We start from the raw sequence: 57,671 nt of genomic DNA, 5'->3' as shown, positions 1-57,671 counted from the left end.
AAAATTGGGGCAATACAGGATTTAGTTATACTTTATCATTAATCAGCGGCAAGTATAAAATGTCTATTTTATATACATTAGCGGAGTTTGGCGTTGTTCGCTTTAATGAAATGAAAAAATATATTGGTGTCATTTCTTATAAGACTCTCAGTTCTACGCTTAAGGATTTAGAAGCTGACAAATTAGTAAACCGCAAAGAATATCCTCAAATCCCACCAAAAGTTGAATATTCACTTACAGAACGAGGTAAAACATTGATTCCTATTTTAGAAACACTCTGTAAGTGGGGTACAAAAAACAGATTGCCAAAATAATAAAAAGCTGTTCAAAAGAATGTATCTCTTTAACTTTTGAACAGCTTTTCTTATTTTTCTGCAAACTGCAGCAACATGATACGATAACAGTAATTATCCGCCGCTTCCTATTGATTTTCCTATATTATTTAAATTCTCTATTATACATATCACTTTTTCCTAAAAAATCTTCAATCGTATCAAACCCTAACTGTTTTAATAATTCAATAACATATGGATTTTCCATAGGTGTAGAATACTTGGCAGCTGCGCCATATGATTGTACATGACTTTTCCCTTTTTCTTTATCGATAATTGCCCGTGGTCCGCCAACACAACCACCAACGCAACCCATACCTTCAAAAAAATTCCCTTCGCGGTGTCCTTCCAAGATATCGTTTATTAACGCTTTACATCCAGGAACGCCATCTGCTTTTCGCGTATGAATCGAAATAGTTCGATTGGGATTCAATTTTTCTACTGTTTTTTGCACCGCTTCACTAACGCCACCGGCATATGCATAAATAATACCCGCACGAGAAGCATGCTGACGGTCATCTTCTGCCAAAGAGGCAAGATCAATATCAGAAGCTTCCAACAAATCCCTTAACTCTTGATATGTCAGAACATAATCAATTGCATCAGCAATATCCGGTTCACGCCGTTCAGCCTTTTTTGCCAGACAAGGTCCGATAAAAACAGTCTTAGCCTGAGGGTGAAGCGCTTTTATCGTGCGTCCGCCGGCAATCATCGGTGATACGGCTCCGGGAACATTAGGAAGTAATTGATGATAGAGTTTTTTTATCATAGCAATCCACATAGGACAGCAGCAACTTGTAAGCTGAAAGTCTGCTTCACTATTAATATTTTTGTCAAACTCCAATGCCTCTTTTAAGGTCAATATATCTGCAAAAATGGCGACTTCAATCATACCTGCAAATCCTAACTGTTTCAAAGCCGTACGCAGTTTTCCTGAAGTAATGTCATCACCAAACTGTCCTGAAAAAGCCGGTGCTATCAATGCATATACCGGACCTTGATACGTATGCAGCGTTTCCACTACCGGCATAATATCCTTACTGGGCGTAAGATTATGAAGTTTACATTCATCAATACACGCCTGGCATCCTACACATTGTTTATCATCAATAGAAATTCCTTCTTGGGAATCAGATGTAATAGCTCCAAACTCACAAACTGACATGCACGAACTCTTTCCGTTTTTAGCGCAGTCACAAGGTGCCGTCCTCCATACTAAAGGATGGGCTTCCGGATGAAGAAGACAATCCAACTGATCCTTATCTGCATCTTCTGGAGCAGTATAATCATTATCAGTTACAGCATTTTTCAACATTTTTTTGTATAACTCATCTAACGAACTCATATAATTCCTTCCTTTCCATCGCACACGATCCGCGAATTCCAGACCTTCAACACTATCTACATATTACGATAATGCTGCATAAATAGAGTAAAAACAGGCAATATACAATAAAGCAAATACCAGCCTGCGAAAAATAACAATAGGAACATACGGAAAAATAATATGCCCCAACCCCAGTCCCATAAATAATCCCGGCAAAAGATACAATACTTGTTGTCCTGCATAGAAAAAATCAGTTCCGCTCAAATAAAAAGCTAAACATGAAAATATATTTCCAAAGAAAAAATATAAAATAGATGTTCCCCTCATCATTTTAGGCGACATATTCATATGTGTTGTATATAATATGAGAGGTATCCCACCCATTCCCGTCGTCGTATAAAAGAATCCGGATAATACACCTGTGATAAGTGATTTTTTTTTAGTTTTCTGGAAATGCAATCGTAGCCAATGAGAAATGACCAAAAATGCCAAGATAGCTACGCTGATCAAAATTTTCAGCATAGTGTTGGAAAAACTATGATAAAAAAACAATCCTATCGGTAAGCCTGCAACAGCTCCCAGAACCAGATATCGTACCAGTTTAACATCCGCGTCTTTGTATACTAATCCCGTTTGCAGCGTATTAGAACAGATAGCAGTAATAAGCGTAATAAGTATCGTCTCCTTTGCCGAAAAAAAGAGCATTAACATAGGCGCTGCTAGTATAACCAATCCAAAGCCAGTAATAGCCTGCACGAAAGCCGCAAAAAAAACGACGAATAAAGGTTGTAAATTTTCCGGTTGCAGTAAAGCTGTTACATATTCCATTCTAATTCCATCCTTATCTTACCTTAATTATATTGTGCTTTCAGTATATTATAACATAACGGCTATGTCTATTAAGTAATATAGAAAAATTCAGAGCAAATAGAAACTTTGTCTTCTCTCACTGCTGACAACGATTCCATCATGCCATTACGGTGTGTAACAAGACTATCATGGCCACAAGACAGATGATTAATCCATATACTCCCATAGTAAAGTATTTTTTACGTCTTTGAAATTCACTATATTCCATATTATTAACGATGGCAAAACAATGCTGGCACATAATCTTTTGCTCTCCCGTTTTTTTATTTTTTTGATATAACGGTTTTTGATTTTTTGGAATTTTTTTACCGCAAAATTCACAAACCTGTCTTTCATCCATTATAGTTCCTCCCCACAATACTTTTATATTTTTCTATATTTTACCATACATTACAACAAAACTTAAAATTAACCTTTACTCAGATTTCAAGTAAAGGTTAAAAATATTTATATTCTATACAGAATTAATTCTACGTATTAGACCGACGCCAAATTTTTTGCTGTTCTGCCGCTTTGATTAAGTCTTCACGAAAATCAGGATGTGCTATATTAATAATCGCCTCTGCACGCTGCCATGTTGTTAATCCGGAAAGATTGGCAATGCCATATTCAGTAACCATATAGGGTGCCTGTGTCCTGGGCGTTGTAATGATATCCCCTTGTGTAAATTTAGGCAAAATACGAGAATGTTTAATTCCTTTTTTATCTGTAAAAGTAGATGCCATCGCCAAAAAGGCCATTCCATGTTCTGCCTGATATGCTCCCGTAACAAAATCCAACTGTCCGCCAGTACCACTAATTTGCCGCGTACCTGCTGATTCCGAACAAACTTGGCCATATAGATCTATTGCAATACAGCTATTAATCGACACAAAATCAGAAAACCGTGAAATAGTATATGGGTTATTGACATAACTCATGGGTGCAGAAATAATATCTTGATTATGATCCAGAAAATCATACAATTCCCGCGAACCATTGCAAATAGAAAAGACACCCTTTCCTTTCTGCAACTCCTTTTTTTTATTAGTAATTTTTCCAGATTTATATAAAGTAAGATATCCGTCACTCATCAATTCCGTATGCATTCCTATATCTTTTAGATCGGATGCGGCAATGAGGATTCCCAAAGCATTGGGCATCCCGCCAATTCCCAATTGCAGCGTAATTCCATCATGTAAATATGGAAAAATTCGATTGGCGATTTGTTCATCTATAGCCGTTGCACTGGGACTGCTGACCGTGGGGATTTCTGCATGACCTTCCACTACTGCGTCCACATCAGAAATATGGATATGATCTGCCTCCATGCCATAGATATACGGCATATGAGTATTCACCTCAAGAATAACCGTATCCGCCGCTTCCAAAATAGCTTGCTGACAACAATTGGTTAACCCAAAGTTAAAATTACCATGCCTATCCATAGGAGTTACAGAAACCATCGCCACATTGACCGGAGCAAAGCCTTTTTGGTAATACGATCCGCAATCCCGAAAAAGCATCGGTATATGGTATGCCCGTCCTTGATCGATATATTTCCGGTCAATCGCCGAACAATGCCAAGCATTGTAAGTAAACGCTACACCCTGGGGATCCTGTTCAACGGTCTGTACCGACCGCATACTGATGGCATTCCGAATTTTCACGTCTTTTAATTCAGTATGACGGGCAGCCAGCGCTGTATCTAGGGCCGTCGGAAAAGAACAGGTCTGGCTATAATCAACCCAATCGCCATTTTTTACCATCTGCACCGCTTCCGTCGGGGTCCGAAGTTTTTGTTGATATTCTTCTAAAACGTTCATATCTGCTTCTCCTAAACCAATAATTCCCAAACTGCAAATACTAAAATAATGTCAAACGTTGTCCTATCAGATCTATTTGGGCACATCGTCCCTAGATACGAACCGATATTAAGTAACATGTATCATTTCACATGTTACTTTAACGCCGGATCTGATATCCCATTATCAGCAAAAGCTTTCGCTCTGTCAATACAAGTACCACACACGCCACAAGGTTTCTCACCGCCTTCATAACAGCTCCATGTCAATTCGTATGGTGCATGAAGGCGAAGTCCCGTGCGAACAACTTCTGTTTTTGTAAAATTAAGCAGCGGTGCCTTTAAACAACAAGTGTGACCTGAGCCCTCATAAATAGCAGCATTCATAGCCGTTTCAAACGCAGGAGTACAATCCGGATAAGCCCGTCCTGCTGCGTCATCCGCGTGTGCACCATAATAAATAACCTCCGCACCAACACTGATAGCTATCGCTGCCGCATAGGATAGAAATAACCCGTTGCGAAAAGGAACATATGTATCTACCGTACCGGTCCCACCCAATTCTTTAAGCTGTTCTGCATAAGATTCATGCTTAATTTTCTTATGACTTTGCTGCAATAACGGACAATCACTTAACGAAAACGCTTGTGACAAATCAATCTCCTGAAGTTGTACATCATAATAATATGCCACTTTGCGAGATGCTTCTATTTCTTTAACATGTTTTTGATTATAATATGCTGTCAATGCCAATACTTCATTCTTCGTATATTTTTCTACCGCCAGCGCCAAACATGTCGTCGAATCAATTCCTCCGCTTAACAGTACAACTACTTTCATTTTCGTTCCCCCCTATTGAAAACATCTTACTAAGAATTATACTTCATTTTTTATTATGCAGCTACTAGCAATGAAAATTTTTCTAAACACTCCAACAGAAGCGGGATGCAGGCTAGTATGCCCACATCCCGCTTCTGTTGGAGTGTTTAGAGGTATAAAAGGTTATTTCTATAGTATACTTCCGTTAATTTTAAGATTGTTAATTTTTTATTTATCCAGATAATTATTATTTCTATGAGGTTCTGCACAGAAGACATCATGAATTAAATATTTTCATACAGATTATTTAGGATACTCTTGTTTCATCCTATCTTGCTTCTTAGATAATTCTGTTACGTCGCATCGTTTTTGTATCGTTATCATAATTCAGTCCACCTTTTTCATAAAATATACATACGCATTTTCTAATTATAATCACGTCGTCATTGTATTTATGGGTATTTTTATATGTATTTGGTATACCAAATACATATAAAAATACCTTTTTGCTCAATGCAAACCTATCACATATTAATACAAATGTCAACAAAAAAACATGTGTAGGTTTACCACAGATATGTTACAAAAACAGAAAACAGGTGTTACTCCCTCTACTATAAAGATTGTACGAATCACTAGTTTATTTATTGATTACAATGGCAGCACTATGATAGCACCCCCAGCATCGTTACAGCCTCGATTCAGACGTCCTCACCATCATCCCAATCAACACACTACTCCTCAAGAGATAACATTAATTTAGCACATACGGCAACGAAATCCGCATGCCGGGCTCGTAGTCTTTTGGATCAAACGGAGAAAACAAGGCTATACACGATCCATCACTGCTTTATATCGTTGTTTGCGGCGTATGGAGCTAAAGCGGAAATCCCAAACCATATCACCCTGCGCTGTTTCCTAGAGAAAAAGTGCAAAAAGCCTTTATTCTTCCATGGTGTTTCTCCAACATTTAGTACAAAAGATTACGTTCCTATTTGTAAAATCCAAACGGATAACAGGCTTGAATTCACGAACTGGTTTGGCTAAAGTAAAACGAAAAAATTAACCCTCTTTGAATGACAGATAGCAGCGTATCACATTATCCATCAAAAAATACGTCCCTATACTCCGAAGCATAACGAGTATTTCTATGCCGATCATCGAGTCCACTCCTTGGAAGATTTCAAAAAGCAGTTGGCTATATGGTGTAGAAAATACAACAATTTTCCGATGCACCTTCTGTCTTGGAAATCTCTCAATGAAACGCTTCGCTCTTTTCTTTCTACTATGTAACTTATGTTTGACAAACCTACACAACAAAAAGCATGTAAAATTTCGTATACACAAAATTTACATACTTCTTTTAATATGCCATTCTCACAAAAGTTTTCCCTGACTTTTCAATATGATTTTTCGCCGCATCATGTGCACCTTGTGCATCATGAAGTCTAAGTTTTTGGATAATATCCGCATGTTCTTCAAAAACTTCTTGAATACGTCCTTCTTTCGTATAAGATAATTGAGTAAACGGGCTGATATAGTCCCTCAACGTACTAACAAAATAATATAGATGAGGGCTTCTAGCGGATTTATAAATACTTTCATGAAATTTTTTATTCAAAAAAACAGCCTTAGTAAGATTACCTTGCAAATGTTCTTGCAACATCTTTTGATTAATATTTTCTAAATTTACTAATTCTTTTTCTGTTATTTTAGAGGCAGCAATGCTGCAGCATAATGACTCTAGTGCAATACGGATAACGCCAATTTCTTCTGCATCCGCTTTCGTAAATCCAGCCACAAAAACACCCTTGCGTTGAACGTGGGTAACTAACTTTTCGTTTTCCAGTTTTTGAATAGCTTCGCGCACGGGTGTTCTGCTTACTTTCAACTGCCTGGCTATATCACGTTCTACTAAATGCTGTCCCGCCTTTAATCTGCCATCTAAAATGGCCCCTCGTAATATAGAATATACGGAGTCTCTGATATTATAGGTATTGTCGAACTTAATAGGGGAAAATTCAAAATCCAATTCATATCTCTCCTTTGCAAGCATTAAAGTATTCCATCATTTTTTCCGTCAAAAAGCCATAAATCAGTAATAGGAATAAACTTTCTCAAACCATAGGAAATACTGCGTCCATTAAATAAGACATCCTCCCCTAGTGATCCCGTAAACTTTTTCAAACACTCATCATCACGGATAGTAAGCTGCCACTCTCCTTCTCCTTGTTTATGGTAAATCATTGATTTATCTTCAAAGTACAAATCCAAATAAACCAAAGCCATCGTTATAGCATGCTGATCCATGTGAACTATAAAATGCCGGCATGGTTCTTTTTTATTATCCGCTGTATAGGAATCAAAGGATACTTCGCCTTTATGCGTGATGATTAAATGCTGCTCTACTTCATCTTTTGGCATTTGATCTACCGTTCTTGGAATCTTCGATACCAGTTCAATACTTAAAATTGCCATGCCCATATCCTCCCAAAATAATATATATACTCAAACTTAAATTATAAACATACTCTTTAATTATAATGATACCTAAATTTTGTAAAAAATGCAATGAAAGCAGCCACTCTTGCATAATACCGTGAAAAAAGGTACACTAATATTAGTTTAATATTCGGCAGTATAAGCAATAGTTAATAGTTATACCCGAATTAATAAACAGGAGGGTGTCTTATGAAAAAATCAATTATATTATGTAGTATGTTTACTATGTTTACCGCTGTCACAGCATTTGCCGCGCCAATAACAACGTTATCTTCTGACCGGGGGATTGCTGTCGGTGTCGGAACAAAGGAAACTTATATAGAAGGAAAAATCAATCCTAAAGCGACTGTTGGCTATGAATATTTAGATCGCGATACCAATGGTCATCAAAATGACTTTTATGCTAAATATAATCTCGTCGGATCTAATATTCAAGCCATAGGCGGTTATCGCAATCACATGCACAATCAATCGGATTCCTTGTACGGCGGATTAGCAGTATCAGCGCCAAGTATCATGGGATTTCAGCCATATGCCTCTTATGTGAAAGGCTCTAACTTTGGTGAAGCTCAAATCGGCGTTAATTTCAGTATTGCCATGGGAGTTGGTGTCAATGTAAATTACCACAATTATGTTCCTGATAATGGCAGTACCGAACATGGTCTGGGCGCCGGAGTAACTTTCAAATTTTAGATAGAACAGTATTATTACTCGCATACAATTTTGCCGGGATGTATATATAAGAAATAATTTCTTATATATACATCCCGGCACTTTTAATGTATACTCAATAACTATTCACAAAATATCATTCCAATAATTTTCTGATTTTACTCTGTTTCCGCAAAATGAAATTGTGGATTTAAATCAGAAAAATTCTTTTTAAACCCTTCTGTTGTATAAATAGAACCATCTTTTCCCGTAATTTCACAATCCGCACCTTTAATACTATTAATAAATGCTATCCCCTCTTTAGGCCCTAATACAAAAATAGCCGTAGACAATATATCCGTTACCATGCCGCAATGTTCAATAGAACCATCAATCACTATTGTGTTACTCATAATGCCTGTTTCTGCAGGAACCCCGGTTTGAGGATCAAAGATAAGATGATAGCGTTTACCGTCTTGTATAAAATATCTTTCATAATCTCCCGCTGTTGATAGTGCTTTATCTGTAATTTTTTCAATACCTAAATATTCTCCTTCTTGATCAGAACGAGGATGTTTTATACCAATAGCCCATGGATTTCCCTTACTATTTACACCAATTGCATACATAGAGCTGGATCCCATATTAATGAGACCGCTCTTTATATGATGCTTTTTATAAATTGCCACAATTTGATCCACACAGTACCCCTTAGCAACACTGCCTAAATCAATGGCCATTCCTGGCTGCAACAACATGACACTATGATCTTCAGGCCGTAATTTTATATTTTTATAATTCACTTTAGGCAATGTATTCTTAATATCTTCCGGTGAAGGAATATGTTGATTTGGCGTTCCAATCTGCCAAAGATTGCTAATCGGTCCAACAGAAATATCAAATTTACCATTTGTTTTTTGAGAGTATAAAACAGAATATTTTATCATTTCATAAACTTGGGGATCGACTTGCACGAAATTTTTACCGGCAGCATTATTAATTTTTGAAACATCGCTGTCAGGATTCATCATATTAGCCAACAAATCTATCTCTTGAATTTTCTGAAATCCTTCATCTACAGCAGCTTTAGCCTCTGACCCAGAAGCGTACAAAGAAACAGTGGTATCCATAGCTATCCCGCTTCTTTTTTCCTCATGCGGTGGTAATACATTGCATCCCGTTAATAGTAATGCGCAGCATATACACATAACGATAGATAATATTAATATTTTTCGGTTCATTGCCGTACCTTCTTTTTTCGATTATGATAAACTTTATTTTTCTATAAAAATAATATTTACTGCTATTATACTAAGAAAATATCTTGATTTATAGTACCATTAGTATAATAGCAAAGTCAACTCACAATCTATATAAACATGCATCAAAGTTCTGATAAAATTTTCATAGTATTTTGCATTTATATGATTTTTATGAACTCCTTCTTACAATAAATACCAATCAAAGAATTTCATCTTATCCCATTATCTTTTCTATTAATTGTATTTATAATGTGATGATTCTGTAATTCATTCTATATATGTATCAATCAACACATATTTTATTCTTATATAACTTATAAGTTAAGATACTCAGAAAGGTGACGCCTATGGTATTTGCGAAAAATTCAACTATCAACTCATGCACATTGGAAACCGACATTTCACTACGTGACCACATGCACATTGCTGTCGAATCCTGTTTTACAGGAATCGGTTTGCGGGCCAAAAACTATATACAGGTCTTGCCCGGTGGTTTCACCCGTACTCACATATTTGCTTTATTAAAAAAATATCGTCTCCAAGTCACTGAAATCAAGTTGCAGACTGATTCTGATCGCACGCCGGAGCAACAAAAAAATAATAAAACAACCGGAGAACACATAAGCACAAATCTTATCCTCTATTGAGCACCGCAAGATATCTATATGTTATCCCTATAGTTCCAACACATACAAGCAAGACGCTGTTACCCCATAACAGCGCCTTGTCCTTATATCAACAATTAAGGTTTAGCAATAATAATTTTGTCATGACGGGCAAGATCATCCTGTATATCCGTCAAGTTCGGCACTACTGCCACACGCAAACCAACACGATTTTCAACCAATTCTATGCCGCAGCAAATATCTTCTAATGCTACAACATGTGTCAATATTTGATCCACATTGATTTTTCCACTGCGGATCATCTCAATGGCCAACGCATTATGCCGCGGTGCCGAAGAAAAAGTACCATACAAAGCAATCTGGCGATAATGAATAAAATTCACATCAAAATTTAACATGGGATTGTCTTTAGGCAATCCGGCAAACAAGCAGACTTTTCCCTCTTTGCTAGCCATTTGGATTCCCATATTTTGTGCCGTGGCACTACCTGCAGTAACGATAACGATATTAGCTCCCATGCCTTCCGTTAAGTCTTTTACAGCCTGTACTGCATCGTCTTTGCTGGAATCTATATAGGCATCATAAAAAAGTCCCCTTGCCGTTTCCAATCGCTTGCTGCTGCGATTGATAAGAAAAATTTTTCCCGCTCCTTGTGCCTTTGCTAATTCTGCATGCATAATTCCAATCGGGCCGGCGCCAATAACCGCTACCGTATCACCTAACTGTATATGGATTGCCTCTTGCCCATTAATAACACATGCTAAAGGTTCCGCTAACGATGCACTCAGATAATCAACTTCGCCGGGAATAAAATTAACATTTCCTGCGGCTACGGCATTAGCCGGAACCAGAACATACTCAGCAAAACCGCCATTATAATGATGCGCAATTGTTTTCCTCGTATAACAAAGATGCTGGCGGCCGGAAAGACAAAAAGCACAATGACCACAGCCAATTCCCGGTGCAACAATAACCCGATCTCCTACTTTATAACGATCTACCTCTTCCCCGGCTTCTACAACAACACCTGCAATTTCATGTCCCAGCACAATAGGCGGCTGAATCGCATTATGACCATGACGGAATGTTCGGATATCGCCTCCGCAAATAGCACATGCCTTAACTTGTACTAATAATTCGCCCTTACCGGCAGATGGCTTAGTTATCTCTTCAACCACTATATTGCCTATCCCTTTATATACTGCTGCTTTCATCCCAACATCCTCCTTCTTTACACGTTGAATAAATTCTTACTGCAATGCATTTAATTCCACTGATACATCTTTAGCATTCACAATCCAGCGCGGCTTACCTTCTTGAACCGTCCGTTTAATTTCTTCCAGCAGCAGATAGGGTGTTCGATTAAATGCATCTTTAGTAGAACCCGCCAAATGCGGTGTAATCGTCACATTATCCAGTGCCATAAACGGATGGTTTTTAGCTGGCGGTTCTACCCACCATACGTCAATAGCAGCACCACCAATTTTTTTATCTTGCAGCGCGGAAATCAGTGCTTGTTCGTCAATCAATCCGGCACGAGCTGTATTGATAATATACGCCGTAGGTTTCATTAACTCAAATTGTGCCGTCCCAATAAGACCACGAGTTTCATCAGAAAGACGAGCGTGCATGCTAATAAAATCCGATTTTTTACAAAGTTCTTCCAAGGATACCAGTCTGCAACCTTGTGCTTCAATTTCTTCGGCTTTTACAAAAGGATCATAAACGAGAATATTTACATCGAACCCTTTAAGTTTTTTCGCTACACAGTGCCCGATGTATCCAAAACCGACGAGTCCAACGGTTTTTCCGTACATATCTCCAACAAATTCATAATTGGAATACTGCTTTTTCCACTCGCCCTGTTTTAAAGCAGCATGACCGCGTCCTATATTGCGCATTTCCGCAATCATAAGAGCCACAGTATAATCAGATACAGCATTCGCATTACGTCCCATTGTACGGCAGACGGGAATTCCATGTTTCGTTGCAGCTGCCACGTCAATATTTTCTACCCCCGCACGACACACTCCAATGACTTTACATTTTTTTGCCGCTTCAATGATTTGTTCATTGATAGGCGTATGTTGTGTAATAATCATATCGACTTCTCCAACATAATCAAAAATTTCCTGCGGTGGCTTCCCTACAGACGGCCCATTTTTTTCAACAATACTACGCAAATACCAAAATTCTTCATCATTTGCTGGTTTCCAGTCAACACAGCAGACCTCAACTTCTTCACCCATAATTTCATGAACAGCAATTTTTAATTTTTCTGAAGATAATAAAGGATCCCCAATTACTAACGTTTTCATTTATATTCCTCCTTTTATTGTAAATACTTACTGCAGTCTTTTATTCTTCATCATCCCACTCAATAAGAGAAGACTGCATTTCAGTAACCGTATCATTAAAATATTTTAATGCAGGATACATCTGTTGATTCAATCTTTCATAAATATCCATATATTTTTTATGCCGTTTTTTATTCGGCTCATATACTTTTTCAGGAAATACAACTTTTTTCACAGCATCTTCAGCACTGTTATAGACTCCAGCGCCAATACCAGCTAACATAGCCGCTCCCAATGCCGCTGCCTCGGGAACACTTTTACTTTTAACTCGAATTCCTGTAATATCTGCTTTTAATTGCATCCAAAAATCACTTTTAGCTGCTCCGCCAATCGCATATATAGATTGAATTTCCTTATCAGAAATACGTTGTACATTGCGAACAATACTATACATTTCAAAGCATAGTCCTTCCAAAATCGCACGTACGAAATCCCCGCGCGTCGTCGCTGTTGTAATGCCCAAAAAAGCACCTCGGGCTGCCGCATCACTGCCCAATGTGTACCTCCCGGAAAAATACGGCAGCATCATACACCCATTAGCACCGATAGGCCGTTTAGAGGCTTCTGCAACAAGTTCATCAAAAGAAGCCCCCTTAAATTCCCGCTTAAACCATTCGAGAATTCCGCCGGAAGAAATAATCTGCCCCATCATATAATATTTATCATTGACAACATACGACACAGATGTAAAATTTTTATTGATATATTTGGGACTACTTTGCGGTTCATCAGAAATAAATACTAATTGCTCACTAGTTCCGGTAGAGTCCAGCATCTGCCCGGATTTTATAATGCCGGTAGCAAAGGTCCCGCAAGCATAATCAATACCGCCGGCATATACCGGGGTACCTGCCGGAAGACCAATCATATCAGCAACATCCTCCGTAGTCGTCCCAACTAATTCACCAGGACGTATAGGCTCTGCCAAAATATCTTCCGGAATGCCGGCTTCCTCCAAAATTTCCTTAGACCAATTACGTGTACGCAAATCAAAAGCCATCGTCCGGCATGCATTATTCCAGCTTGTCCGAGCTATGCCGGTTAATTTTAAACTAACAAATCCTTGTGTCTGTATCCAGCAGCGGATTTTAGCAAATAGTTCAGGATGATGTTTTTTTATCCACTGTATCCGAGTAATACCTGCCACCGGATTGGGATTAATTCCGGTAATTTTATATACTTGTTCTACACCAAAATTTTTCCAAGCCTTCGCAATTTTATCTGTTCTTGTATCAAACCAGCGTATCGTCGGATGTACAGCTTTTCCGTTAGCATCCAGGAACATATCCTCCCCATTAGTTGCTATGCCGATTCCGTCACAAATCTGTCCCGGAAGTGCTTGGCTGACTTCTTTTATACATGCAGCTACACCCTCCCACATTTTTTGTGGATCCAGTTGAGCCCAGCCATGTTCCAAATAGGTCGTATCCGCCGGACGTTTGGCTGTTGCCAAAAAATGTCCGTTATAATCGCAAGCTACTGCCTTATAATTTGTAGAACCTACATCTATACCTAATAAATATCCCATAAACATGTATTCCTCCTTTCTCATTTCAGATATAAAATCGGATTTTACTATATGTTTTTCTTATGAAATCAATCATAAAAAACAAAAAAATAATAGTGATTTATTTCCTGGTGCAGCGCATTTTTTAGAATACGCTGCACCAAGCATTATAAATACACTATATAAACATAGATATAATAAGAACTCCGGCTAAGCCCATAACGGAAATAATCGTTTCCAATACACACCAAGTCCGTACCGTATTTTTAACAGTAAGTCCAAAAAATTCTTTAAAAAGCCAAAATCCCGGATCATTCGGCGGACTGATAATAAGACTACCTGCTCCTGTAGCTAAAACCATCAATTCCGGGCTAACCCCGGTAACCGCAACGACCGGAGCCGCAATACCGCCTGCTGTAAGTGCTGCAACAGTTGCAGAGCCACAAGCAATACGAATAACAGCAGCAACAGTCCATGCCAACAATAACGGAGAAAGATTGGATCCCGCTGCCAATGTCCCAATATAGCTGCCAACACCGCTATCGATCAAAATTTGCTTCAAGGCGCCGCCGCCGCCGACAATCAATAGAATCATAGCAATAGCCACAATGCCGTCCTGTGCAATTTTCATAATGTCGACAACCGATTTCCCGCGTCCGATGCCAAATGTATAGAATGCAATAAGAATTGAAATCGTCAGTGCAATGTCCGGCGTTCCCAAAAAGGTAAGTACATCAAAAACAGGCGTTCCTTTTGCAAGTTCCATTTTTGCAATAGCTGCTGCTGCCATTAAGAATACAGGCACCAATGCGGTAAATACACTAATACCGAAACCAGGCATTTCTTCATCTGTAAATACCTTAGGTTCAAATAACCCTTCTGGAATTTCCGTCTTAATATGTTTAACAGTACCATAAAACAACGGACCGGCTACAATCGCCGTCGGAATAGCAATAATTGCACCATACACAAGTGTCAATCCAATATCCGCATTATAGATAATAGAAATAGCCGTCGGGCCCGGATGGGGAGGAAGAAATCCGTGTGTAACAGAAAGGGCTGCTGCCATTGGAATACCTGCTTCCAACAAAGGAATCTTTGCAGCTGCGGCAATAGTAAAAACAAGGGGGATCAAAAGAACAAAACCAATTTCATAAAACAATGCAATCCCAACAATAAATCCAGTCAGGCAAACGGCCCACTTAATATTTTCGCGTCCAAATACTTTGATAAGCGTCGTCGCAATACGTTGTGCTCCACCGCTTTCAGCCATAAGCTTGCCCAGTATTGCCCCAAAAGAAACAACAATTGCTAAGCCGCCAAGTGTGCCGCCTAAGCCTTTTTCAATGACCGGAACAATTTGTCCAATCGGCAATCCTTCAGCAAATCCAACGAGGCCTGCTACGAGAAGCAAAGACAAAAAACTGTTCAACTTTACTTTAACTATGAGGAAAAATAAAACCAGAATACCTACCGCTAAGATGACTAGTGGCATAATAAAAACCTCCTTCTAAATAAAAACAAAATAAATAATAAGGAAACCCTTAATTATATGTTATTTTGATATGCTGTAATATCAGAAAATTCCTGCTGAAGATTCTTATATAACCGTCCAAAAATTGCATACAATTCCTCATACGTTTTCCGATTTTCCGGATTGGGCATATATATTTTTTTTGTATGAACAAGATCTTTGGTATCTCGAATACTCTTCATCCTGCCGCTGGAAATAAAACCTAAAACAGCTGCACCGAATGCCGCTCCCTCACTGTTATCCGGCAAAATAAGCTGTTCATTTAAAATATCAGAAAGGATTTGAAGCCATAAATCAGACTTTGTAAAACTTCCGCTGACACGGATATCTCTAACATTTCCAAAATCTTTTAAAGCATCCATCACACTGTTCAGGCTATAACAAATACCCTCCATCGTGGCACGAATAATATGTGAACGGCCATGGTTTAAAGATAGCCCAAAAAGCATGCCCCGCAATTCGGAATTCCAATATGGTGCACGCTCTCCGGTAAAAGCAGGCATCATAATAAGTCCATCTGAACCGGGAGCTACATGGGAAGCCTTCATTGTCATCAAATCATACGGATCCACGTCAAGATTTTCCATTTGTGCGCCGCTGTAATGACAAATTTTGTCACGGACCCAGCGCAGAATCATCCCGCCATTGTTAATGGCACCTCCGGAAACCCATACATCATCCACCAAATTATAACACCACGTACGCATTCCCTTACTGTCTATCATCGGCTTACCCGTAAGCATACGTAGTGCACCGCTGGTACCAATAGTGGCACTGAGCTGTCCTGGTTCCACAGCCCCAATGCCAACGTTTACAAGAACTCCGTCAGTTGCACCAATAACAATGGGCAGTCCTTGGGGAAGATGCATTCGTTTCGCCGCCGCATTGGTTACTGCATGTGAATACGTCGTAGAAACAACCGGCGGCATTGCTTCTCTTGAAACACCGGCAAATTGCAGTATTTCATCATCCCAATCCATTTCTTTCTCATTATACATACCGCTGGTACTGGCAGCAGAGTGATCAATAACCCATTGTCCCGTCAGTTTTTCAAAAATATAATCCTTTAAAGATCCTACGTATTTCATTCGCTCAAATATTTCCGGTTGATTCTGCTTCAGCCATACTATTTTTGCCAAAGGATAACAAGCATGAATCGGACAGCCCGTTCGTTCATAAAAATTTCGGCAACGTATAGCATCCTTTTTTAATTCCCGTACAATATCCGCACTGCGGCTATCAGCCCAAGTCTGCAGATCCATAAGGGGTTCATGATCTTTATCCAAGCCGGCGAAGCTATGCATAACGGTACTTAATGCCACACCAATAAGCTTGCAGTTTTTATAATGAAGTGCGTCCACCGTTTTATGTATAACAGCTTCTATGGCTTCATAAATTTGCAGAGGGCTTTCTTCTGCCCAATTGGGATGCGGCGTCAACAGCGGATAGAACGCTTCTGAAGAGGCTACGTTTATCCCCTCTGCAGTATACGCAATAGCGCGTACTCCCGTCGTTCCCACATCGACACCAATCCAGACCTCTTGCAATAAGGCGTCTTGTACCATTCTAATCCTCTCTTTCTCCGGATTGTATCCGAAATTCATAATTTATTTCTCCCAACATTATATACATCATCATCTTTTACCCAGATTCACCCAGCCGATGAATCTTCTATCCGTTTCGCAGTAAAAAAATGATATTTACTTATCATTTATTCGTATTATACATTCATTTTTTTGATATGTAAATAACATTTAAAAATAATCATTATTCCTTTTGTACATAGTAAATTAAAAAATCAGCCATTTATTGCATCTTTCGCAAGCGGTTAATTAAAGCTATTTTTGATGTGTTTAATAGACAAATAAAGTATACCTAATATGGACATTTTAGATAAAATATTTACTTTATATAAATGATAGTTTTACATCAAAAAAAAATATATAGCTCTTGAAAAAGATAGTTTTGTATCATATAATAACAATAAATCATCGTTATTTATCCAGCCCATGCAAAAATGAATCATTCTGTTTACTCATTTCAGATACGCGGACGATAATTGCCGTATCTATTATTTTTTTACCATAAACAGGAGGTTTCTTTATGTCAAATCGTTTCAGTACATTTCCAACCTATCAAAAAGCTATTGCTAAAGTTCATTTAGGTTCTTGCGGTGTCGATCAAAAAAAACTCGACAAGCCGATCATTGCTATCGTTAACTCCTGGAATGAAATTGTTACAGGGCATGTACATCTGCGTATTCTTGCTGACCAAGTCAAGCAATCCATCACAGAAGCAGGTGCCGTACCATTAGAATTCAATACGATTGCCATTTGTGATGGCATCGCTCAAGGTCATGCCGGAATGAAATATTCACTGGCTAGTCGCGAACTTATTGCGGATTCAATTGAAGCCATGGTAAAAGGACACGGCATTTTCGATGGGATGGTCATGTTAGGTTCTTGTGACAAAATCGTTCCCGGCATGCTTATGGCTGCCGCCCGGATAAACATTCCAACTATCATGATTACAGGCGGTCCCATGAAACATCACATTACGCCGAAAGAAAACAAAGCTGCCCGTCAGGAATTTATTCACGGTAAAATTGATGAGCAAAAACTATTAGATGTGAGTGCTGAATATTATACAGGTGCCGGGGTCTGCCCATTTTTTGGAACAGCGAATACCATGTGTGAAATAGCTGAGACATTAGGCCTTACACTCCCTAATGTCTCTACCATACTTGCGTTAAGTGACGAACAGAAAGAATTAACAGCAGAGGCCGGCCGCACTATTGTAAATCTTGTAAAAAAAGATATAAAACCACTCGACATTCTTACCAAAGAAGCATTTGAAAACGCTATTACCGTCACATTAGCTATGGGCGGCTCTCTAAATAGTACGCTTCATATCCCGGCCGTTGCCGCCGAATGCGGTATCCCTATTTCCCTTGACGATTTCGATCGCATCAGCCGCAATACTCCTTTAAATACACGCATTTGTCCAAACAGCAAGATATATGCAACCGGCGATTTAGATACTGTCGGCGGTTTAAAAACGGTCATGAATGAGTTGCGTTCCATTCTTCATACAGATTGCCTGACCGTAAATGGCCATACAATCGGAGAAAATATTGCCGATGCAAAACCAGCAGATGGTGAAATCATACGGCCGATAACCGATCCTTTTGAAAGAGAAGGCGGTATCGCCGTGCTGTATGGTAACTTGGCACCGAAGGGCAGTGTTGTAAAATGTTCTGCAATCCCAGAAGACCAATGGATATTTGAAGGACCCGCCATGGTATTTAATTCTGAAGAAGATTGTACTGATGCAGCTTATACACATCAAATTCCGGATGGAACTGCCGTTATTATTCGATATGAAGGACCTTCCGGCGGCCCCGGAATGAGAGAAATGCATCGCGCCACAGAAATCTTAGCAGGTATTCCCGGCGTTGCTATTATTACAGATGGCCGCTTTTCCGGGGCTTCTGCCGGAATATCTGTAGGATATCTATCTCCGGAAGCCTATGCAGGCGGTCCCATTGGGCTTGTTCAAAATGGCGATATCATTAAAATCAATATTCCCCAACGAAAATTAGAATGGTGCGTCTCTGAAGACACCGCAGCAAAACGCCGCACGAAATTCCACCCGGTAGTCAAAGATGTAAATAGTAATTTTCTGCATTTGTACAGAAAAATATCAGAAGACGCTTCAAAAGGCGCGGTACGTAAAAAATTCTAAGAAAGGACGTAATCATATGGCAAATTCCAAGCAGCCACCAGCAAATTGCTTACTTCTCCTGTTATCCAACTATCCTTATTTTACAAAATCTCAGCAAAAAATAGCGGATTATATTTCTGAAAATCCCCATGAAGCTATTCGCCAAAGCATTTCAGAAATTGCTGAGAGTACCGCCAGTTCAGAAATCACAGTTTCTCGTTTTTGTCATAAAGCCGGTTTCAATGGTCTGCAGGATTTAAAAATTGCTTTAGCTTCAGAAATCTTTACACCTTTGGAATCCGTTTGCCAAGATATCAACACCTATGATACAGTACAGGAAATTGCCTCTAAAGTATTTTATAACACAATCAACAGCTTGCAAGATACCTTAAAAGATCTCGATTCTGAGGCGGTCAATAAAGCTATTGATTTGATTTATAACGCACATAAGATTGACGTATATGGATATGGCGTATCTTCAGGTGTCGCCAAGGATATCGAAAATCATCTCCTGCGTTATTCTAAACCAGTCCATGCCTTTTCCGATCTTCATATGCAGGTAACTTCAGCTACATTGTTAACCTCTGAAGACGTGGTAATTATCGTATCCCATTCCGGTTCTAATCTTGATCTCATTACCGCCGCAAAGTTAGCAAAAGCCAATCATGCTAAAATTATTGTTCTGACAAGTTATAAAACAAGCACTCTTTGTAAATTGGCCGACATTATTCTCTGCGGTGCTGGCAGAGAGGTTACCTATCGTTCTGAAGCTACAGCTTCCCGGTTGGTTCATTTAGCCCTGATGGATATTATTTATACCGGCTTAATGATGAAGGATCCCGATAAATTTACGAAAAACATGAACAAAATGCGTCTGGAAATAGCAAAGAGGCGTGTATAATAAGGAACACCCTATTCACTTATAAAATAAAACAGCAGCGGCACGAATGAAGTGCCGCTGCTGTTTTATTTTATTTTTTATAATACTCTTTCCATTCATGATGAAACGAGCCTTCTTTATCTACCCGCTGATATGTATGTGCCCCGAAATAATCTCTTTGAGCTTGTATAAGGTTAGCACCTATCATACCCCCGCAATATCCATCAACATATTGCAATGCGCTGGAAAAAGCAGGTATAGCTACTCCATTTTGTACTGCTAAACAGATGATATCCCGCAAACTTTCTTGATTTTCGTTTATTTTTCCATAAAAAAACTCATCAAACAAAAGGTTGCTTAACTCGGGATTTCTTTCATACGCCGTCATAATTCTATTGAGAAATCGTGCCCGAATAATACATCCACCACGAAAAATAGACGCAATTTTGCAAAAATTCAAATGCCATCCATAGTGAATGGATGCCGAGCGATATAACGAAAATCCTTGTGCATAAGCCACAATTTTTGCAGTATATAAACTTCTTCGTACTTGTTCCACAAAATTTTTATTTACACAATGCTTCCGGATTGGATGCTCAATCAGCTCTGCCGCTTTGCTGCGATCTGTTATCAAATTCGATAGTACGCGTACATTGCAGGCGGTAGTAATAATCGAGACATCGACGCCCTGCCGTAATGCTTCAATACTCGTCCAACGGCCCGTTCCCTTTTGTCCTGCGCAATCAAGTATTCGCTCTACTAAAGGAGTCCCGTCAGCATCACATTCTGCCAGAATATTCGCAGTAATTTCTACTAAATAACTATTTAGTTCTCCTTGATTCCACCGGAAAAAAATCTGTGAAATTTCCTGGTCCGTATATCCGCCTATATATTTCAACAAGCGATACGCTTCTGATATCAATTGCATATCCGCATATTCAATACCATTATGAACCATTTTTACATAATGACCGGCTCCATCGCTTCCGATAAAAGAACAGCATGGCTGCCCCTCTATTTTAGCGGCAATTGCTTCAAAAACAGGTCGAATATTTTCATAGACATCAATGTTGCCACCAGGCATCAGTGCCGGCCCACTGCGTGCTCCTTTTTCACCGCCGGAAACACCAATACCAAAATAATGGATTCCTCTTTTGGATAAATACGTAAACCGCCGCTGTGTATCTTCAAAAAACGAATTGCCGCCATCCATAATAATATCGCCTTCACTCAAATAAGGAATGATTTGCTTAATTACGGTATCCACCGGTTCTCCTGCCTTAATCATTAAAAACACGCGGCGCGGTTTCGTTAACGAATGTAAAAAATTCTGCAAATCATAAAATCCCTGCACTCCGGAATGCGGTCTGTCCGTGATAAATCGCCTTGTAAATGACGATTCAAAATCATACCCCGCAACAAAAAATCCATGATCTGCCATATTCAGCGCTAAATTGCTTCCCATAACCGATAATCCAACAATGCCGATATCCATTCTTTCCATATATATGCTCCTTACATCATAAAATACTAACTTTACTCTTTCATCATACCATATTCATTTCTATTTGACAGCAAAACGAGTAGAATATATATTTTTCCCTTATCTACTTTTATGTAAGCGGGTGTATATCTCTACTTACCGCTCATGGCTACACTGTGTTGTTTATTAAATGGTTTTGTCCAAGCTTTTATAAATTCAGAAAATATCTGCTAACGTACAAACCAAGTACTACCTTATATTCTTTATCTCGACATTTAATTTTTATTGAATTTAACTATATATTCGTAATTTTTTTAATATTTATATTAAAAATTTAATCCGCTTCTATATTGCAAATGATGTATTGTCTTAGTATAATTAAATTAACACATTACTAAAAGTAATTAGTATAATTACTTTTTAGAATTTATTAATTATGTAATTATACTAATTTTTAATACATTGATGTATACATTATTTGGTATTTTTAGTTATTTTAAGGAGGTATGTATTATGATTATCGGAACCGTAAAAGAAATCAAGGATCATGAATTCCGGGTAGGTTTAACACCGGCAGGATGCCATGCTTTAAAAGAAGCAGGACACACCGTTTTAGTAGAAAGTGATGCGGGTAAGGGAAGCAATTTCAGTGATGAGGAGTACAACTCCGTAGGTGCCCAAATATTAACTAAAAAAGAAGTTTTTGACAACTCTGATATGATTATTAAGGTAAAAGAACCGTTATCCTCAGAATATGATATGTTTCATAAAGGACAAATTCTCTTTACCTATCTGCACTTGGCTCCCGAACCAGAATTAACCGCCGCACTGCTTCGCAATAAAGTTATAGGAATCGCATTTGAAACGGTACGAGATGCAAACAACTCTTTACCGCTGCTATCTCCTATGAGCCGCGTAGCCGGTCGCATGAGTGTGCAAATCGGTGCACACTATTTAGAAAAACAATATGGCGGAAAAGGTATGGTTTTAGGCGGAGTTCCCGGTGTAGAGCCTGCCCAAGTAGTTATCATCGGCGGCGGTACTGTCGGCTTAAATGCCGCAAAAATGGCGGTAGGACTTGGCGCCAAGGTTGCAGTCCTCGACATGAATCCTGAACGGCTTTCTTATATTGATGACCTATTTAACGGGCGCGTAGAAACTATTGCGTCTAATTCCTTTGAAGCTGCCGTGTGGGCAAAAAAAGCAGACCTGCTCATCAGCTGTGTACTCATTCCGGGAGCAATGGCTCCTAAAGTAATAAAAGAATATATGGTCAAGGAAATGAAAAAAGGTTCCGTTATTGTTGATGTTGCCATTGACCAAGGCGGCGGCGTAGAAACCATTGATCACGTAACGACCCATACAGATCCTATATATATAAAATATGGCGTAATTCATTATGCAGTAGCGAATATTCCTGGTGCGGTTCCCATGACTTCGACAATAGCTTTAGCAAATTCTACACTTCCTTATGCTTTGAGAATTGCCAACAAAGGCTGGAAACAAGCACTGCAGGAAGATCTGGGACTTGCTCAGGGCTTAAATACCGCCAATGGAAAAATCACATGTAAAGCAGTTGCACAAGCACGAAATTTACCATATACCCCCTTATCTGAAATACTAGGTTAATTACAATTAATCTGAAATTAAAAGGCTCTCGAAAATCCGAGAGCCTTTTATGCTATATATTGTCACCAATTATATTTTTATACGTGACTAAAAAATACGGCACAATCATGGTTAGCGAGGATGCTCAAAGATTGTGCCGTATCCTATAGTAAAAGCAACTGCAACAAAGAAAAGCTAAAAATGCAGTCCGCTGAACTACCTAAAATTTATATGTATCTCTCATTTTTTCAAGAAAAGAAATAAGACATTGAAGTTGTTCATCGGTATGCCCTGCATTCATCATAATACGAATAAGTGCATGTCCCGGCTTAACGGCAGGATACCGAAACATACCGACCATAATATTATTTTCCAGACAAGCTTCATATACTTTAACCGCTTTTTTGTCATTTCCTATAATGACAGAAATAATATAAGACGGCGTATCGTTGAGACGAAAATTCTTTTCTTCCAAAACTTGACGTAATTTTAACGAACGTTCCAAATATTGATCCATAATTTCCGGATGTTTCTCTAATTTGCGCAAAATATAGGTAATAGTGCTGGCAGTCGGTGGTTGAATAGCAGCAGTAAACAAAGATGTTCCCGATAATAGCTCGAACATGGTAATCATGTCTTTAGGGCCGGAAATTGCTCCCCCTTCCATACCCACCGCCTTAGAAAAAGACACCATGACAAACGTAGCTCTGTTCATTTGTTTGAATTCTTCTGAAAACAAGCGTTGCTCCGGACCATAAAACATAAAACCATTTGCATTATCCACATAGCTGATCGCACCATACTTTTCGCAAGCATCTAAAATTTCCTTCATAGGGGCAATAGATCCATCAGCAGAATAAATGCTTTCGAAAACAACGACAATCTTTTTATGTGTCTTAGACAAACGTTTTAATACATTTTCCAAATGTTTCGAATCATTATGCCGAAATGGAAACAGCTGTTTACCAAACTCCAAGTGTGATGCTGCTTTCCATAAACTCCAGTGGCAATCTCTATCAAGAACAAATACAGCATCACTGTTATTGATACCACAAGTAGAACTAAAGTCAAATTTACATGTCATCGCATTAATAAAACCAATATTAGCTAATAATCCGCTGGCAAAGGATAAGGAGCGTTCTTTTCCCGTAATCCGGGTTAATTCTTCTTCCATTTCTTTATGGGCACTGCTGACTCCCTGGGTAACTCGTGATCCCCCCGTGACCAGACCATATTTTTTTGCCGCCTGTAAAAAATGTTTCATTACATCAGGTTCTTGATGTGTATTTAACACATTAATACTGGCAAAATTAATGTATTTTTTATCATGGTAGGTAACGGTAGGACCTACAGGTTTTGTTGTTGTTGTTACTTCATGATAAAATCCATCTTTACAAAGCGTATCCAAAAAATAAGAAAATCCCCATATATCCCGTAAACTACTTGATTGATTTGGTTGCTGCTTCATTACCATTGATTGATTCCTCCGCCTATGACAAGCCCGTTTATTTTCTTTAATTATATAAATAAAAACGACAATTTTTAAATATACATTTATATAATGTGTAACTAGTATACTATAGGGACCGTAACTTTTCCGTAACTTTTTACTTCTAAACAAATATTTTCAGAAAAATGTATTCTTTTTTTCAACATATCTAACAAAAAATGACTGACTCCACATTACTGGTGCCAGTCATTTTTGTTTATTTCAAGCTGTTAATATAGGATTGTATGCATGCATTGGTTTCTTCTGCCCAAGAGTAATGTGCCATATACCGCCCATCATAGATAGCAATCATTGCTTCGTCTCCTTTTAACAAACGTTTATAATCACTTTCATAAAATTCGGAATGAACAAAGCGCTGCGCCGTGCCTGAAGCCAAAATAAAGCCAATTCCGGCCATATTCAATATTTCTCTCAATCGTTTGTATGTCACACGGCAGAGTGCCTGTGTTCCCGCATCATATGGACGATCAGCCCAAAGATGTCCTATAATTTGCTCTGTCGTTACACTGCCGCCATCCGCATCAACAAGCACTGCCAAAAGTTCTTTCGCTTTTTCACTGTTAAAATAAAGAAGTTTATGATTCACATATACATCAAAAAAAGGCAATGTTCGTATACACACCTGTTTCGTCGGTGTGTATATAATTTGTTCCGCTTTTTCTATCGCTTGACGGATACATTCCTTATTATATGGCTTAAGTATATAGCTAACTGCTTCCGCATCAAACGCATCTAATGCAAAGGTATCATATGCCGTCAAAAACACAATTTTTGTGTTGCTGTTAATCTTTCGCAATATTTTCGCCAATTCCAGTCCCCGTACTCCCGGCATCTCAATATCAAGAAAAGCAATATCTATCGTATGCTGTTCTGCATATTCTTGTGCTGGAGACGCTTCTGTAAATGTTTTCAATGTTGTAACCTTTTCCATTGTATGAATGATATATTCAAATTTTTCGACAGCAGCTACTTCATCATCTACATATATAATGTTCATACCCGGTCATCCCCTTTTTTAGGTATTTGTATCATAACTTTTGTGCCTCTTCCAATTACGCTTGTAATCGTCATTTTGGCTTGAAGCATGTATTCCAAACGACTGCGGACATTCATAATTCCAATAGACGCATGACTATCTTTCTGCAGTGCTTCCCAATCAAAACCCACTCCGTCATCTTCAATTATAATGCATATTTCTTTCATATTTTCTGCTGTTTTCAGCATAACTGTGCCACCTTGAGATTTGCTCCTCAATCCATGCTTAACAGCATTTTCAACAAGTGGTTCCAAGGTAAGCGCCGGCAAAGAAAAATTTGCAGCATCAATATTATAAACCATGTGTATCTTATCCCCAAAACGCAGCTGTTCCAAGGCTACGTAGCATCGAATATGTTTCATCTCTTCTTCAAAATTAACCAGCCCCTGACTTTGCAAGGAATTAATATTCGCTCTAAGGTAATTAGAAAATTGTATAATGGCATCATCGGCCTTTTCCGGGTGAATCAAACAAAGTCCGCTAATAGCATTCAATACATTAAAAACAAAGTGAGGTTGTATCTGACTTAACATGACACGAATACGGCTTTGGGCCAATTCCCCCTGCATTTCCTGCACTAAAGAAGCTTGCTGCATCTTTTCCCGTACAAAATCACCGGCAATAATACATTGTACTATCGTAAAAAACAACAATCCTGCCTGAAATACATAAATCCAATAAAAATGAACAAATGAATAATGTACAATTTCCGCGATGGTGCAGCTCGTAAGCACGCTCACAGATACAACCACATATTTAATGCGTTTTTCCATATGCATTTTATATTCCCGTATAAGAAAAACCATTTCTAATACCAACATCGCCCATGCGGGAGATAAAAAAGCATCTGATCCCCGACCTTTTTGAAACAAACAATACCCAACAATACACAATGTCCATAAAAATATCATTACGTTAGCCGTTTTAATATGCGACTTTTTATTAAGAAATGTTGATAAATAAATAAGAAGAAACTCACAAATCAACATTTGCGATAAGTAATCAATAATGTTTATTAATCCTGGGTAAGGAAACAATAAGGTAATATATTCATAATCAATAAAGGTACATACAGCCCCGGATATAAGCAACATGGCACAAGAAAAAAATTGTTCATAAATATCAATCTTAAACAACCGCAGAACACTCATACTGAACAAAAGAGCAAGTCCAATAATCAAAAGCATACTGCTGATAATAATTTTTGCAGCATTATGCTGCAGTTGGTGAAGCAGCAGTGCGTAGGTTTCCCCACTGCTGAATTTTCGTAACCACAATGTCAAGGCTTCGGGATAATTGCCATCCGTTGCGCGTTGTAAATGTATAACTAATTCATCCTTTGGAGTAATACCAGGACTATCAAAAGAATCCCACCAAGTATAATCATCTCCTTCTTCATGATAAATGTCCTGCCCATTCAGTTGAATATGTACTTGCAAACGGGTGATATACATCATAATTTTTTTATCTTTAGGAATATCTTGTTTTACATGTCCGCGAAGAATAAGTTGATTATCATCCGGTCCGATAGAAATATCTTTTAATTGTTGAAATGGGATAGGTGCATCGGAAGACATTCGCTGATAAAATCCTTGCATAGAAATAGCTTTCACAGTATGACTTGTATCATCCGTATCTATGGGCCTTAAAAACATAAAGAGGGTCACAATAGTAACACCCAATAAGATATACATATACAGTAAAAATCTATTTGGTTTATAATTTTCCAAGTTGGATTCCCCCTACCCTTTCCCTTTTTTATTATACAATATTTATTTCAGAGAGCAAAAAAAACATCTCTTCCAATATAATATATTCTTACACAGATGAGATGTTTTTCTTACTTATTTTCTTTTATAATATTACTTACAGTCAACATGCTACTCTCTATTTCCAAAAATCAAGCCATGAGTACCTACTGTATTGTCATAGATAAAATAGTATGCGTAAACAATGGTTTATATTGATTTTCCGCAACAACGGGCACTGTAAAAACAAGACTGTACATAGTATTATTTCCCAACACTATATACTGTTCTTGATAATAATCCGTTCCTGCCCTGTTAATCGTATAAAAAAAATAAATAGCCTTATGACTTGCTACGGTTGTAACCCCGGAACTTTCCATCGCCGCTCCCTGAGACTTTAAACGTTGCTCCAGTGTTGGAAGCGCTGCCTGCAGTTGTTCTTCCTGCTCTGCCATCGTTGTCCCATTGCGAATTTGATTGACTCTAACAGTCATAAGCACTCCTGTTTTCTTATCTCCTGCTGTTAATTGTGTCATACCTGATTCTGTCTGTAAATATTGAAATTCCGCTGGAACATCGATATTAAAACCACTGCTTTCACTATGGTAAGATTGGTATTCCGTTGCAAATGCCGTCGAAAAAACTAAACAAAAAAAACTAGTCACCATTATAAAAATTCGCTTCATCCTATCAAACTCCCCTTTAAATTTTTATTTCATTATAAAATGAAACAGGTGATTTGTCTAATATTCTTTTTCAACACAAGCTTTCCGTTAAAATACGAATCACATCTTCCCGCGTCAATACGTGATATCCCCCTTTTAAAATAAAAACGGAATCGCATATGTCTTCCATCATATCTGCAGTAACCCCAAAATCCTTTATACTCATAACACAGCCAATTTCTTTTAAATACGCTTCCATTCGATCCAATCCCTCACCAGCTATTTCTTCATCACTCTTATTTTCTGTGCGGACATCCCAAACACGCTGAGCATATCGTTTAAATTTTTTTAATCCGTAAGGTAAAATAAACCGATAATACGGCATAGACACTGAAGACAATGTCATACCATGTGTATCATCCGTATAAGCAGCAACTGCCTGTCCTAACATATGCACCATCCAATCTGTCGATTTACCTTTAGCAATCAAAGTATTTAACGCCCAAGAAGCAATCCACATAATATTACTTCTTGCTTCATAATCACGAGGAGTTTCCACCGCAATCCGGGAACTGTGAATCAGTGATTTCAACAAGCCCTCACTAATATAATCGGATGTATTGTCATCTTGGCCGGAAAAATATTGTTCAAGAATATGTGACATAATATCATAAATACCAGCTACCATTTGATAGCGCGGCACGGTAAAAGTAAAAACAGGATTTAGAATAGAAAATTTTGGAAATACCGCCGATCCAAAAACACGTCCTATTTTTAACTTTTGTTCATGGTTAGTAATAACAGCTCCCCCGTTCATTTCTGAACCAGTCCCAACCATAGTTAATATACAACCTACAGGAATAACTGCATTATCCACTTTCTTCATTTGTAAAAAATATGTATCCCACGGATCTGTTTCACAATAGGCAGAAACAGATACCGCTTTAGCATAATCGCAGACAGACCCCCCACCAACTGCTAAAATCAGATCAACGTGGTTCTGGCAGGCTAATCGACTTCCTTCGTACACTTTCTCTATCGTTGGATTCGGCATTACTCCCCCATCTTCAATAATAGTTTTGCCAGCTTCCTGCAGTATGGAAATGATTTGGTCATAAATACCATTTCTTTTAATAGAACCGCCGCCATATACCAATTGTATTTTTTTCCCATAATGGACAAGTTCCTTTTTTAGGTTATCCAATGCTTTATCGCCAAAATACAACGTAGTCGGATTAGAATAACAAAAATTTCCTAACATGCCATATCGCTCCTTTTACTGTATCTGTCTCCATGAAAATATATTTATCCTTAACTACAAAAAACAAAATATATAATTATGTTTTTTCGTGCAATAACAAGATCATATCATACCAGACAGCACCTCCGTGCAAAGAACTCGACCGCCCCTCACACGTATATCCAAATTGTTCGTAAAAAGGAATTAAATATTTTTTACACGTCAATATAACAGCTTTCCTATTTTGTTCATAAGCTGCTGCAATATATGCCTTCATCAACATTTTAGCAATTCCCTGGTGCTGTTCTGATGGTAGTACGTCTAATCCAAAAACCATTTGATAATCTGCTTTATCATCATGAAGCATCGTAGATTCATATAAATCATCTGTCAGTTTTCGTTGTTTAGTCACACAGCCATTAATAAACCCTATAACTTTTCCTTTTTTTTCAGCTACAAGAAAAGAATGAACAAAAACATGCATCCGCTCACTAAGACGTTTATACGTTGCCGCTTCAGCTTTTGGAAAACATTGCTGTTCTATATATACAACACGGTTTAAGTCTGACCTTCTGGCTGCTCGGATATTAATTTCCATAAAAAGAACTCCTCATATACTACTCGATTCAATTTATCTAACATATATATTTTGTTCCCATAGTACCTTCACACGGAACAAAGGCGATGACCCGACCGGCCATCGCCTTTATGAAAAGCGGCATATATGTGAATATGGACATATCCCCTATTCCGTTGTAAGAATCACCGTCATGCAGTCTCTTTTCCTACTCAGACTATTTGCTATTTAAGTGCCTTTTGGACTCACATCCTTTGACCTTACAAACAGTCTCTCATTGATGCATTAATATAATGTTTCATACACAATCCCAATAACTAATAGTTTGCTTTTCAACATGCTACCGGTCATCTGGGCAAGAAGTATACTGCGTGATTCTTTTCCAATGCTTTTAACGGGTAACATTCCATATCCCTTCCGCTTTTTACACTTTTATTATATCATCAGTATATTTTTAAGTAAATACCTTTTTATTATTTTAATTATACATATTAATCATCATTGTATATGGATCGTCTCTGCTTACCTATATTCTGTAAACATGTTCTTGTTATTCTTATTTTTCCCCAATTATATGCAGCAACTCTTCATTAATAAACCCATTGGCAGCGCAAATATCCGCATTGCAATCAACCTGTATCCTTTTACCGGTATAATCGCTTACACGTCCGCCCGCTTCCTGCACTAATATAATTCCCGCCGCCATATCCCAAGGCTTTAAATCTCGTTCAAAATAACCATCATATCGTCCCGCTGCTACGTATGCCAAATCTAAAGCGGCACTGCCTGAACGACGAACATCTAAACAACGGCAATATACCTTTTGGAATACATCCCAATTTTGTGGAATAAACTGCCGATCATAAGGAGATGTCCCAATCGCCATAAGAGATTTTTCTAAGACTTCATTTTCGGTAACATGAATCGCTCGTCCATTTAGAAAGGCTCCTTGTCCACGAACAGCATAAAAAGTTTCCTCCGTAAATGGATTGTAAATAACTCCAAATTGCAAATCCTTTTTGTTATAATAAGCTAACGACACTGCACTTAACCCCACATGACGGATAAAATTTTGTGTGCCATCAATCGGATCGAGTATCCAATAGCTGGTATCTGGTTTAATGTAAATACGTTTCTGTTCCTCAGCAATCAAAATAGTCTGGGGATCCAGCCGATATAATTCCTGACGCAAATACTCCTGAACAGCTACATCAACCTGTGTGACAAAATCAGACCTTCCTTTAACAGTTACTTTAATTTCTCTTGTATCATCTACAAAAAACGGTCGAGTTGTTTGAACAACCCGAATAATCTTTTCATAATCCATGATATTCTCCTGCAATATGTATTTTATACAACATAACAATATATCTAAAGCCTCATGAGATTGTCCCTCAGTATCTTGTTCACCTAAATAAATATTATCTACTGTCGTTTTATAATTCTAATTAATTATACTAACAGATTCTCTTACATATATGTGATTTCGGTTACAGAAAACTGACTTTTGTAAAATATTTGCGCGTAAATTAGCAAATTTATAATTTAAACATAATATGTATTTTGTTCTCTTAATTTTTACTTTTAATGAGAGTAATAATCATCGTCATATTTCTGCCTTCAATTTTTAGAGGATTATCGACATGAGTAATTTCCGAAAGATCCATGTTATCTTTCTCTGCAATTTGTCGTGCATACCGCAAAAACATAACTTCCATTTGGATTTATTCGTATTGCTAACTCCACGAACTTCGCAAGTTCTAATTTGTTCATTAATATGCAATTCTTTACTAATTTTCTTTCAGTTATTTAGAATCCATTGTTTTTCTTACTTGTATCGCTGCCGAAACAAGATGTTCTAAACTAGCCTTAGTTTCAATAATGCTTCTAGTTTTAAGTCCACAATCAGGATTTACCCACAATTTCTGTGGTACAATTTTCGTTAACATAACCTTCAAAGATTTTTCAATTTCTAATTCTGAAGGAACTCTAGGGGAGTGAATATCGTAGACACCTGGACCCACTTCTGTCCGGAATTCAGCCGCCTGCAACGCATCTAAAACAGTAAAATCAGAGCGAGATGCTTCAAACGTAATCACGTCAGCATCCATATTATCTATATCTTTAATAATATCGTTAAATTCACTATAACACATATGTGTATGAATTTGTGTTTCCACTTTGACTCCACTGTGCACCAAGCGAAAGGCTGGAATAGCCCAATCTAAATAATTTGTATGCCAATCGGCCTTACGAAGAGGTAGTTTTTCCCGTAAGGCGGCTTCATCAATTTGAATAATGCGAATTCCATGTTTTTCCAAATCAAGCACTTCATCTCGAATAGCCAATGCGATTTGAATTGTACTTTCTCGCAGTGCAATATCTTCCCGTGGGAAGGACCAATTGAGAATAGTAACAGGCCCAGTAAGCATTCCTTTGACAGGTTTATTTGTCAACTGCTGCGCATATGTCGACCATTCTACTGTAATGCTTTTTCGTCGTGATACATCACTCCAAATAATCGGCGGTTTTACACAACGTGTACCATAGGATTGAACCCAAGCATTCTCCGTAAAAATAAAACCGTTTAAATGTTCCCCAAAATATTCTACCATATCGTTTCGTTCAAATTCTCCGTGTACAAGAACATCAAGTCCGATTTTTTCTTGCAGCGCAATACAAGCGGCAATCTGTTTTTTATTGAAATTCTTGTATGTTTCAAGGGAAATTTTATTATTACGGTAGTCAGCTCGATTTTTCCGAACAGCAAGGGTTTGTGGAAAAGAACCGATAGTCGTAGTCGGAAGTAACGGGAAATGAAATGTCTTCTTTTGCAAATTTTCTCTTTCAGTAAAACCGGGATGTCGCGTAAAATCTTTTTTTGTCAGACAAGCAACTCTTTTTTGAACCATCGCGTCCGGTACTGCATGTGGAACCGCAAAAAGAGCAACATTGTTTTTGTATATTTTTTCCATTTTGGGTTCAGTACTATCCATCAGTTTCTTCAAATCAGACAATTCCTGTAGCTTTTCTTCAGCAAAGGAAAAATGTAACAGATATTTTTTATTCAAATGTATTTCCTGCGTTATGGTAAACGGTACATGAAGAAGTGAACAAGAAGAGTTCAATACAATATACCGTGCTTTACTTTGGATTTTTTTCAAAAGTGTCAATGTTGCAGTATAATTGTTACGCCAGATATTTTTCCCGTTTACAACTCCGGCAAAAAGAATCTTGTCCTCAGGAAATCCATTTGCACACAATGTACTTAATGTTTCCTTGCCTTCCAAAAAGTCCAGTCCAATGCCATCAAAGTCGAGTGCAGTAAGGATATGATAACAATCACGAACATCACCAAAATACGTTTGGCAAAGGATCTGTACCCCTTGTTTATTCTGCAATATATCTCGATATATATCTGCAAACAAAGATAGATCTTCTTGAGAAAGATCTGTAACTAATAATGGTTCTTCTACAGATAACCATGTAATCCCAAGTTTTTCTAACACTGTCAAAAGTTCTTTATATGCATTTGTAAGAACATCGGCAAAATCACGCTTTGTTTTTTTCCCCGTACAACGCGCCAATTGTAAAAAAGTAAATGGCCCCAGGATAACCGGCTTAGCTAAAAGCTTTAACGCCAATGCTTCTTTACATTCATCAATTATCTTTGTACCGGTAAGCTTTATATTCATATCATCTTCCAACTCCGGTACCATATAATGATAATTAGTATTAAACCATTTTTTCATAGCCAATGCCTTTACATCACCATGTACACCTTGATACCCCCGTGCCATAGCAAAATAGGTATCTAACGGATTTAATCCTAGCCTGTGGTACCGTCTGGGAATAACATTAAAAAGTACAGCTGTGTCCAATGTCGTATCATATAAAGAAAAATCATTTACCGGAATCAGATTCAGACCACTGTTCTTTTGCAACAACCAATGCTTTTTGCGAAGATTACAAGCTGTTTCATTCAAACTATCTATACTTACTTTACCTCTAAAATATTTCTCCGTTACAAACTTTAATTCTCGTTGTGCTCCAATGCGAGGAAATCCAATAATTGTTGTTTCCATTTTTACATCCCTCCCTAAAAAAGACATAAGTATATTTGTTTTGTATACGATTTTTCTATTAAGCAAAAAAAAAAGCGTTATCACAGATAGCGCTTTTTCATCAGCTCATCTATCAGGAATGTTCCTGTCGGAGTTGGCACCTTTCCCTTATATGGGCAGGTTGTCGCAGCGTCATAAGGCCGAATCCCTCGACTGCTCTGGATGGAATAGAAGATGCAGATTATGATTTATTTCCATAGCGGCATTGCATCTTCTTGCAATATATTGTTGTATTCGCAAAAAAATGGGTGGATACCATTGCGATATTGTAGTGTATTGTAACCTAATGCTTGTATGTTGTCAACCTGAATCTTTCGTATACCCCTTCTGTTAGTTAAAGATAAAAATAATACAGGAAAATGTCATAAACCTTTTATTTTATACTCAATTCGGAAAATTTTTCCTTATCACGTTTAATTTGTTTTTGGTACCTTTCCGCTTCAGAAAAAATGCATCCACAGTACTTTTGCATATAAAATTTCAGCGTTCGTGCCTCATTATTACCTGCACGAAAATAGGGTCTGAAATCTCGATACAAAAACGTTACGCCGTATTGCTTGCCAAACCGTTGTCCAGCTTCAGATATCATGTCATGCTGTTGGTAAATACTGGCTAACAGCGTAGTAGTAAAATATTGGAATCCATGTTCTGCAGCATATCGTGCTGTAGTTTCTAGGCGATGTTCATAACAGTACGTACACCGATGATTCACATCGCATATAATATGTTGAACAAAATCTATTAACCCGTACTCTTCTTGTATTCTAACTTCCATATGAATTGTAGAAGCATACTCTAATAAGCAATCGCGCCGTGCTTGATATTCTTTCCAAGGATGAATGTTAGGATTATACCAAAATGCCACAGGATCCATATTGTCTTCACGTAATGTATTAATACATGATAAAGAACATGGGGCACAACAACAATGCAATAAAACTTTTTCCATAGTTTACCTTCTTTGTTTTTAATTAATGTCCCACTGTACGACAAATTTATACCTAAACATATTTACCCACACTTTGTTATCATCTCGCTTAGTTAAAGTGTTCGTGACAATTAACAAAGTAATCATTTATTGCGGTATTTTCTGGTCATTTTGTCTTTCCTGATGTTCTTTATTCTGCTTCAATTGTTGTTGTCCTTGATCTCGTCGTTGTTGGTTTTGTGAATGCTGTTCTTGATTTTCCCCTTGTTGTCGTTGATTTGATTGATGATTTTGTAAATGCTGTTGTCTATCTGTTTCTTGTTTTTTCTGCCTCTGTCGATTTTGTGATGGTTGTTGTCTATTCGTTCTTTGTTTTTGTTGTCCTGATTGTTGGTCCTGTGAATATTGTCTATTTGTTTCTTGTCTTTTCTGTCTTCGTTGATCTTGTGATGGTTGTTGTCTATTGGATTCTTGTTGCTGTTGATTCTGTTCTGATTGCCATTGTTGTTGCGAAAGTTGAGAAGAATCATATGCCAAACACATTGCATTTCCCATTATAAACATACTTCCAGTTAAGATAATTCCTACCTTTTTTAATGATTTTTTCATATTATTCACACCTTCTCTATTAATTATAAAAATTATATTCTTCTACTATTTTAACGTTTCTATAACAAAACACAAGATAAATAAATTAATTGTTAACATACTGTAACAAAATGAGTTTTTTCTTTAGTTTATATAACAGTAACAAGATTTTCCATACGTTCTCTTTGCTGCAGTGCTGGATTCAGTAATACAGACAAGCATCTTTCAACACCCCATCGACTGATAGAAAACACAAGTGGTAATAAGCCAATATTTCAAGATAACTTCTATTCTCACTGTTCCCATAATACCGCAACAGTGTTTAGCTATCAAACGAGACATCGACACTCGTGTTATGCGGCACTTTTATATTACCTACATGCTTGAAGTAGATGTTGATAAATTCGATGTCAAAACTGCCGTTAGACATACGACATTCAAGATGAATCGTGAAGTCACCGAGGACACAAACAATCGGTTACGCGAAGGCGCATCCAAATTACTCGACTTAATATATCCAAAGAAAGAAAAAAGTAATATTATACAGTTCCCAACAATGGCATAGTACAGCAAGTGGGTGGAAAAAGGGATGGAAAAATAAAGAGACTTGCGACATAAATGCCACAAGCCTAGTAAATATCTATGGTGGAGACGAGGGGGATCGAACCCCTGACCTCTTGCATGCCATGCAAGCGCTCTCCCAGCTGAGCTACGCCCCCATATAATAAGTAAGTCCAAAATTGAACTTGCTTAGATATTTTATCATAGATATATTGATAAATCAAGTTCTATTTCCAGTCCTCGTATACAGAGAAGCTTTATTACATGGATATCCATTATATTTCTTCATTTTTCTATACAGCAGTTCTTATATAGTTTCCACCGCGTTCAACTTCTGTGTTCTTATTATTTTCCTTTTCCAAGTAAGTCTTCTGCCTTTGCTATATTCCCGCGAATCTTAGCACAACAGGTTTTAAATTCGGCCATTTCATCGGCCGGCAAAGGATATTCCACAATATGCTGAACTCCATTGGCTCCAATAACAGCCGGACAACCACAATAAATATCCTGTTCTCCATACTCTCCTTGGAAAGGCACACTGGCTGCCATCACTTTCCCCTGGTTATGCAAAATAGATTTCACAATAGTTGCTGCCGTCGAACAAATTCCGTATTCTGTACAATGCTTGCCTTTGTAAGTAATCCAGCCGCCACGGATCGCCAAATTTTTAGTATCTTCACGATTCAACGTAAACTTCGGATCTCGTTCCATTTCGTTTAATGATTTTCCCGAAAAAGATACAAAAGACCATGGAACCATTTGAGAATCGCCGTGTTCTCCCATCATAAAGGCAGTAAAGGAACTTTGTTCTATTCCTGTCTGCTGAGAAATCGCACTAACTAAACGAGACGTATCAAGTCCGGTACCTGTGCCAAGAACCTGATTTTTCGGCAGACCGCTCAATTTTTGAATAAGATACGTGATAACATCACAGGGATTGGTAACATTAACAAAGATTCCGTTAAAGCCGCCTTTCATTACCTTCGGAATATAATCAGCCACCTGTGTCGCAGTAAATTTCATTTCGTCATCACGACTTCCCGTAGCAACCAGTGTAATATCGCCGACGCAGTTAATGATAACATCACAATTACCCAATTCTTCATACCCGGCAATACTATATGTAACGCGATGCGGCATGAATTGAACGGCATCCATTAAATCCTGTCTTTCACTGCAAAGTTTGTCTTCATTCTTATCACAAATAAGAATATCATCAGCAATTCCCATCATTCCTAACGTAAATGCTACATGAGCTCCTACATGTCCCATTCCAATGACACCGACTGTTCTTTTCTTTACTATCATATTCATCTCTCCTATCTATCTGCAAGTGATACGTATTAAGGGATTATAATTTTCCATTATACCACTATTATATAAATGCGTAAACTTAAAATTACTGTTTAATTTTTTGTTTTTTTTTTACAATAATTTATTTTTAATATTAAATACATAACATTTTTCTTGGTCTGAAAAAAAACATGTATACTATTTTTCTTCAAAACAAACCTGTGTTTTTCCTAAAAAACAGCTCTCCCATACATTAGATTTTTATCTGTTATACGGGAGAGCCGTCCACCATTAAATATAAAAGCTTTTACTTTATTTTTTAAGTTGCAGTATACGCTGGTTGCTGGAACCTCTGAATTGCAGAGATATATCTTTCAGTTCTTCCTTGAATTCACCATCGACAAGCGTATCAATATATGACAGCATTTGCTCTGTAACCTCACTATACGCTTTGCCTCCGTTTTTAAAATCATCCGGATACGTATATCCCGTATAACACCAAATAGTTTTATCAGGATATGCCTCTTTTACTTTATCAAGAAATTTTACCAATGCTTTTTGATGGCAAGGTTCCATCGGTTCACCTCCCAACAAGGTAAGTCCACTGATATATTCCGGTGCAATAGCCGTTATAATCTTTTGTTGTACAGCCTCCGTAAAGGGTTCCCCATACTCAAAACTCCAAGCCTCCGGGTTAAAACATCCGTTACAATGATGTGTGCATCCAGAAACAAAAAGGCTTACTCGAACACCCGGACCATCGGCAATGTCATAAAATTTGATATTCGCATAATTCATTTTTTTCTCCTACAAATGCATGACTCTATCCTTAATTTCTTCGGTTCTTCCTTGATTCCAGAATTGAGTCCCAATATACCCACAAGTCCGCCGTGCCACATTTAATTTATTCTGATCCCGATTGCCGCATTTTGGACATTCCCATACAAGTTTGCCATCACTTTCAACAATTTGGATTTCTCCATTAAACCCACATTCTTGGCAATAATCGGATTTTGTATTCAGTTCAGCATACATAATATTTTCATATATAAATTGCTGCAGTGCTTCAACTGCTTCCAAATTATGCTGCATATCAGGTACTTCAACATAACTGATAGCACCGCCTGGAGAAAGTCGTTGAAATTGGCTTTCAAATTTAAGTTTTGTAAAGGCATCCACCGGTTCCATTACATGCATATGATAACTGTTGGTAATATAATTTTTATCTGTTACCCCTTTGATAACACCAAATCGTTTCTGTAAACATTTAGCAAATTTATACGTCGTCGATTCCAAAGGAGTCCCATATAAACTAAAATCAATATTATGTTCTGCTTTCCATGCTGTACATTTATCATTCATATGCTGCATAACCGCTAATGCAAATGGTGTAGCCTGCGGATCCGTATGAGACTTGCCCGTCATATATTTCGTACATTCATATAATCCGGCATAACCCAAACTAATTGTGGAATACCCGCCATATAGCAGCGCATCAATAGTTTCTCCTTTATCCAAACGAGCTAATGCCCCATATTGCCAAAGAATAGGTGCGGCATCCGACTTAGTACCTTTCAGGCGATTATGACGGCACATCAATGCTTTATGACATAGTTCCAACCGTTCGTCAAAGATTTTCCAAAAAACTTCCATATCGCCCTTGCTGGACAACGCTGCATCCACTAAGTTAATCGTAACAACCCCTTGATTAAACCGCCCATAATATTTCGCCTTATTCGTTTTAGGATCTACATAAGGTGTAAGAAAACTCCGGCATCCCATACAAGTATAACAATGACCTTCTCCGTTTTTATCAACTTTATTTTGAAGCATAATTTTCTCACTTATATAATCCGGCACCATTCTTTTCGCAGTACACTTTGCAGCTAATTCCGTTAAATAAAAATAAGGCGTCCCTTTTTTCAGATTGTCTGGTTCCAATACATATATCAATTTTGGAAAAGCCGGCGTAATCCACACACCACTTTCATTTTTCACCCCTTGAATGCGCTGCTGCAACATTTCTTCGATAATCATTGCCAGATCTTCTTTTTCCCGTTCATTTCGTGCTTCATTCAAATACATAAACACCGTGACAAAAGGCGCTTGTCCATTGGTAGTCATCAAGGTAACAACCTGATACTGTATAGTCTGCACGCCCCTGCTGATTTCTTCAAGAAGCCGTTTATGAACAACTTTTTCTATTTTCTCAGAAGAAGTCTCCACCCCCAGCGTCATACATTCCTCCACAACACTTCTACGAATCTTTTGTCTACTGACGTCCACAAAAGGCGCCAAATGAGTCAAACTGATACTTTGACCGCCATATTGACTGCTAGCTACTTGAGCAATAATCTGCGTTGCAATATTACAAGCCGTAGAAAAGCTATGCGGGCGATCAATTCGCGTACCACTTATAACCGTTCCATGTTGCAGCATGTCCTCCAAATTGACCAAATCACAATTATGCATGTGCTGGGCATAGTAATCGGCATCATGAAAATGTATCATTCCTTCTTCATGCGCTTTTACTATATCTTTGGGGAGCATCAACCGCATAGTAAGGTCTTTGCTCACTTCTCCTGCCATATAATCACGCTGCACACTATTAACCGCAGGATTTTTATTAGAATTTTCTTGTTTTACATCTTCATTATTGCATTCAATCAGGCTTAATATTTTATCGTCCGTCGTATTCCTGGTTCGCATAAGAGAATGAACATATCGATATGTAATATATTTTCGTGCAACTTCAAACGCTTTGTATCCCATAATTCCATTTTCTACATAATCCTGTATATCCTCTACATTCATCGCATGAGGTATTTCACTGCATATATTTTCTACTTTTTCAGCAATACTACTAATTTGCAAAACACTTAACTGGTGTTTTTCATCTACAACAACATTGGCCTTGCCGATAGCTTTAATAATCTTGTCCACGTTGAAAACTTCTTCTGCTCCATTGCGTTTGATGATTTTCATCCTCTGACCCTCCAAACAAATATCATTATACCTTATAGTATAATACGTTTAACCTTTTCCGATATCACGAAATCATAAAAAAGGACAGCACAAAAAATATATTCCCTGTTGCCTCAAAAATACCGTATTTTGTTCAAACAAATTTACCATCGAAGTCACACAACCTGCAACTCTAAAGTTAAAAATTAGTTAAAAGTACTCCGGTACTCGGTTTTTTTAGTATAAAGCAAGCACACGAAATTGTCAATCATGATATACAATATATTCTATTATATATCATGATTATAATAATAACAATACTATATATAGTATTAGTTTGATATAGTATTTGTTCTATTTTTACTTGGAGTAAAAAAAACAGTCCCAAAACCTATTCACTTAGTATGTGCAACAAAACTCACGGAACACACATAAAAAATACGCTGAAAAAAGTTCCTTCCCTCAGCGTTCTTTTTATACTAGATTATATAATTTTATTTAAATCACATGTTTACAGAATTCTTATTGCCCCCGTTTTTGCTTCACAAAGTTTCAAAGCAAACGCCCTGGCATGTGCTGCTTTCGTCTCATCCATAAACGCCGATTGATATCCTAAATGCCGTTCCGCCAGCATTCCCATATATTGAAGCTGAGAATGCCTGCAATATCTACGAATTCCCTCTTCAAACAGATCCGCCCCCTTTTCTGGTTTATATCCACAGGTTGTCACTATCGCCATTTTCTTACCTGCCTGTGTTTTGTCAAGAAAAATTCCCGAAAAAAATCATATAGCTTCCCGGTTTTTATCATCAAGAATTCCCGGGAATTATCATCAACCTGTTTTAGCTGTTTGACGCATCAATGCATGGGTCATTCGGTAGCTTTCTCCTTCAAAAAGCAGTAAATGACCATGGTGGATGAGTCGGTCAATCATGGCTGCTGCCATCTGTTCATCCGTAAAAATACCACCCCACTTAGAAAACTCCAAATTGGTCGTCAATATTAGGCTTTTGCTTTCGTAACTGTCAGCCACCACACGAAACAATAGCTGGGATCCTTCTCGATCCACCGGCACATAGCCCCACTCATCGAGAATGAGAAGATCAAGTCGTTGAAGGTCGCGAACCAGCTTCTCCAAGGTTCCGGCACGATGTGCCTCTCCCAGTTTGAGCACCAGCTCGGTAACCGTATGAAAACGCACATTCATTCCCTTGTCGCAAGCTTTAACGCCCAGTGCAATGGCAAGATGCGTTTTCCCGACGCCTACAGGGCCGTAGAGAATCAGATTCTTCTTTTCCCCAATGAAATGGCAGCTTACCAGCTCGTCGCGGCTCAGCGCAGGCGGAAATCGGATGGAGCCGAATTCATACGCGTCAAAACTTTTCAACACGGGAAAACAAGCTCGGTTTAACTGACGGGCCCGTTTATTTTGTTCCCGTTTCAAAACTTCTTGTTCCAGCAAATAGGCCAGAAACTCTTCTTGCTTTGGCGTACTGCTTTCCTCACAGATTTCTACCATTCGCTGTGAAAGAATCAGTTTTTTACAGCATTCCGAGATGCGCCGGCGGGTGGCTTCTCTTTCTTTAAGGGGAACCATATCAGCCACCTACTTTCAGGAGCTGGTCGTAGGAAGAAAGATCCGGCCCTGCTTCTGGCGGTGTATCAAGACCAAAGTTTTGCATTCTAGCTGCTAAAACCGCCGCATCACAAAAACCGTTTCGACTCGTTCGAAATCCTTCTTCAAGAGCCGCGATTGCCGTTTCAAACGAATAGCTTTTCGTCAACTTGGAAATGGTTCGCACCGTCTGACGAAGATCTTCCCGACTTAGTTCATCCATTTTTTTACGCAGGGATTCTGGAATCATCTCGCGTACGCCGCTATTCTTCCAGGCACCCACGTTTTTGGTCAGTGTAACCAGCGTTGTCCGGTAATCCAGACTGTCGGTTCGATCTTCTCCAAACCGGCGGCGATGGGTGACAATCAAGGATCCGCGTTCGTCATAGATTTCAATGGTATGTGCTTTGACGCCGACAAGCACCTCTGTTTCGCCAAATTCCGGACAAGTGGAATAGAAATGGCGAGCATCCAGACGTACCTTACCATAGCTGTCGGCAGTCACATACATAAACCGGCAGACGTTGAATGGATAGCTCGGCAGCGGTTTTAGGGAGCGTTGATCATCTTGAAACAATTCTGCTACAGGACGGCCTTTTTTGTAATGAATCCCTTCTGTCGCTCCCGTTTCAAGAAGCTGACGGTTATACACCTCAATCTGATCAAAGGAGGGAATGGGAACAAATACATTACGGCGAACGGTTCCCACCTTGTTTTCCACATTTCCTTTTTCATGTCCGGTGTTTGGATTGCAGAATCGCACCAAAAAACCGTAATGAGCACGCATCTGTTGGAATAGCTGGGCTTCACGGATTTGTTCGCCAATGCGGCGCCCTACTCCCGTGGCATTGTCAAAAACTAAAACACGGACCACGCCGCCAATGTACTCGAAAATATCTTTGAGTCCCTGACAAACGCACTCGCTGGTTTCTCCTCCAAACACCTGGTAGAATCCACGATTACTGTAGGGAAACGAAACCGTTAGATATTTTTTGCGACAAAGCACGCCCTGTTCATAGAAATCAGCTTCGCCGAAATCCACCTGCGCTTCCCCGGGGTACCATACCAACTCCTGGAAGGTTTTTGTCTGCTGAAGTTTCCGTTTATACTCTTTAACAAATCGCTGTACCGTCGGATAGGACAGATCAAATTCCGGACATTCCGCTTTCAGACGATCATAGATACGTTGAGCGGTATGGCGCTGCTTGTACCAAACGCTTATGTCGCCGTCCATCCATTGTTGAATCAGAAGTTTATAGGGATCCAGCCGCGATATGCGTTCCTCCGCTATCGGCATGGCGGGAGAAAAATCCTCCTGTTTCAGGTATTTGCGTACCGTTTTTTCATCTACTTCGAGTTCCCGGGCGATCTGAGAAACCTTCTTTCCCTGTTCAAAGGATTCACGAATTTCATTGATTTTGGACATTGTCAACATGGCTCCTTTTCTCCTTTACCGTTTCTTACGATAAAGGCTACTGCATTCTTTCCATTTGGACAACTTTTTTCATGATAATTCCCGGGAATTTCTAATGATAAAATCCGGACTCCCTGATGATAAAACCCGGTATTTTTAGTTTATATTACAAACCTGCCCATAAAGAAGGCCCTTTTCCTTCACCATAGTACATATTCATCCCATATACCATTCGATCCAATAAAGCTTTCATAGGAGGTGTACAATACCAGGAATAAATAGGAGTTGCTAAGACAATATAATCACTGTTCATAATCTGATCAGCCAAAAAAATTGTATCATCCTGAATGACACAGGTAAATTTTGACCAATCTTCCTGGCAAAATCGGCAGGCACGACATCCGGCAATTTTTTTATCATATAGCCATATCAAATCAACCTCATGTCCTGTATTTTTCAATGTTTCACAAAAGGGCTGCAAGCATTGCATGGTATTACCATTTTTATGGGGACTCCCCATCAATATTAAAAATTTCATATAATTCTACCATTTACCAACTATATTAATAATATATATGCTAAAACAGAAAATACTCTTTCTCTATACAACAAATTATATAATTTTTTTTAATTTGTCAATAAATATTTTTTTCTTTTATCAAAAATACAGCGGATTATTTTCTTAATCATTTAATCTTTCCGACCAGATTTTTGATTCTCATTGATATTATGTGCAGGTTTTCACCAATAATGCAATTTTTCGCATTTCGTTATTGAATTCGTTTGTTCCATTAAACTTTTTTAACATCTTTTCTAAATCGCATTTATAATGGCCATATGCAGCATGCATAATAATAGCTGCATAAAAAGGCCGTGATACATTAAGTTCAATAAAATCAATAAGACCATTTTTTACTCTTTCGTCAATTAATATTTTTGTAAACCTTTCAATAGAATACTCAAATTCACCAACCGAAATTTCCATGGTAAAAGTATCTGCATCATTAGGAAAATATTTTTTATAGCAGGTGTCGAAATCAGGAATATAATACATAAAATGCCAACCCTCCTGCAGAAAATCTGAAAAATATAGTTACAGCCAGTATACCCGCTTATTTTACAACTATAAATCATATATTTTTATAATACATTCCTTTTTAGTTAAAAATACTATCATTTTTTATAATGATACGGATACACCTAATTAAAAATATGATGGATGCCTTCCAAATAGAATTGTTTCACATCAATAGTACATATGCTCAAATATGTATAAGATACTGTTTGATTAATATTTTTTTCCATACACCAAATAAAAAAAATTATTATTGTTTTTCTATAAGATATACTTCTTATTATTCTTTTACTACACTGCAATCCATCTTCTTACATATACCACATTTTTTTTTCCATTTCGCTAAATTCAAACAAAACAGAAAAATCAATTTTGAGACCATTGGCAATATCAATCAATACAGCTACAGAAATATTATGATTATATTTACCTCTTTCAATTCGTCCCAAAGCGCTGGTACTTATATGGGCAAACCCTGCAAGTTTTTCCTGTGTTAATCCATTCAACTTACGGTAATACACAATCTTTGCGCCGATTTGTTTAAATACAATTTCTTTACACACACGCACAGTGTCCCCCTTATTTACAAAAATACTTATTATAATAATTAAAAATTATCACTCGAGCATCAGGTTTTTCCTTATATAAATATTATCGCACAATTCAGTATTACTTTTATTACCTAGATAGTGCTTGTATCCACCTAAATGATAAAAACAACCCTATTAGATTATTACGAAGGCATCTCTGTATACTTTTATACATATAATGTTTCATAAAAGCAACATAACTTATATATAAATAAAGTGTATTCATTTATAAAAATAACAACAATGCATAAATATAAAGATCAGTTAGAAAAATCCCAATGATTTCTCTAACTGATCTTTATATTTATGCAAACATACCAAAAGAATCATACTCGAAAAAAACTATTTGTACGATATAGTGATGCATCACCTATACATACAAGCATTTTTTATGTTTTATTATACAAAATTTATCGTAGTCTTAAAATAGAAAACAAAGTATATTTTACTATATGATTGCAACTAATCAGTATGCTACTTTTAATTACGTAACCACAAACTTAATTCTTTTTTATTAAAAAAACAAGTAATTCCCACTAGGAAAACTGCCATAATTCCACATCCCGGAAATCCCCAACGTCCTCCTATATGCTGCATAAGCGTGCCGGCATACAAATTTCCAAGGGGAGTTGACCCCTGATTTAAAAAGGAGTATACGCTCATTACCCGTCCTCGATGCATATCATCTGAATTAAGTTGAAAGATAGAGTTCCCCATATTCATAAATACTAAATTAGAAAAACCAATACCCGCAATCAAAACGAATGCTACTTCATAAGTATGAACTGCCATCATTCCAACTTGTACAGACAACGTAATAATAATGCTAATGATGAATAAATTTTTCTTTATACCCTTCGCCGCTCTTGCAGACATAAAGATGGCACCAACCATTGCCCCTATTCCCATAGCGCTCATTAACGAAGTATACATACGACTGCCGCCATGCAACACCTCATTGGCATACACCGGGACAACTACATCTAAATTCATGGCAAATGTACAAATAATCGCCATAAAAATAACATTGAATTTTAAATTTTTATTTCCCTTAATATATCTAATACCTTCTTTTATTTCCTGTAAAAGATGAAAAGCTTTCAGTCCATGATTCGACTCCGCGTTGATTTTAATACATATCAAACTAAGCAAAACAGCAAAAAAACTAATACTATTCAACAAAAAACAAAAACCAACACCGTACCGCACCATAATAATACCTGATAGTGCAGGCCCTATTATCTTTGCTAAGTTCGTCATCGTTGAATTTAAAGATATAGCATTCATCAGATGATCACTGCCTACCAGTTGAATAAAAAACGACTGTCTGGCCGGCATATCGAACGTCTGCACCATACCGAAAAAAGCACTCAATATCAAAACATATATATAATGAATATGCCCTGTATACATGAGCACCGTAAGACAAACTGCCTGCATCATAAATAAAAACTGAGTAATGAGCAATACTTTCTTCTTTGCAATTCGTTCCACAATGGCCCCGGAAAATAATGCAAACACAAGCATGGGAGTAAACTGGCTCACCCCAATCAAACCCACTAAAAAAGGCGAATTAGTAAGTGTATATACTAACCAGACCTGTGCCGTCCGCTGCATCCATGTTCCACATAAAGAAACACATTGTCCCAGCCAAAAATACCGAAAGTTTTTATATTGCAGCGAAGAAAAAACATTCTTTGCAAAAGCCATTATAGAAAAAATCAAGATACTCTTCTCCTCCACAATAGGAATACCCTATCTAGTTGAATAAAAATAAATCAATAAAAATATTTTATGCTTTTTTATGCTGATAGTAGTATAAATTGTATACCTATCGCAAGTCAAATTAATTTTTTAATAATATAAAAACATGGCAAAAATACTTTCAAATTTTCAATGTGGGGACATAGTTTTTTTATATGAAATATGCCGTCAATCAATATTTTCATATGATATGTAGATAACACTAATACCATACCTGACAGCTATACTAATTGTCTCATCGCAACCATCGCGGCATATTGCCAAATCAAACAAATTATTTAATGTATCATAATACAGATAAATAAAGAGATTACAGTAAATTAAATGTATCATTACTGTAACCTCTTTATTTATCTAAAAAATTAACATATGAAATTTATTTTTTCATTACTCTCGCTTTTCCATCTGTAACAACCTTATCATTTTGGTTCGTTACCGTAGTTTTAAAAATAATACGATGTTTTGCATCATCTTTTTCAACACATTCAATAGTAGCTGTTAATGTATCTCCATATAAAACAGGTGCTAAAAAACTCAATTCCTGATTCATATAAATCGTATTAATCCCAGGAAGTTCTGTTCCCAAAACAGCCGAAATCAACCCCGCTGAAATCATGCCATGCGCAATCCGTTGTTTAAACATAGATTTCTTTGCAAATTCAGAATTCACATGAACCGGATTAAAATCTCCTGTCACTCCGGCAAAGGAATATACATCGTATTCGCTAATCGTCTTAGACAATGCTGCCGTATCTCCAACATGAATATCTTCATACTTAATATCTTGTGCCATAATGATTCCTCGCTTTCATAATCTACACTGCTACATCATAAAAATCTAATCCCATAGGTCCATCCAAAAAAATACGCGGATCCATTTCTTTTACATCATTAATAATGGGCTGAAAATTCATTTGGTCGAGTATATCTTTTTGGATATCAATACCTGGGGCAACTTCAATCAATTCCATTCCCGCTGCAGTTAACCGGAACACGGCACGTTCTGTTACATACAGTACCGACTGTCCAACAGTCGTTGCATATGCACCGCTAAACGTAATTTGTTCCACATGTTGACTGAATTTTTTATTTTTCCCCTCAGAAACAATAATTAATTTTCCATCTCTTATTTCTTCTTTCAATCCTCCCGCCGTAAAGGTACCGCAAAAAATAACTTTTTTAGAGCTTTGCGTAATATTGATAAAACCGCCACACCCTGCTATACGGCCATTAAATTTACTTACATTGATATTTCCCTCTACATCAGTTTCTGCCAAACCTAAAATAGCTAAATCCAGCCCACCGCCATCATAAAAATCAAATTGATATGGTTGATCTAATATAGCAGAAGCGTTCGCCGATGCCCCAAAACTATTACCACTAGCCGGAACACCTCCAATAGTACCCGCTTCCGTAGTCAATATAAGTTGATTGCCGACTCCTTCCTCTGTTGCTACAGAAGAGACACCTTCCGGCATGCCGATTCCGAGATTAACCACTGCATTAGGAATTAATTCCATTGCACAACGACGAGCAATAATTTTACGATTATCTAGTTTCATGGGCGCCAGTGAATCCACGGGAACTCGTAAATCTCCATTTAGTAACGGAGTAAAAGCATAGTCCCATGTCATAAGATGATCTTCTTGTTCTGCTTTGACAACATAATCAACTAACACTCCGGGAACCTTAACCATTTTAGGATCCAACGTTCCACGAGAAGCAACTTGTTTAACTTGAGCAATAACAATTCCTCCACAAGCCCTGGCCGCTTCTGCAATAGATAATATTTCACCGCTGCCTATCTCTTGTTCAGTTGTAATATTCCCATCTTGATCTACTGTCGTTCCTCTGATAATAGCCACATCAATTTTTACAGTTTTATACCATAACCACTCTTCTCCGTTTAACTGAATGACTTCCACTAAATTTTCTGTTGTTTTTTTATTTAGCTTTCCGCCTTCCAAACGGGGATCCACAAAAGTACCTAGTCCAATTTTTGTAATAATTCCCGGCCGACGCCCCGCGATGGATCTAAATAATTGAGATAACGTTCCTTGCGGGAAATTATACGCTTCAATTTTATTGTCCATCACCAACGCCCCAATACGAGGACTTAGATTAAAATGACCTCCAATAACACGTTTCAGCAAGCCTTCTTCCCCCAAATGATTCAGCCCTCTTTCCTTGCCATCACCCTGTCCCGCTGCAAATATAGAGGTAAGATCTCTAGGACTCCCTGTTTCTAAAAAAGATTTTTTTATCGCTTTCAAAATTGACTCTGGGACAAGTCCGCCCACAAATCCCGAAGTCGCTATAGTAGCTTTATCCGGGATATGTTTAACTGCTTCTGATGCAGTTACAAATTTTACCATAATAATGTCCTCCTATTCCTTAATGAATACCTGTTACTGAATAAACCATAATGATAACAAAAACAGCAAAGGTTTTTAACAATGTAATCGCAAATATATTTTTATATGAATCTCGATGTGTCAACCCACAAACAGCAAGCAAGGTAATAACCGCTCCGTTATGAGGCAATGTATCCAACCCCCCCGAAGCCATTGAGGCTACTCGATGGAGGATTTCCGGCCCCATACCAATTTGCTGTGCCCAAACCATCCATTGCTTAGACATTAACTCCAGTGCAATAGCCATACCTCCAGAGGCAGATCCCGTAATACCCGCTAACGTAGTAACACTAATTGCTTCTGATACTAATGGCGTTCCTCCCACTTGAATACTCATCAAAGCATGTGCAATATGTTGAAATCCGGGGAGCTGTGAAATAACATTGCCATAACCAACTTCTGACGCCGTATTCATAATGGCCAGCAAGGAACCGATTGCTCCGGCATTTAACACTTTTGTAAGTGCATGTACATTTCTAACTTCTTTGCGCCCTATAATCAATGCGAAGAAAATCCCGAACACAAGAGCTATAATCAATGCCCATATACTAGCCACATTTTTTACATCTCCCACAACAAGAGGAACACCTTTCATTTCTTTAAAGGCATCCAAGATGCCTGGATTCCAAACGACAAACTGAGTAACCAGAAAATTAACAATAAGTACAGTTAAAAGAGGAATACACGCCATAAACCACGGAACCAACTGCAATCCTTCATTGACTTCTGGTTCATTTAACTTATGTTGTCCGTATCCTTCTCCCTTGGCAATTGCTGACTTTAAACAATGAGAAAGATAGAAGAAACCACAAACATAAATAATTGCAGCTCCAAGTAATCCCGCAACAGGTGCCGCATATAAATTGGTACCAAAATATGCCGTAGGAATAATATTCTGAATTTGCGGAGTGCCCGGCAAACAATCCATAGTTGCCGTAAATGCTCCTAATGCTATAATAGCGGGAACAAGACGTTTAGGATAATCGGCTTCTTTAAATAAAGCGGCAGCAAAAGGATATACTGCAAAAACCACAACAAATAAACTAACACCGCCATAGGTGAGTACACTAGCTGCAATGACAACAGAAATAATAGCTTTGTTGGGATCTTTTCCCAATCCATTAATAATAGCCTTGGCAATACTTTTGGCTAATCCGGTATCTTCCATTACCTTTCCAAAAATAGCTCCCAGCATAAAAATAGGGAAGAATGCCTTAATATATGTAACAGCCTTACCCATAAACAATTCCGTGTAAGACGGCATGATTGCCAGACCGGAAAGAGTTGCTGCCAATAACGCCATGATAGGCGCCATCATAATTACAGAAAATCCTCGATATGCAAAAAAGATTAATCCAGCTAAACTAAGTACAATAACCAAAACGCTAATTTCCATAAGAGTCCACTTCCTTTCGATATACACAAATATCAGTGATTTTTTACAATAGTCCCTAATAATAGTTCATTTTTTCACTTTCACATTCACCACAATATCTATTCCAAGTAAATTAATAATACATCTTAATAGCGGAATTCTATTAAGATTATCCATGGTATAATCTTAATAGAATCACAAAAACAGATTTCATGAATGCTTTGTGGTAATGTTCTACTATATGGTGATAGTATCATCTCCATAGCACAAAGTAAAATGTGTGTGCTTCATTATAACGATGAACTTATTTCATGAGTATAGATTTTATCAGTAGTTATATTTGTTTTTTATTTTAAACTGCTATGGCATACTTTGTATTCATTACGATGATGAATTTATTTCACAAATAAGGCACCATGCTTATGAAATGAACTTTTTTACATTTTTTAGTAATATATTGTTAAAAAAATCACTTTTTCTTTTCTACCTATTTTTTATAATAAAAAGGAACTGTCGCATACAGTGATTTTTCACTGCTGCGACAGCCCTTTTTCATTACCTTTCCTATCCCGCCGGTATTTATTTATTTTGCAACATATCCAAGAAAAGCTGCATTGGTGATGTCACAAACTTATTTTTATGGTAAATAACCGTTGGTATCCATGGTATTTCCGGGCCTAGAAGTCCGACTATCTTGACACGATTGCTGCAGAATTTTTCAATGATAGGCCTCGGTAATATGGTAACCCCCTGCCCATTGACAACCCCCTCGACCAAAAGGTCCCATTGTGCCGATTCTCCTACTATACGCGGAACAAAACCTGCCTTTTTACAAGAATTAATAATAACATCGTGAAGCATGTATTCATTCGTCAATATAAGAAATTTTTCGTATTGTAACCGTGAAATCCGGATGGTATCATGTTTGATAAATCTATGATTAGGAGGTAAAATAAGCACTGCATCAGAACGCATAACCGGAACCTGTATAAAATCCATATCCATAAAAGGTTGAATAACAATCCCCATATCAATAGCACCTTGTTTGACTAACGAATATAAGCGATTAGCCCCTACTTCCAATATGCGAAGCGTTATGTCAGGATACAAAAATCGATATTGACACAAAATAGGATATATCGCCGTAATAGTTACGGGGGGGATTCCTAAATACAACACACCTCTTTTACTTTTTAGCATAGAATGCAGCAATTCTGTTTCTGCTTTATAATTAGATATAATTTTCAAAGAACTATTATAAAAAATTTCCCCTTCCGAAGTAAGTCGAAATTTAGTAGCAGTCCTATCAATTAAAGCTACATCATATTCTTTTTCCAATGTGCGAATTGCCTTGCTGATTGTGGATTGACTGATGAACAGCTTTTCTGCAGCCTTAGTAAAGCTATTTTGTTGCACTAATTCGACAAAATATACAAAATGGTCCAAGTTCATAATAAACACCATCCTTTACTGTTATTTATACACAATAAAGTGTCCTCATCTACATAGAAAAGAGGCTGCGGAAAATCCACTTTCTGCAGCCTTTCCGACAAATTGTTACCATACTTACGGAACATGACTACTATCCTTTTGATTAATTATACCACATAAAAGTACGCGGAGACAACGCAAATACAGCATTCTTTAGCAGTCATTTCCTAAAATGAGCAACATTTGTTAACGTCGTTGTATTTGTAACATACTTATGTGCGTAATTATGTTTATATAAAGACATGAAAATAATATTTAACGTATACTGTATTATAAAGAGGAGGCATTTATATGGGAAAAAAAATCACAGATAAAGTTACCTGGGTAGGTAAAATTGACTGGGAACTGCAACATTTTCACGGAAAGGAGTATTCAATTCATCATGGTTCATCTTACAACTCATATCTCATTCAAGATCAAAAAAATGTTCTGATTGATACCGTATGGCAAGCGTTTGACAAAGAGTTTGTCACTCGATTACGTGAAGAAATAGATTTACATAAAATCGACTGCATAATCATGAATCATAACGAAATTGATCATAGTGGGGCCTTACCCGAATTGATGCGCATTATTCCTGATGTACCTATTTATTGTACCGCAAAAGGAGCAGATATTATCCGCGGACATTATCATCAGAACTGGAATTTTATCCCAGTAAAAACAGGAGATACATTAAGTTTAGGAGATAGTAAGCTTACCTTCATAGAGGCCCCCATGCTACACTGGCCGGACACTATGTTCACTTATATGTCCTCGGATAATATTCTCTTTTCAAATGATGGTTTTGGACAACATTATGCAACAGAATCCTTGTTTAATGATTCTGTCGATCAAGGCGAATTATATGCAGAAGCTGCAAAATATTACGCTAATATTTTAAATTTGTACGCTCCCATGGTGACTCGGAAAATTAAAGAAATTTTGGCATTACATGTACCTGTATCTATGATTTGTCCCAGTCATGGCATTATCTGGAAAAATAATCCAATGCAAATTGTCGAACAATATTTAAAATGGGCTGATGCATATCAGGAAAATCAAATTACTATTATTTACGATACCATGTGGAATTCCACTCGCAAAATGGCTGAAGCCATAGCGCAGGGAATAGAACTTCAAGATTCGTCAATAAAAATAAAATTAATGAATTGCAGCAAAGAAGATAAAAACGATATTATTACAGAAGTCTTTCGCTCTAAAGGGATTTTAGTCGGATCCCCTACTATAAATTATGGTTTTACCTATGCAATTGGCGGTATATTAGAAATGATCAAAGGGCTTAAATTCAAGCAGAAAAAAGCTGCAGCTTTTGGAAGCTATGGCTGGAGCGGAGAAGCTGTCGGAAAGATAAAAGAAGAGCTTGAAAAATGCGGCTTTGGAATCGTTCATGAAGGCCATAAAACTCTTTGGGTTCCAGATAGAACAGAATTACAATCTTGTCAAGAATTTGGCAAACAATTTGTTGAAGCTTTAAAAATTTAAAAACATGCAATAAAATAACATCCTGTATTTGCACAACAAAAACACATCTGCAATATATGCCGATGTGTTTTTGATTGTACGCTGCGTCAGCTTTAACTAATAGAATAATTGCATCACAGCATACATTTATTTTGTTTCCGTATCATTTTAGGCATAATTTTATATTGTTTGCACATGCGATAAAATGTAGCTCTGCTGACCCCCAATGAATTAGCTGCCGCTTCAATAGAACCTCTGCCCGTTTGTAAGACATATATAATTTTTTCTCGTTCTTGGGATAAGCTGGATTTCTGCGCCTCTATACTACGCTGTGTTTCATCTATTATATAGGAAAAATCCTTTTGAGATATACAGTTGGAACTGCATATATAAAATACTCGCTCTATACTATTTTGCAATTCACGTATATTTCCCGGCCACGAATACTTTTTTAATATTTCAAAAAAACTAGCAGCTACATTTTTTCTTTTATAAGGATATCGCCGATTCAGTCGTTCAAAAAATTGTTTTGCACAAAAAGAAATATCCGACGGTCTTTCTCGTAAAGGTGGAATACATAACGGTAATACATTCAGGCGAAAATATAAATCATCGCGAAAATGCCCCAATTCAACCTCCCGATGCAAATTTCGATTGGTTGCAGCAATAATTCTCACATCTAACCTTTTTTCTTCTTTACCCCCAATTCTCCGAATGCATAACGTTTCTACGGCTCTTAATAATTTTGCCTGAAATTCTAACGGCATTTCCCCGATTTCATCTAAAAATAACGTACCATGATTGGCTAATTCAAATTTTCCTGGATTTCCTTCTTTTAATGCACCTGTAAATGCGCCTTTTTCATAACCGAATAATTCACTTTCAATTAAATCTCTTGGCAAAGAAGCACAATTGATTGCCACGAAAGGACCCCTGCTGCGTTGACTGTTATTATGAATAGATTGGGCGAATAATTCTTTTCCTGTACCACTTTCGCCTTCAATTAAAATATTTCCATCACATTGTGCATATTTTTGTGCAAGGGTTATCACCTGCTGCATCACGGGATCTTGTGTATAAATATCGTCAAAAGTATATTTAGCCCGATTTCCGGACATTTTATTAACAGATTGAATGAGTTTTTCTTGTTTTTGCAACGCAATCGTGTACGTACGTCCACTGGAACTCATGGTCGATGAAATAGAAACACTGCAATGAACGGCACTTTGTTTTGTAAGGAAACGTACATCAGTCATAAAAAGAGGCTCTTTATGATTCCAGTCTGCCACGGTTTTCCAATCTAAATCTGGCAAAAGCTTTCTAAAATCAACAGCAGCGATTTTCGGCAAGAATAGTGATAACGTTTGTTTTGCTGTTAGATTTAACCAAATAGGAAAAAAGTTATCATTAAGCAAAATAATGCTTTCATGACTGCTGTTTAATGCAGTACGCATAAGAAGTGAATTATGCACACTGGACATCATATTTTCAATGCTGAATGCTCCTGCCACAGCTAACGCTAAGGTATGGGGATGTGCTTCTTCCGCATTTCCGGAAATATCCAAAACGCCGATGCTGCGACCATCCAGTCCATGAATAGGTGCGGCAGAACATGTCCAATTGTGATGGGGAACGCAATAATGCTCTGCCCCTCTAATTTGAATAGGCATATTATTATCCAAGGCTATTCCAATAGCATTACTGCCTACTTCCAGGGTATTCCAAGAAGTCCCTTCTGAAAAGACCAACTCTTGTGACCTTTTTTGTATAGAATTATCACCTATCGTTTTCAAAATGGTTCCTTGTTCATCCGTTAATACTAATAAAAAATGAGATTTTTTAACAATTTCATATACACTTTGCATGATAGGAATGGCAATGTCCAATAAGGATTGATGTTGTATAAGAATGCGCTTAAAATCATTCCCTTCAATGTGCTTCCCTCTTCCGCTCCACGGGTCTACACCGTATTGTCTGCACCGTTTCCAAGATTTAGCTATGGTAGGTTGTACACGCTCATCTAAATCTCCCTTAATAATAAATTGTTCCCACATTTTTTTTAATCCATCAAGATTCATATAACACACTCCCTCCAAATAATATATAACCAAGGGGTCTTTGTCTTATAATATACATAATCTTCTGAACCGTTTATTCGGTAAAATAAAATTTTTATTTTACCTTTATCTGTCTTGATTATATCACATATGCATATTTATTATATTAAATATGCATATGTTGTATTACTTATCCTATTATAATACAATCTACGTATAGCAGCCCTATATCGTATAAATAAATTAAAGACATTTTTGTATATGTTATATTTATCTCAAAAAATCTCAAAAAGTCTCACTTTACTATGAGATTTTTTGAGATTTTTTAATACTTAAAAAAACAATATATAGCTTGCTTACTGAACAAATACATGTATATATTTAATATAATTTTTATTTTTGATCATTTTTTATTTGGCATGATTATTCCATTTAAATTAGCAAGACTCTATCTGAGATACATCTTATGGGGAGGTGAGTTTACTTTATCAATTATAGCCAGCCCGCATTTCATTTCCGTTTTACGTATTATTTTAAATCATGAAACAACAAAGGAGGATCATTATGAATATATCCAAAGAAACAATGCAGCATATGTATATTACGATGAAACGCATCCGTGAATTTGAACTAAAAACGCAAGAGCTTTTTGCTGAGGGTAAAATACCGGGATTTGTTCATTTATATTTGGGAGAAGAAGCCGTATCCGCAGGTGCCTGCGAATATTTGAACGATGGCGATTACATCACAAGTACACACAGAGGACACGGCCATATTATTGCAAAAGGTGGAGATATGAAGTACATGATGGCCGAATTATTCGGTAAAGCAACAGGATACTGCAAGGGAAAAGGCGGATCCATGCATATTGCGGATCGGGACAAAGGTATTTTAGGTGCTAATGGTATTGTAGGTGCTGGACAAGATATTGCATTAGGAGCTGGTTTTTCTATTAATTACAAAGGAACAACACAGGTTTGCATCTGCTTTTTTGGAGATGGTTCAACAAATCAAGGTACCTTCCATGAATCTTTAAACATGGCTTCCATATGGAATCTTCCGATTGTCTATGTCTGTGAAAATAACAATTATGCTATTTCCATGAGTCAATCCAGACATCAACATATTCAAAATATATCAGATCGCGGGAAAGCATATGGCATTCCCAGCATACATATAGACGGTAATAATGTAATTGATGTATATGAAGCAATCACTGCCGCCATCGACCGGGCCCGCAAGGGCAAAGGACCCACTTTAGTCGAATGTAAAACCTATCGGTGGCGTGGACATTTTGAAGGAGATCCCGCTATCTATAAGCCAAAGGGAGAACAAGAGACCTGGCTGAAGAAAGATCCCATTACACAGTTTAAAACATATCTGGAAAACAATCATCTCTTCAGTGAAGAACAATTACACACATGGGATGCTGCCATATGCCAAGAAATAGAAGAAGCCGTCCGCTTTGCCGATGAAAGTCCGCTTTCAGATATACATACGATCGTAAATGACGTATATTCGGATATTATTGAGGAGGTGCACGTAAGATGAAAACAATGACCTATGGACAAGCACTAAAAGAAGGCATGAGTATTCGCATGAGGGAAAATCCCAATGTTTATCTCTTGGGAGAAGATGTAGGCGCTTTTGGTGGCTGCTTCGGAGTAAGTTCCGGTATGTTTGAAGAATTTGGAGAAAAACGAGTTCGTGATACTCCCATCTCGGAAGGGGCTATTATCGGAACGGCAATTGGCTCTGCCGCCACAGGACTGCGACCTATTGCTGAAATTATGATGGGAGACTTTGTTACGGTTGCCATGGATCAACTTGTAAATCAATCGGCCAAGATGCGTTATATGTTCGGTGGTAAAATTTCACTGCCAATGGTTGTGCGTCTTCCTGGTGGAGCTGGGG

General features: G+C 37.7%; 49 protein-coding genes, 1 tRNA gene and 1 riboswitch (2 of these 51 cut by a window edge). Of the genes, 9 read left to right on the top strand and 41 right to left on the bottom strand.

What is annotated here, in order from left to right; all coding sequences use genetic code 11:
• Positions 1-314, top strand: partial view of a winged helix-turn-helix transcriptional regulator gene (locus NXG62_RS10440; RefSeq protein ID WP_427112348.1) — the 3' portion only. The gene continues 25 nt to the left of window position 1, outside the view; only the last 314 of its 339 coding nucleotides appear in the window; the start codon falls outside the window, past its left edge; its stop codon occupies positions 312-314.
• Between the two features lie 124 nt (positions 315-438).
• On the opposite strand, the gene NXG62_RS10435 is transcribed toward NXG62_RS10440, so the two are convergent.
• The 7 genes from NXG62_RS10435 to NXG62_RS10405 all read right to left on the bottom strand — a co-directional run bounded on the left by NXG62_RS10435 (position 439) and on the right by NXG62_RS10405 (position 7,609).
• The gene (locus tag NXG62_RS10435; RefSeq protein ID WP_322351601.1) at positions 439-1,677 is read right to left on the bottom strand and encodes a [Fe-Fe] hydrogenase large subunit C-terminal domain-containing protein; all 1,239 of its coding nucleotides are present in this window, start codon (positions 1,675-1,677) and stop codon (positions 439-441) included.
• A gap of 63 nt (positions 1,678-1,740) precedes the next feature.
• Positions 1,741-2,487 carry a sulfite exporter TauE/SafE family protein gene (locus NXG62_RS10430; protein ID WP_427112347.1) on the bottom strand — a complete coding sequence of 249 codons (747 nt, stop codon included), beginning with the start codon at positions 2,485-2,487 and terminating at the stop codon, positions 1,741-1,743.
• Positions 2,488-2,626: 139 nt separating this feature from the next.
• On the bottom strand, positions 2,627-2,869 hold the full coding sequence (locus NXG62_RS10425; protein WP_427112346.1) for a hypothetical protein: 243 nt from the start codon (positions 2,867-2,869) through the stop codon (positions 2,627-2,629).
• Positions 2,870-2,999: 130 nt separating this feature from the next.
• Positions 3,000-4,334 carry an acetyl-CoA hydrolase/transferase family protein gene (locus NXG62_RS10420; RefSeq protein ID WP_427112344.1) on the bottom strand — a complete coding sequence of 445 codons (1,335 nt, stop codon included), beginning with the start codon at positions 4,332-4,334 and terminating at the stop codon, positions 3,000-3,002.
• Positions 4,335-4,468: 134 nt separating this feature from the next.
• The gene (gene queC, locus NXG62_RS10415) at positions 4,469-5,152 is read right to left on the bottom strand and encodes a 7-cyano-7-deazaguanine synthase QueC (RefSeq protein WP_427112342.1); all 684 of its coding nucleotides are present in this window, start codon (positions 5,150-5,152) and stop codon (positions 4,469-4,471) included.
• Between the two features lie 1,342 nt (positions 5,153-6,494).
• The gene (locus NXG62_RS10410; RefSeq protein ID WP_427112341.1) at positions 6,495-7,163 is read right to left on the bottom strand and encodes a GntR family transcriptional regulator; all 669 of its coding nucleotides are present in this window, start codon (positions 7,161-7,163) and stop codon (positions 6,495-6,497) included.
• Positions 7,164-7,186: 23 nt separating this feature from the next.
• Entirely contained in the window at positions 7,187-7,609 is a 423-nt protein-coding gene (locus tag NXG62_RS10405; protein ID WP_427112340.1) for a hypothetical protein, read from the bottom strand.
• A 213-nt stretch (positions 7,610-7,822) separates the two neighbouring features.
• On the opposite strand from NXG62_RS10405, the gene NXG62_RS10400 reads away from it, so the two are divergent.
• A complete protein-coding gene (locus tag NXG62_RS10400; RefSeq protein ID WP_427112339.1) occupies positions 7,823-8,326 on the top strand; it encodes a hypothetical protein in 504 nt (167 codons plus the stop codon).
• 137 nt (positions 8,327-8,463) lie between these two features.
• Here the strand turns inward: NXG62_RS10400 and NXG62_RS10395 are convergent, their stop codons facing one another.
• On the bottom strand, positions 8,464-9,525 hold the full coding sequence (locus NXG62_RS10395) for an FAD:protein FMN transferase (protein ID WP_427112338.1): 1,062 nt from the start codon (positions 9,523-9,525) through the stop codon (positions 8,464-8,466).
• A gap of 368 nt (positions 9,526-9,893) precedes the next feature.
• On the opposite strand from NXG62_RS10395, the gene NXG62_RS10390 reads away from it, so the two are divergent.
• Entirely contained in the window at positions 9,894-10,193 is a 300-nt protein-coding gene (locus NXG62_RS10390; protein ID WP_427112337.1) for a hypothetical protein, read from the top strand.
• 95 nt (positions 10,194-10,288) lie between these two features.
• Here the strand turns inward: NXG62_RS10390 and NXG62_RS10385 are convergent, their stop codons facing one another.
• From NXG62_RS10385 to NXG62_RS10365, 5 genes are all read right to left on the bottom strand, one after another.
• Positions 10,289-11,386: a zinc-dependent dehydrogenase gene (locus tag NXG62_RS10385; RefSeq protein WP_427112336.1), complete on the bottom strand. Its 1,098-nt coding sequence runs from the start codon at positions 11,384-11,386 to the stop codon at positions 10,289-10,291.
• Positions 11,387-11,422: 36 nt separating this feature from the next.
• Positions 11,423-12,490, bottom strand: a complete 1,068-nt coding sequence (locus NXG62_RS10380; RefSeq protein ID WP_427112335.1) for a 2-hydroxyacid dehydrogenase — start codon at positions 12,488-12,490, stop codon at positions 11,423-11,425.
• Positions 12,491-12,530: 40 nt separating this feature from the next.
• Positions 12,531-14,057 (bottom strand): FGGY-family carbohydrate kinase, encoded by a 1,527-nt coding sequence (locus tag NXG62_RS10375; RefSeq protein ID WP_427112334.1) that lies wholly within the window; start codon positions 14,055-14,057, stop codon positions 12,531-12,533.
• 157 nt (positions 14,058-14,214) lie between these two features.
• Positions 14,215-15,531: a gluconate:H+ symporter gene (locus NXG62_RS10370; RefSeq protein ID WP_427112333.1), complete on the bottom strand. Its 1,317-nt coding sequence runs from the start codon at positions 15,529-15,531 to the stop codon at positions 14,215-14,217.
• 53 nt (positions 15,532-15,584) lie between these two features.
• Complete coding sequence (locus NXG62_RS10365) at positions 15,585-17,135, bottom strand: gluconokinase (protein ID WP_427114276.1); 1,551 nt, start codon at positions 17,133-17,135, stop codon at positions 15,585-15,587.
• A gap of 538 nt (positions 17,136-17,673) precedes the next feature.
• Between NXG62_RS10365 and ilvD the strand changes: the two genes are divergently transcribed.
• Together ilvD and NXG62_RS10355 are read left to right on the top strand one after the other, a co-directional pair.
• On the top strand, positions 17,674-19,314 hold the full coding sequence (gene ilvD, locus NXG62_RS10360) for a dihydroxy-acid dehydratase (RefSeq protein WP_427112332.1): 1,641 nt from the start codon (positions 17,674-17,676) through the stop codon (positions 19,312-19,314).
• 16 nt (positions 19,315-19,330) lie between these two features.
• On the top strand, positions 19,331-20,194 hold the full coding sequence (locus NXG62_RS10355; RefSeq protein WP_427112331.1) for a MurR/RpiR family transcriptional regulator: 864 nt from the start codon (positions 19,331-19,333) through the stop codon (positions 20,192-20,194).
• Positions 20,195-20,264: 70 nt separating this feature from the next.
• On the opposite strand, the gene gnd is transcribed toward NXG62_RS10355, so the two are convergent.
• Positions 20,265-21,677 carry a decarboxylating NADP(+)-dependent phosphogluconate dehydrogenase gene (gnd, locus tag NXG62_RS10350; protein WP_427112330.1) on the bottom strand — a complete coding sequence of 471 codons (1,413 nt, stop codon included), beginning with the start codon at positions 21,675-21,677 and terminating at the stop codon, positions 20,265-20,267.
• A gap of 492 nt (positions 21,678-22,169) precedes the next feature.
• Here gnd and ald point away from each other — a divergent pair, with 492 nt between their 5' ends.
• Complete coding sequence (ald, locus tag NXG62_RS10345) at positions 22,170-23,285, top strand: alanine dehydrogenase (RefSeq protein ID WP_427112329.1); 1,116 nt, start codon at positions 22,170-22,172, stop codon at positions 23,283-23,285.
• A 199-nt stretch (positions 23,286-23,484) separates the two neighbouring features.
• Here the strand turns inward: ald and NXG62_RS10340 are convergent, their stop codons facing one another.
• The 26 genes from NXG62_RS10340 to NXG62_RS10215 form a co-directional block, all read right to left on the bottom strand.
• Complete coding sequence (locus tag NXG62_RS10340; protein WP_427112328.1) at positions 23,485-24,738, bottom strand: aminotransferase class I/II-fold pyridoxal phosphate-dependent enzyme; 1,254 nt, start codon at positions 24,736-24,738, stop codon at positions 23,485-23,487.
• A gap of 232 nt (positions 24,739-24,970) precedes the next feature.
• On the bottom strand, positions 24,971-25,771 hold the full coding sequence (locus tag NXG62_RS10335; RefSeq protein ID WP_427112327.1) for a response regulator: 801 nt from the start codon (positions 25,769-25,771) through the stop codon (positions 24,971-24,973).
• The gene (locus NXG62_RS10330; RefSeq protein ID WP_427112326.1) at positions 25,768-27,540 is read right to left on the bottom strand and encodes a sensor histidine kinase; all 1,773 of its coding nucleotides are present in this window, start codon (positions 27,538-27,540) and stop codon (positions 25,768-25,770) included. Before NXG62_RS10330 ends, NXG62_RS10335 begins: the two co-directional genes overlap by 4 nt.
• A gap of 185 nt (positions 27,541-27,725) precedes the next feature.
• Positions 27,726-28,244, bottom strand: coding sequence for a hypothetical protein (locus NXG62_RS10325; RefSeq protein ID WP_427112325.1), 519 nt, complete (start codon positions 28,242-28,244; stop codon positions 27,726-27,728).
• A 70-nt stretch (positions 28,245-28,314) separates the two neighbouring features.
• Complete coding sequence (locus tag NXG62_RS10320; RefSeq protein WP_427112324.1) at positions 28,315-29,484, bottom strand: iron-containing alcohol dehydrogenase; 1,170 nt, start codon at positions 29,482-29,484, stop codon at positions 28,315-28,317.
• 76 nt (positions 29,485-29,560) lie between these two features.
• Positions 29,561-30,061, bottom strand: coding sequence for a GNAT family N-acetyltransferase (locus NXG62_RS10315; RefSeq protein ID WP_427112323.1), 501 nt, complete (start codon positions 30,059-30,061; stop codon positions 29,561-29,563).
• A gap of 535 nt (positions 30,062-30,596) precedes the next feature.
• The gene (locus NXG62_RS10310) at positions 30,597-31,367 is read right to left on the bottom strand and encodes an inositol monophosphatase family protein (protein WP_427112322.1); all 771 of its coding nucleotides are present in this window, start codon (positions 31,365-31,367) and stop codon (positions 30,597-30,599) included.
• A gap of 244 nt (positions 31,368-31,611) precedes the next feature.
• The gene (locus NXG62_RS10305; RefSeq protein WP_427112321.1) at positions 31,612-31,758 is read right to left on the bottom strand and encodes a hypothetical protein; all 147 of its coding nucleotides are present in this window, start codon (positions 31,756-31,758) and stop codon (positions 31,612-31,614) included.
• An 87-nt stretch (positions 31,759-31,845) separates the two neighbouring features.
• A complete protein-coding gene (gene metE, locus NXG62_RS10300; RefSeq protein ID WP_322351635.1) occupies positions 31,846-34,125 on the bottom strand; it encodes a 5-methyltetrahydropteroyltriglutamate--homocysteine S-methyltransferase in 2,280 nt (759 codons plus the stop codon).
• Positions 34,126-34,227: 102 nt separating this feature from the next.
• A riboswitch (SAM riboswitch) is annotated at positions 34,228-34,333 on the bottom strand.
• Between the two features lie 204 nt (positions 34,334-34,537).
• The gene (locus NXG62_RS10295) at positions 34,538-35,113 is read right to left on the bottom strand and encodes an epoxyqueuosine reductase QueH (protein WP_427112319.1); all 576 of its coding nucleotides are present in this window, start codon (positions 35,111-35,113) and stop codon (positions 34,538-34,540) included.
• 126 nt (positions 35,114-35,239) lie between these two features.
• The gene (locus NXG62_RS10290; protein ID WP_427112318.1) at positions 35,240-35,701 is read right to left on the bottom strand and encodes a hypothetical protein; all 462 of its coding nucleotides are present in this window, start codon (positions 35,699-35,701) and stop codon (positions 35,240-35,242) included.
• Between the two features lie 622 nt (positions 35,702-36,323).
• Positions 36,324-36,399 (bottom strand) — tRNA-Ala (locus NXG62_RS10285).
• Positions 36,400-36,586: 187 nt separating this feature from the next.
• Positions 36,587-37,549 (bottom strand): lactate/malate family dehydrogenase, encoded by a 963-nt coding sequence (locus NXG62_RS10280; RefSeq protein WP_427112317.1) that lies wholly within the window; start codon positions 37,547-37,549, stop codon positions 36,587-36,589.
• A 297-nt stretch (positions 37,550-37,846) separates the two neighbouring features.
• Positions 37,847-38,332: an anaerobic ribonucleoside-triphosphate reductase activating protein gene (gene nrdG, locus NXG62_RS10275; protein ID WP_427112316.1), complete on the bottom strand. Its 486-nt coding sequence runs from the start codon at positions 38,330-38,332 to the stop codon at positions 37,847-37,849.
• A 9-nt stretch (positions 38,333-38,341) separates the two neighbouring features.
• A complete protein-coding gene (nrdD, locus tag NXG62_RS10270; RefSeq protein ID WP_427112315.1) occupies positions 38,342-40,519 on the bottom strand; it encodes an anaerobic ribonucleoside-triphosphate reductase in 2,178 nt (725 codons plus the stop codon).
• 490 nt (positions 40,520-41,009) lie between these two features.
• On the bottom strand, positions 41,010-41,237 hold the full coding sequence (locus NXG62_RS10265; RefSeq protein ID WP_427112314.1) for a hypothetical protein: 228 nt from the start codon (positions 41,235-41,237) through the stop codon (positions 41,010-41,012).
• Between the two features lie 93 nt (positions 41,238-41,330).
• Positions 41,331-42,095: an IS21-like element helper ATPase IstB gene (gene istB / locus NXG62_RS10260; protein WP_427112313.1), complete on the bottom strand. Its 765-nt coding sequence runs from the start codon at positions 42,093-42,095 to the stop codon at positions 41,331-41,333.
• Position 42,096: 1 nt separating this feature from the next.
• Positions 42,097-43,548 (bottom strand): IS21 family transposase, encoded by a 1,452-nt coding sequence (gene istA / locus NXG62_RS10255; RefSeq protein WP_427112312.1) that lies wholly within the window; start codon positions 43,546-43,548, stop codon positions 42,097-42,099.
• 145 nt (positions 43,549-43,693) lie between these two features.
• Positions 43,694-44,065, bottom strand: a complete 372-nt coding sequence (locus NXG62_RS10250; RefSeq protein ID WP_427112311.1) for a flavodoxin family protein — start codon at positions 44,063-44,065, stop codon at positions 43,694-43,696.
• 189 nt (positions 44,066-44,254) lie between these two features.
• A complete protein-coding gene (locus NXG62_RS10245) occupies positions 44,255-44,581 on the bottom strand; it encodes a hypothetical protein (RefSeq protein ID WP_427112310.1) in 327 nt (108 codons plus the stop codon).
• A gap of 332 nt (positions 44,582-44,913) precedes the next feature.
• Positions 44,914-45,165: a helix-turn-helix domain-containing protein gene (locus NXG62_RS10240; protein ID WP_427112309.1), complete on the bottom strand. Its 252-nt coding sequence runs from the start codon at positions 45,163-45,165 to the stop codon at positions 44,914-44,916.
• A gap of 507 nt (positions 45,166-45,672) precedes the next feature.
• The gene (locus NXG62_RS10235) at positions 45,673-46,917 is read right to left on the bottom strand and encodes an MFS transporter (RefSeq protein WP_427112308.1); all 1,245 of its coding nucleotides are present in this window, start codon (positions 46,915-46,917) and stop codon (positions 45,673-45,675) included.
• 415 nt (positions 46,918-47,332) lie between these two features.
• Positions 47,333-47,749 (bottom strand): MaoC/PaaZ C-terminal domain-containing protein, encoded by a 417-nt coding sequence (locus tag NXG62_RS10230; RefSeq protein ID WP_322351545.1) that lies wholly within the window; start codon positions 47,747-47,749, stop codon positions 47,333-47,335.
• 22 nt (positions 47,750-47,771) lie between these two features.
• Entirely contained in the window at positions 47,772-49,331 is a 1,560-nt protein-coding gene (locus NXG62_RS10225; RefSeq protein ID WP_427112306.1) for an acyl CoA:acetate/3-ketoacid CoA transferase, read from the bottom strand.
• 19 nt (positions 49,332-49,350) lie between these two features.
• On the bottom strand, positions 49,351-50,766 hold the full coding sequence (locus NXG62_RS10220; RefSeq protein ID WP_322351544.1) for a hypothetical protein: 1,416 nt from the start codon (positions 50,764-50,766) through the stop codon (positions 49,351-49,353).
• 558 nt (positions 50,767-51,324) lie between these two features.
• Positions 51,325-52,197 carry a LysR family transcriptional regulator gene (locus NXG62_RS10215; protein WP_427112305.1) on the bottom strand — a complete coding sequence of 291 codons (873 nt, stop codon included), beginning with the start codon at positions 52,195-52,197 and terminating at the stop codon, positions 51,325-51,327.
• A 330-nt stretch (positions 52,198-52,527) separates the two neighbouring features.
• Between NXG62_RS10215 and NXG62_RS10210 the strand changes: the two genes are divergently transcribed.
• Positions 52,528-53,721 (top strand): anaerobic nitric oxide reductase flavorubredoxin, encoded by a 1,194-nt coding sequence (locus NXG62_RS10210; RefSeq protein ID WP_427112304.1) that lies wholly within the window; start codon positions 52,528-52,530, stop codon positions 53,719-53,721.
• Positions 53,722-53,834: 113 nt separating this feature from the next.
• On the opposite strand, the gene NXG62_RS10205 is transcribed toward NXG62_RS10210, so the two are convergent.
• Positions 53,835-55,778 carry a sigma-54-dependent Fis family transcriptional regulator gene (locus NXG62_RS10205; RefSeq protein ID WP_427112303.1) on the bottom strand — a complete coding sequence of 648 codons (1,944 nt, stop codon included), beginning with the start codon at positions 55,776-55,778 and terminating at the stop codon, positions 53,835-53,837.
• A 543-nt stretch (positions 55,779-56,321) separates the two neighbouring features.
• On the opposite strand from NXG62_RS10205, the gene NXG62_RS10200 reads away from it, so the two are divergent.
• Both NXG62_RS10200 and NXG62_RS10195 read left to right on the top strand, forming a co-directional pair.
• A complete protein-coding gene (locus NXG62_RS10200) occupies positions 56,322-57,308 on the top strand; it encodes a thiamine pyrophosphate-dependent dehydrogenase E1 component subunit alpha (RefSeq protein ID WP_427112302.1) in 987 nt (328 codons plus the stop codon).
• Positions 57,305-57,671, top strand: the start of a protein-coding gene (locus NXG62_RS10195) for an alpha-ketoacid dehydrogenase subunit beta (protein WP_427112301.1). It continues 602 nt past the right edge of the window; only the first 367 of its 969 coding nucleotides appear in the window; it begins with the start codon at positions 57,305-57,307; its stop codon lies beyond the right edge, outside the window. Before NXG62_RS10200 ends, NXG62_RS10195 begins: the two co-directional genes overlap by 4 nt.

This window comes from Megasphaera sueciensis (assembly GCF_050219315.1).
GTDB classification, from domain to species: domain Bacteria; phylum Bacillota; class Negativicutes; order Veillonellales; family Megasphaeraceae; genus Megasphaera_A; species Megasphaera_A sueciensis.
Note: the sequence above shows the minus strand (reverse complement) of the source record. Positions and strands in the feature narration are given on the sequence as shown.

Excerpts from the sequence above, each read along its gene's own strand:
- NXG62_RS10435 (WP_322351601.1), bottom strand. The coding sequence starts at position 1,677 with ATGAGTTCGTTAGATGAGTTATACAAAAAAATGTTGAAAAATGCTGTA.
- NXG62_RS10430 (WP_427112347.1), bottom strand. The coding sequence starts at position 2,487 with ATGGAATATGTAACAGCTTTACTGCAACCGGAAAATTTACAACCTTTA.
- NXG62_RS10425 (WP_427112346.1), bottom strand. The coding sequence starts at position 2,869 with ATGGATGAAAGACAGGTTTGTGAATTTTGCGGTAAAAAAATTCCAAAA.
- NXG62_RS10420 (WP_427112344.1), bottom strand. The coding sequence starts at position 4,334 with ATGAACGTTTTAGAAGAATATCAACAAAAACTTCGGACCCCGACGGAA.
- queC (WP_427112342.1), bottom strand. The coding sequence starts at position 5,152 with ATGAAAGTAGTTGTACTGTTAAGCGGAGGAATTGATTCGACGACATGT.
- NXG62_RS10405 (WP_427112340.1), bottom strand. The coding sequence starts at position 7,609 with ATGGCAATTTTAAGTATTGAACTGGTATCGAAGATTCCAAGAACGGTA.
- NXG62_RS10400 (WP_427112339.1), top strand. The coding sequence starts at position 7,823 with ATGAAAAAATCAATTATATTATGTAGTATGTTTACTATGTTTACCGCT.
- NXG62_RS10395 (WP_427112338.1), bottom strand. The coding sequence starts at position 9,525 with ATGAACCGAAAAATATTAATATTATCTATCGTTATGTGTATATGCTGC.
- NXG62_RS10390 (WP_427112337.1), top strand. The coding sequence starts at position 9,894 with ATGGTATTTGCGAAAAATTCAACTATCAACTCATGCACATTGGAAACC.
- NXG62_RS10385 (WP_427112336.1), bottom strand. The coding sequence starts at position 11,386 with ATGAAAGCAGCAGTATATAAAGGGATAGGCAATATAGTGGTTGAAGAG.
- NXG62_RS10380 (WP_427112335.1), bottom strand. The coding sequence starts at position 12,490 with ATGAAAACGTTAGTAATTGGGGATCCTTTATTATCTTCAGAAAAATTA.
- NXG62_RS10375 (WP_427112334.1), bottom strand. The coding sequence starts at position 14,057 with ATGGGATATTTATTAGGTATAGATGTAGGTTCTACAAATTATAAGGCA.
- NXG62_RS10370 (WP_427112333.1), bottom strand. The coding sequence starts at position 15,531 with ATGCCACTAGTCATCTTAGCGGTAGGTATTCTGGTTTTATTTTTCCTC.
- NXG62_RS10365 (WP_427114276.1), bottom strand. The coding sequence starts at position 17,135 with ATGGTACAAGACGCCTTATTGCAAGAGGTCTGGATTGGTGTCGATGTG.
- ilvD (WP_427112332.1), top strand. The coding sequence starts at position 17,674 with ATGTCAAATCGTTTCAGTACATTTCCAACCTATCAAAAAGCTATTGCT.
- NXG62_RS10355 (WP_427112331.1), top strand. The coding sequence starts at position 19,331 with ATGGCAAATTCCAAGCAGCCACCAGCAAATTGCTTACTTCTCCTGTTA.
- gnd (WP_427112330.1), bottom strand. The coding sequence starts at position 21,677 with ATGGAAAGAATGGATATCGGCATTGTTGGATTATCGGTTATGGGAAGC.
- ald (WP_427112329.1), top strand. The coding sequence starts at position 22,170 with ATGATTATCGGAACCGTAAAAGAAATCAAGGATCATGAATTCCGGGTA.
- NXG62_RS10340 (WP_427112328.1), bottom strand. The coding sequence starts at position 24,738 with ATGGTAATGAAGCAGCAACCAAATCAATCAAGTAGTTTACGGGATATA.
- NXG62_RS10335 (WP_427112327.1), bottom strand. The coding sequence starts at position 25,771 with ATGAACATTATATATGTAGATGATGAAGTAGCTGCTGTCGAAAAATTT.
- NXG62_RS10325 (WP_427112325.1), bottom strand. The coding sequence starts at position 28,244 with ATGAAGCGAATTTTTATAATGGTGACTAGTTTTTTTTGTTTAGTTTTT.
- NXG62_RS10320 (WP_427112324.1), bottom strand. The coding sequence starts at position 29,484 with ATGTTAGGAAATTTTTGTTATTCTAATCCGACTACGTTGTATTTTGGC.
- NXG62_RS10315 (WP_427112323.1), bottom strand. The coding sequence starts at position 30,061 with ATGGAAATTAATATCCGAGCAGCCAGAAGGTCAGACTTAAACCGTGTT.
- NXG62_RS10310 (WP_427112322.1), bottom strand. The coding sequence starts at position 31,367 with ATGGATTATGAAAAGATTATTCGGGTTGTTCAAACAACTCGACCGTTT.
- NXG62_RS10305 (WP_427112321.1), bottom strand. The coding sequence starts at position 31,758 with ATGGAAGTTATGTTTTTGCGGTATGCACGACAAATTGCAGAGAAAGAT.
- metE (WP_322351635.1), bottom strand. The coding sequence starts at position 34,125 with ATGGAAACAACAATTATTGGATTTCCTCGCATTGGAGCACAACGAGAA.
- NXG62_RS10295 (WP_427112319.1), bottom strand. The coding sequence starts at position 35,113 with ATGGAAAAAGTTTTATTGCATTGTTGTTGTGCCCCATGTTCTTTATCA.
- NXG62_RS10290 (WP_427112318.1), bottom strand. The coding sequence starts at position 35,701 with ATGAAAAAATCATTAAAAAAGGTAGGAATTATCTTAACTGGAAGTATG.
- NXG62_RS10280 (WP_427112317.1), bottom strand. The coding sequence starts at position 37,549 with ATGATAGTAAAGAAAAGAACAGTCGGTGTCATTGGAATGGGACATGTA.
- nrdG (WP_427112316.1), bottom strand. The coding sequence starts at position 38,332 with ATGAATTATGCGAATATCAAATTTTATGACATTGCCGATGGTCCGGGT.
- nrdD (WP_427112315.1), bottom strand. The coding sequence starts at position 40,519 with ATGAAAATCATCAAACGCAATGGAGCAGAAGAAGTTTTCAACGTGGAC.
- NXG62_RS10265 (WP_427112314.1), bottom strand. The coding sequence starts at position 41,237 with ATGGCGATAGTGACAACCTGTGGATATAAACCAGAAAAGGGGGCGGAT.
- istB (WP_427112313.1), bottom strand. The coding sequence starts at position 42,095 with ATGGTTCCCCTTAAAGAAAGAGAAGCCACCCGCCGGCGCATCTCGGAA.
- istA (WP_427112312.1), bottom strand. The coding sequence starts at position 43,548 with ATGTTGACAATGTCCAAAATCAATGAAATTCGTGAATCCTTTGAACAG.
- NXG62_RS10250 (WP_427112311.1), bottom strand. The coding sequence starts at position 44,065 with ATGAAATTTTTAATATTGATGGGGAGTCCCCATAAAAATGGTAATACC.
- NXG62_RS10245 (WP_427112310.1), bottom strand. The coding sequence starts at position 44,581 with ATGTATTATATTCCTGATTTCGACACCTGCTATAAAAAATATTTTCCT.
- NXG62_RS10230 (WP_322351545.1), bottom strand. The coding sequence starts at position 47,749 with ATGGCACAAGATATTAAGTATGAAGATATTCATGTTGGAGATACGGCA.
- NXG62_RS10225 (WP_427112306.1), bottom strand. The coding sequence starts at position 49,331 with ATGGTAAAATTTGTAACTGCATCAGAAGCAGTTAAACATATCCCGGAT.
- NXG62_RS10220 (WP_322351544.1), bottom strand. The coding sequence starts at position 50,766 with ATGGAAATTAGCGTTTTGGTTATTGTACTTAGTTTAGCTGGATTAATC.
- NXG62_RS10215 (WP_427112305.1), bottom strand. The coding sequence starts at position 52,197 with ATGAACTTGGACCATTTTGTATATTTTGTCGAATTAGTGCAACAAAAT.
- NXG62_RS10210 (WP_427112304.1), top strand. The coding sequence starts at position 52,528 with ATGGGAAAAAAAATCACAGATAAAGTTACCTGGGTAGGTAAAATTGAC.
- NXG62_RS10205 (WP_427112303.1), bottom strand. The coding sequence starts at position 55,778 with ATGAATCTTGATGGATTAAAAAAAATGTGGGAACAATTTATTATTAAG.
- NXG62_RS10200 (WP_427112302.1), top strand. The coding sequence starts at position 56,322 with ATGAATATATCCAAAGAAACAATGCAGCATATGTATATTACGATGAAA.